Origin of the sequence: Streptomyces roseolus (assembly GCF_014649855.1) — a bacterium.
Lineage (GTDB): Bacteria > Actinomycetota > Actinomycetes > Streptomycetales > Streptomycetaceae > Streptomyces > Streptomyces roseolus.
Window position 1 is genome coordinate 1 of sequence record NZ_BMTV01000008.1, and the last position, 57,671, is coordinate 57,671.

At 71.5% G+C, this 57,671-nt stretch carries 49 protein-coding genes and 2 tRNA genes (1 of these 51 running past the window's edge); 38 read left to right on the top strand and 13 right to left on the bottom strand.

The genetic code is table 11. The annotated features are described in order from the left end of the window. Positions 1–85: 85 nt before the first annotated feature. Together IE245_RS11320 and IE245_RS11325 are read left to right on the top strand one after the other, a co-directional pair. Positions 86–580 carry an NUDIX hydrolase gene (locus tag IE245_RS11320; RefSeq protein WP_189946683.1) on the top strand — a complete coding sequence of 165 codons (495 nt, stop codon included), beginning with the start codon at positions 86–88 and terminating at the stop codon, positions 578–580. 123 nt (positions 581–703) lie between these two features. Next, complete coding sequence (locus IE245_RS11325; RefSeq protein WP_189946684.1) at positions 704–1,858, top strand: serine hydrolase domain-containing protein; 1,155 nt, start codon at positions 704–706, stop codon at positions 1,856–1,858. Positions 1,859–1,862: 4 nt separating this feature from the next. Here the strand turns inward: IE245_RS11325 and IE245_RS11330 are convergent, their stop codons facing one another. After that, positions 1,863–2,870 carry a hypothetical protein gene (locus IE245_RS11330; RefSeq protein ID WP_189946685.1) on the bottom strand — a complete coding sequence of 336 codons (1,008 nt, stop codon included), beginning with the start codon at positions 2,868–2,870 and terminating at the stop codon, positions 1,863–1,865. Positions 2,871–3,041: 171 nt separating this feature from the next. After that, positions 3,042–5,588 (bottom strand): aminopeptidase N, encoded by a 2,547-nt coding sequence (gene pepN / locus IE245_RS11335; RefSeq protein ID WP_189946686.1) that lies wholly within the window; start codon positions 5,586–5,588, stop codon positions 3,042–3,044. A 143-nt stretch (positions 5,589–5,731) separates the two neighbouring features. Between pepN and IE245_RS11340 the strand changes: the two genes are divergently transcribed. Beyond that, positions 5,732–6,379, top strand: a complete 648-nt coding sequence (locus tag IE245_RS11340) for a mycothiol-dependent nitroreductase Rv2466c family protein (RefSeq protein ID WP_189946687.1) — start codon at positions 5,732–5,734, stop codon at positions 6,377–6,379. A gap of 114 nt (positions 6,380–6,493) precedes the next feature. Here IE245_RS11340 and IE245_RS11345 read toward each other — a convergent pair whose 3' ends face one another. Beyond that, positions 6,494–7,141: a superoxide dismutase gene (locus tag IE245_RS11345; protein WP_189946688.1), complete on the bottom strand. Its 648-nt coding sequence runs from the start codon at positions 7,139–7,141 to the stop codon at positions 6,494–6,496. A gap of 247 nt (positions 7,142–7,388) precedes the next feature. Here IE245_RS11345 and IE245_RS11350 point away from each other — a divergent pair, with 247 nt between their 5' ends. Further along, entirely contained in the window at positions 7,389–8,288 is a 900-nt protein-coding gene (locus IE245_RS11350; RefSeq protein WP_189946689.1) for a hypothetical protein, read from the top strand. Positions 8,289–8,362: 74 nt separating this feature from the next. Here the strand turns inward: IE245_RS11350 and IE245_RS11355 are convergent, their stop codons facing one another. After that, a complete protein-coding gene (locus IE245_RS11355) occupies positions 8,363–9,793 on the bottom strand; it encodes an amino acid permease (RefSeq protein ID WP_189946690.1) in 1,431 nt (476 codons plus the stop codon). A gap of 116 nt (positions 9,794–9,909) precedes the next feature. After that, positions 9,910–11,322 (bottom strand): amino acid permease, encoded by a 1,413-nt coding sequence (locus IE245_RS11360; protein WP_189946691.1) that lies wholly within the window; start codon positions 11,320–11,322, stop codon positions 9,910–9,912. Positions 11,323–11,604: 282 nt separating this feature from the next. Between IE245_RS11360 and IE245_RS11365 the strand changes: the two genes are divergently transcribed. After that, positions 11,605–12,198, top strand: coding sequence for a biotin transporter BioY (locus IE245_RS11365; protein ID WP_189946692.1), 594 nt, complete (start codon positions 11,605–11,607; stop codon positions 12,196–12,198). Between the two features lie 74 nt (positions 12,199–12,272). Here IE245_RS11365 and IE245_RS11370 read toward each other — a convergent pair whose 3' ends face one another. After that, entirely contained in the window at positions 12,273–13,706 is a 1,434-nt protein-coding gene (locus tag IE245_RS11370; protein ID WP_189946693.1) for an amino acid permease, read from the bottom strand. A 218-nt stretch (positions 13,707–13,924) separates the two neighbouring features. On the opposite strand from IE245_RS11370, the gene IE245_RS11375 reads away from it, so the two are divergent. Then, a complete protein-coding gene (locus tag IE245_RS11375; RefSeq protein WP_189946694.1) occupies positions 13,925–14,413 on the top strand; it encodes a ribose-5-phosphate isomerase in 489 nt (162 codons plus the stop codon). 91 nt (positions 14,414–14,504) lie between these two features. Further along, entirely contained in the window at positions 14,505–15,311 is an 807-nt protein-coding gene (locus IE245_RS11380) for an Fpg/Nei family DNA glycosylase (protein ID WP_189946695.1), read from the top strand. Between the two features lie 7 nt (positions 15,312–15,318). Here IE245_RS11380 and IE245_RS11385 read toward each other — a convergent pair whose 3' ends face one another. Then, positions 15,319–16,548: a GNAT family N-acetyltransferase gene (locus tag IE245_RS11385; protein WP_189946696.1), complete on the bottom strand. Its 1,230-nt coding sequence runs from the start codon at positions 16,546–16,548 to the stop codon at positions 15,319–15,321. A 106-nt stretch (positions 16,549–16,654) separates the two neighbouring features. Between IE245_RS11385 and IE245_RS11390 the strand changes: the two genes are divergently transcribed. Both IE245_RS11390 and IE245_RS11395 read left to right on the top strand, forming a co-directional pair. Beyond that, a complete protein-coding gene (locus IE245_RS11390) occupies positions 16,655–17,800 on the top strand; it encodes a PP2C family protein-serine/threonine phosphatase (protein ID WP_189946697.1) in 1,146 nt (381 codons plus the stop codon). Positions 17,801–17,938: 138 nt separating this feature from the next. Next, a complete protein-coding gene (locus IE245_RS11395; protein ID WP_189946698.1) occupies positions 17,939–18,133 on the top strand; it encodes a hypothetical protein in 195 nt (64 codons plus the stop codon). Between the two features lie 752 nt (positions 18,134–18,885). Here IE245_RS11395 and IE245_RS11400 read toward each other — a convergent pair. Further along, positions 18,886–18,956 (bottom strand) — tRNA-Gly (locus IE245_RS11400). Positions 18,957–19,087: 131 nt separating this feature from the next. On the opposite strand from IE245_RS11400, the gene IE245_RS11405 reads away from it, so the two are divergent. From IE245_RS11405 to clpX, 5 genes are all read left to right on the top strand, one after another. Then, a tRNA-Pro gene (locus IE245_RS11405) sits at positions 19,088–19,164 on the top strand. Positions 19,165–19,351: 187 nt separating this feature from the next. Beyond that, positions 19,352–20,737: a trigger factor gene (tig, locus tag IE245_RS11410; protein WP_189946699.1), complete on the top strand. Its 1,386-nt coding sequence runs from the start codon at positions 19,352–19,354 to the stop codon at positions 20,735–20,737. Positions 20,738–20,999: 262 nt separating this feature from the next. Next, positions 21,000–21,617 carry an ATP-dependent Clp protease proteolytic subunit gene (locus tag IE245_RS11415; protein ID WP_189847606.1) on the top strand — a complete coding sequence of 206 codons (618 nt, stop codon included), beginning with the start codon at positions 21,000–21,002 and terminating at the stop codon, positions 21,615–21,617. A gap of 65 nt (positions 21,618–21,682) precedes the next feature. Then, positions 21,683–22,345, top strand: a complete 663-nt coding sequence (locus IE245_RS11420) for an ATP-dependent Clp protease proteolytic subunit (protein ID WP_043221639.1) — start codon at positions 21,683–21,685, stop codon at positions 22,343–22,345. A gap of 156 nt (positions 22,346–22,501) precedes the next feature. Next, complete coding sequence (clpX, locus tag IE245_RS11425; protein WP_030494070.1) at positions 22,502–23,785, top strand: ATP-dependent Clp protease ATP-binding subunit ClpX; 1,284 nt, start codon at positions 22,502–22,504, stop codon at positions 23,783–23,785. Positions 23,786–23,855: 70 nt separating this feature from the next. On the opposite strand, the gene IE245_RS11430 is transcribed toward clpX, so the two are convergent. After that, a complete protein-coding gene (locus IE245_RS11430) occupies positions 23,856–24,788 on the bottom strand; it encodes a hypothetical protein (protein ID WP_189946700.1) in 933 nt (310 codons plus the stop codon). A gap of 138 nt (positions 24,789–24,926) precedes the next feature. Between IE245_RS11430 and IE245_RS11435 the strand changes: the two genes are divergently transcribed. The 17 genes from IE245_RS11435 (at position 24,927) to IE245_RS38220 (ending at position 44,453) form a co-directional block, all read left to right on the top strand. Beyond that, positions 24,927–27,548 (top strand): valine--tRNA ligase, encoded by a 2,622-nt coding sequence (locus IE245_RS11435; RefSeq protein WP_189946701.1) that lies wholly within the window; start codon positions 24,927–24,929, stop codon positions 27,546–27,548. A gap of 502 nt (positions 27,549–28,050) precedes the next feature. Continuing rightward, the gene (locus tag IE245_RS11440) at positions 28,051–29,196 is read left to right on the top strand and encodes a sensor histidine kinase (protein ID WP_189946702.1); all 1,146 of its coding nucleotides are present in this window, start codon (positions 28,051–28,053) and stop codon (positions 29,194–29,196) included. A 441-nt stretch (positions 29,197–29,637) separates the two neighbouring features. Next, the gene (folC, locus tag IE245_RS11445; RefSeq protein ID WP_373305313.1) at positions 29,638–31,119 is read left to right on the top strand and encodes a bifunctional tetrahydrofolate synthase/dihydrofolate synthase; all 1,482 of its coding nucleotides are present in this window, start codon (positions 29,638–29,640) and stop codon (positions 31,117–31,119) included. 6 nt (positions 31,120–31,125) lie between these two features. Further along, the gene (locus IE245_RS11450) at positions 31,126–31,494 is read left to right on the top strand and encodes a DUF4233 domain-containing protein (RefSeq protein WP_189946703.1); all 369 of its coding nucleotides are present in this window, start codon (positions 31,126–31,128) and stop codon (positions 31,492–31,494) included. Between the two features lie 65 nt (positions 31,495–31,559). After that, positions 31,560–31,973: a nucleoside-diphosphate kinase gene (ndk, locus tag IE245_RS11455; protein ID WP_056558929.1), complete on the top strand. Its 414-nt coding sequence runs from the start codon at positions 31,560–31,562 to the stop codon at positions 31,971–31,973. 234 nt (positions 31,974–32,207) lie between these two features. Next, positions 32,208–33,227, top strand: coding sequence for a rod shape-determining protein (locus IE245_RS11460; RefSeq protein WP_019886273.1), 1,020 nt, complete (start codon positions 32,208–32,210; stop codon positions 33,225–33,227). Between the two features lie 76 nt (positions 33,228–33,303). Beyond that, positions 33,304–34,416 carry a rod shape-determining protein MreC gene (gene mreC / locus IE245_RS11465; protein WP_189946704.1) on the top strand — a complete coding sequence of 371 codons (1,113 nt, stop codon included), beginning with the start codon at positions 33,304–33,306 and terminating at the stop codon, positions 34,414–34,416. After that, positions 34,413–35,081, top strand: a complete 669-nt coding sequence (mreD, locus tag IE245_RS11470) for a rod shape-determining protein MreD (RefSeq protein ID WP_189946705.1) — start codon at positions 34,413–34,415, stop codon at positions 35,079–35,081. The genes mreC and mreD overlap by 4 nt, the downstream gene beginning before the upstream one ends. Before the next feature lie 19 nt (positions 35,082–35,100). Further along, positions 35,101–37,293, top strand: coding sequence for a penicillin-binding protein 2 (mrdA, locus tag IE245_RS11475; RefSeq protein ID WP_189946706.1), 2,193 nt, complete (start codon positions 35,101–35,103; stop codon positions 37,291–37,293). A 4-nt stretch (positions 37,294–37,297) separates the two neighbouring features. Next, on the top strand, positions 37,298–38,497 hold the full coding sequence (rodA, locus tag IE245_RS11480; RefSeq protein WP_189946707.1) for a rod shape-determining protein RodA: 1,200 nt from the start codon (positions 37,298–37,300) through the stop codon (positions 38,495–38,497). A gap of 55 nt (positions 38,498–38,552) precedes the next feature. Further along, positions 38,553–40,076: a CYTH and CHAD domain-containing protein gene (locus IE245_RS11485; protein ID WP_189946708.1), complete on the top strand. Its 1,524-nt coding sequence runs from the start codon at positions 38,553–38,555 to the stop codon at positions 40,074–40,076. A 52-nt stretch (positions 40,077–40,128) separates the two neighbouring features. Continuing rightward, complete coding sequence (locus tag IE245_RS11490; protein WP_189946709.1) at positions 40,129–42,057, top strand: TIGR03960 family B12-binding radical SAM protein; 1,929 nt, start codon at positions 40,129–40,131, stop codon at positions 42,055–42,057. A 29-nt stretch (positions 42,058–42,086) separates the two neighbouring features. Beyond that, positions 42,087–42,248: a hypothetical protein gene (locus IE245_RS11495; protein WP_189946710.1), complete on the top strand. Its 162-nt coding sequence runs from the start codon at positions 42,087–42,089 to the stop codon at positions 42,246–42,248. A 167-nt stretch (positions 42,249–42,415) separates the two neighbouring features. After that, positions 42,416–42,625: a hypothetical protein gene (locus IE245_RS11500; protein ID WP_062705460.1), complete on the top strand. Its 210-nt coding sequence runs from the start codon at positions 42,416–42,418 to the stop codon at positions 42,623–42,625. Then, positions 42,609–43,106 (top strand): DUF6879 family protein, encoded by a 498-nt coding sequence (locus tag IE245_RS11505; RefSeq protein ID WP_189946711.1) that lies wholly within the window; start codon positions 42,609–42,611, stop codon positions 43,104–43,106. Before IE245_RS11500 ends, IE245_RS11505 begins: the two co-directional genes overlap by 17 nt. Continuing rightward, positions 43,103–43,936: a helix-turn-helix domain-containing protein gene (locus tag IE245_RS11510; RefSeq protein WP_189946712.1), complete on the top strand. Its 834-nt coding sequence runs from the start codon at positions 43,103–43,105 to the stop codon at positions 43,934–43,936. Before IE245_RS11505 ends, IE245_RS11510 begins: the two co-directional genes overlap by 4 nt. Positions 43,937–44,231: 295 nt before the next feature. Then, on the top strand, positions 44,232–44,453 hold the full coding sequence (locus tag IE245_RS38220; RefSeq protein ID WP_444545733.1) for a DUF7848 domain-containing protein: 222 nt from the start codon (positions 44,232–44,234) through the stop codon (positions 44,451–44,453). 78 nt (positions 44,454–44,531) lie between these two features. Here the strand turns inward: IE245_RS38220 and IE245_RS11515 are convergent, their stop codons facing one another. Next, on the bottom strand, positions 44,532–45,116 hold the full coding sequence (locus IE245_RS11515) for a recombinase family protein (protein ID WP_189946713.1): 585 nt from the start codon (positions 45,114–45,116) through the stop codon (positions 44,532–44,534). A gap of 237 nt (positions 45,117–45,353) precedes the next feature. Between IE245_RS11515 and IE245_RS11520 the strand changes: the two genes are divergently transcribed. After that, positions 45,354–45,815: a DUF2199 domain-containing protein gene (locus tag IE245_RS11520; RefSeq protein WP_229851241.1), complete on the top strand. Its 462-nt coding sequence runs from the start codon at positions 45,354–45,356 to the stop codon at positions 45,813–45,815. Positions 45,816–46,364: 549 nt separating this feature from the next. On the opposite strand, the gene IE245_RS36860 is transcribed toward IE245_RS11520, so the two are convergent. Together IE245_RS36860 and IE245_RS11530 are read right to left on the bottom strand one after the other, a co-directional pair. After that, positions 46,365–46,715 carry a hypothetical protein gene (locus tag IE245_RS36860; protein ID WP_229851222.1) on the bottom strand — a complete coding sequence of 117 codons (351 nt, stop codon included), beginning with the start codon at positions 46,713–46,715 and terminating at the stop codon, positions 46,365–46,367. Positions 46,716–47,124: 409 nt separating this feature from the next. Continuing rightward, positions 47,125–48,699: a recombinase family protein gene (locus IE245_RS11530; protein WP_229851223.1), complete on the bottom strand. Its 1,575-nt coding sequence runs from the start codon at positions 48,697–48,699 to the stop codon at positions 47,125–47,127. Positions 48,700–48,885: 186 nt separating this feature from the next. Here IE245_RS11530 and IE245_RS11535 point away from each other — a divergent pair, with 186 nt between their 5' ends. From IE245_RS11535 to obgE, 6 genes are all read left to right on the top strand, one after another. Beyond that, positions 48,886–49,521: a hypothetical protein gene (locus IE245_RS11535; protein ID WP_189946715.1), complete on the top strand. Its 636-nt coding sequence runs from the start codon at positions 48,886–48,888 to the stop codon at positions 49,519–49,521. Positions 49,522–49,764: 243 nt separating this feature from the next. Next, entirely contained in the window at positions 49,765–50,556 is a 792-nt protein-coding gene (locus tag IE245_RS11540) for a TIGR03936 family radical SAM-associated protein (protein ID WP_189946716.1), read from the top strand. Between the two features lie 232 nt (positions 50,557–50,788). After that, a complete protein-coding gene (locus IE245_RS11545) occupies positions 50,789–54,601 on the top strand; it encodes an Rne/Rng family ribonuclease (RefSeq protein WP_189946717.1) in 3,813 nt (1,270 codons plus the stop codon). 256 nt (positions 54,602–54,857) lie between these two features. Further along, complete coding sequence (rplU, locus tag IE245_RS11550; protein WP_030494089.1) at positions 54,858–55,178, top strand: 50S ribosomal protein L21; 321 nt, start codon at positions 54,858–54,860, stop codon at positions 55,176–55,178. Between the two features lie 14 nt (positions 55,179–55,192). Next, positions 55,193–55,447: a 50S ribosomal protein L27 gene (gene rpmA / locus IE245_RS11555; protein WP_030494090.1), complete on the top strand. Its 255-nt coding sequence runs from the start codon at positions 55,193–55,195 to the stop codon at positions 55,445–55,447. A gap of 109 nt (positions 55,448–55,556) precedes the next feature. Then, a complete protein-coding gene (obgE, locus tag IE245_RS11560; protein WP_189946718.1) occupies positions 55,557–56,996 on the top strand; it encodes a GTPase ObgE in 1,440 nt (479 codons plus the stop codon). A gap of 156 nt (positions 56,997–57,152) precedes the next feature. Here obgE and IE245_RS11565 read toward each other — a convergent pair whose 3' ends face one another. Continuing rightward, positions 57,153–57,671 carry the 3' portion of a PIG-L family deacetylase gene (locus IE245_RS11565; protein ID WP_189946719.1) on the bottom strand. 1,632 nt of this gene lie beyond the right edge of the window, so only the last 519 of its 2,151 coding nucleotides appear in the window; the start codon falls outside the window, past its right edge — the gene reads right to left on this strand; its stop codon occupies positions 57,153–57,155.

Below are 57,671 nucleotides of genomic sequence, written 5' to 3' on the forward strand. Positions count from 1 at the left end.
TCCGCTACGAAGCGACCGTGCTGGTCGCAGCCATCAACGAGTGGCTGTGACCAGCACTTTCACAACAGACCCTAGCCTGCTGCGCATGAAGCAGGAGCTGCGGGTGGCGGCCTACGCCGTAGTCGTCCGGGACCACGAGATACTGCTCGCCCGCTGGGTGGCCAAGGACGGCACCAAGCGGTGGACCCTGCCCGGTGGCGGCATGGAGCACGGGGAGGAGCCCGTCGGGGCCGTCGTCCGCGAGGTCGAGGAGGAGACCGGGTACGCGGTCGAGCCGACCGCCCTCCTCGGCATCGACTCGATCATGCGCCAGTGGATCGCCCGCATCGGCGCGCCCGGCTCCTTCCAGGGGCTCGGGATCCTCTACGAGGCCCGGATCACCGGCGGCGAACTCCGCAGCGAGACCGGCGGTTCCACCGATCTCGCGGCCTGGCACCCGCTGGACTCCGTGCCGGACCTGCCCCGGGTCGAACTCGTGGACGTCGGGCTCGACCTGTGGCGGGAGCGCCCCCCGGTGGGCCGTTCCCGGCTCGCGGGCCCGGTGGGCCGCTCCCGGACCGTGGGCCCGGCGAACGGCTGAAAAGGGCTCAACCGTCCCGGGACCGCTCAACCTTCCCGCACCCCCCGCGGTCCTCCCCGCCGACCGCACCGGACCTCCGGATCTCCGGATCTCCGGATCACCACGGAAACAGGGGAACTTCGCATGGCCACCGCCCGCACCGCCCGCACCGTCGTCGCCGCGGCCCTCGCCGCCGGCCTCACCGTCACCGCGCTCGCCGCCCCCGCCCTCGCCGCCGACCCCGTCGCCGCGAAGAAGGACCACACGGCCACCCAGGCGGCCCTCCAGGCCGCCGTCGACGCCGGCGTGCCCGGCGCCGTCGCCCAGGCCCGCGCCGACGGCCGCTCCTGGACCGGCACCGCCGGCGAGCGGGGCGGCGACGACCGTTTCCGCGTCGGCTCCATCACCAAGACCTTCACCGCCACCGTCCTCCTCCAGCTCCAGGCCGAGGGACGCCTCGACCTCGACGACCCGGTGGAGAAGTGGCTCCCCGGCGTCGTCCGCGGCAACGGTCACGACGGCCGGAAGGTCACCGTCCGTCAGCTCCTCAACCACACCAGCGGCATCTACAACGTCACCGCCGACCCCGGCTTCCAGGAGAAGGTCTTCGGCCCCGCCTTCCTGCAGCACCGCTACGACCGCTGGACGCCGCGTCAGCTCGTCGCCGTCGCCATGGAGCACGCCCCCGACTTCGCCCCCGGCACCTCCTGGAACTACTCGAACACCAACTACGTCCTCGCCGGCATGGTCATCGAGAAGGTCACCGGCCGCCCGTACGGCAAGGCCGTCGAGAACCGGATCATCAAGCCCCTCAAGCTCCGCGCCACCACGGTCCCCGGCTCCGACCCGACCATGCCGGACCCCAGCTCCCCCGCGTACTCCACCCTCGGCGGCGAACCGGGCGCCCCCGTGCACGACGTCAGCGAGCTCAGCCCCACCATCGCCCACGCCGCCGGCGAGATGATCTCCGACTCCCGCGACCTCCAGACCTTCTACCGCGCCCTGCTCCAGGGCCGGCTGCTGCCGAAGGACGGCCTGCGGGAGATGACCACGGCCGTCGACCTCTCCGAGCAGCTCCCCGGCGCGGGCTACGGCCTCGGGCTCATGAAGCAGAAGCTGAGCTGCGGCAAGGAGGTCTGGGGCCACGGCGGCGGCATCCACGGCTCGCTCTCGGAGGCGTACGCCACCCGCGACGGCCGGCACTCGCTCGCCGCCAACATCAACGCCGACTGGACCGGCGACACCCAGGCGATCCTGGAGGGCGAGTTCTGCGGCACCCTCCCGAAGCCGGTGAAGTAGGCCCTCACCGGGGCAGGACGACGACGTACGCGGCGGGCTGCCGCTCCGACGCGGCCATCAGGGCCGTACGGACCACGGCGGCCTGCTGGTCCATCGCCTCGCGCAGCTTGCGCGGGGTCAGGTGGACCACCGTGATGCCGAGCCGCTCCAGGTGCTCCCGCTTGCGGGTGTACTCGGACCACAGCGCGTCCTCGTCCTGCCGCGGCGCCCGGGTGTCCAGCTCCACCGCCACCGCCTGGTCCGGCCAGTAGGCGTCCACCCCGCCGAGGTGCGGGCCGCCCGGCAGCCGCAGGTCCACGTTCCACACCGGGTCCGGCAGCGCGAAGTCCCGCACCATCTCGTACAGCCGCTCCTCCGACAGCGCCCGCCCCTCCACGAGGAGCGAGTCCACCGCGTCCACCACGTGCGGCCGGGTCAGCAGCCGCAGGCGGCTCAACTCGCGGACGAGCACAGGCGGTTCGCAGTGGCCGCCGCGCACCGCCTCGGTGAGCAGCCGGCGGACGCCCTCCGCGTCGTGCAGTCCCGAGACCGCGTCGGCGACCGCCCGGGCGACCGGTGCCACCGGCAGCCCGTCCAGCTCCACCGGCTCGGGTGCCTCGGGCGCCCGCACGATCCGCACGAAGCCGGTCGACCGCAGGCGCCGGGTGCGGCCCACCAGGACGTCGATCCGCTCCGGGGCGGCCGGCGGGGGAGCGGAGGAGAAGCCGTGCAGGGCGAGCGCGGCGAGCCCGGTGAGCATCGCGCCCGGGCCGTGCGGGGACGCCTCGCCGTCCTTGCGGGCGTAGAGCAGCGCGGCCCGCAGCCGGTCGTCGCCGGTCGGCGCGCCGGGGTGGAGCAGGAAGACGCCGGGCAGCAGCTGCTGCCAGTCGCCGCCGGCCGCGACCCGTCCGGCGACCTCGGCCGCGGGCACGCCCATGGCCCGCAACTGGCCGGTGGACGCGAGTCGTCGGACGAGGCCCGCGGGGGAGGCGAGGGGGCGGGGGCGGGGGGTGATGGGGGTGTCGTGGTTCATGCCGGGGGTCTTCCGCACCCCCGCCCGGCCCTAACGGCCTGTTACAAGGCAGTGGCCGAACCCGGACAAGCCCGCACTAAAGTACGCGCGTTCGACTGCCGAGAGGGGCCCGCGCGAGAAGGACCCGCGCGGGAGGGCCCGTGGCCGTACGGACCCTCCCCCGGCGCCGGCTCAGTCCTCCAGCGCGTCGCACTCCTGCGCCCGCAGCGCGCGGCCCAGGTCGTCGCGGGACTCCAGGACGAGGCGGCGCAGTGCCGGGGCCGCGTCCGCGTGCCCGGCCAGCCAGGCGTCGGTCGCCGCCAGCGTCTCCGGACGGTCCTGGTACGCCGGGAAGAGCCCGCGCACCACGTCCATGCCGATCTGGATCGACCGCTCGGCCCAGATCCGCTCGATCACCGCGAAGTACTTCTCCGCGTACGGGGCGGTCAGCTCGCGCTGCGAGGACTGCGCGAAACCGGCGATGACCGCGCCGACCAGCGCGTTCGACAGGGTGTCCGACTCGACGATCTGCGCCCACGCCTGCGCCTTCACGGCCGCCGACGGCCGGGCGGCGAGCAGCCGCACCTGGTGCCGCTTGCCGCTGGCGGTGTCGTCCCTGGCCAGCTCCTCGTCGATGCGCGCCTCGTCGGCCCGCCCGTGCTCGGCGAGCGGGGAGAGCAGCGCCCAGCGCAGCTCCTGGTCGACGTCGAGGCCGTCGATCCTGGCGGTGCCGGCGAGCAGCCCCTCCAGGAGCTGGAGGTCGGCGTCGGAGGAGGCGGTCGCGGCGAGGAAGCGGGCCCAGGTCAGCTGGTGCTCGCTGCCCGGCTCGGCGAGCCGCAGCTCGCGCAGCCCGCCCTCGGCGAGCTGCCGCCCGCCCTCCGCGCGCCACGCGGGGGAGGCGTAGTGGGTGACGGCGGTCCGGGCCCAGGTGTGCACCATCTGGAGGACGCCGATGTCGGTCTCTCGGCCGGCGAAGGCGAGCACGGCGGCGACGAAGTCGCGGGCCGGCATGAGCCCGTCGCGGGTCAGGTTCCACAGCGCCGACCAGCACAGGGCGCGGGCCAGCGGGTCGGTGATGTCGCCGAGGTGGTCGCGGAGGGTGTCGAGGGAGCGCTCGTCGAAGCGGACCTTGCAGTAGGTGAGGTCGTCGTCGTTGACGAGGATCAGGTCCGGCCGTTCGCTGCCGGCGAGGCCGGCGACGACCGTGCGGGGCCCGGTGACGTCGGTCTCCACGCGCGCGTACCGCACGAGCGCGCCGTCGGTGAGCCGGTAGAGGCCGACCGCGATCCGGTGCGGGCGCGGCTCGCCGCCCTCCTGGAGGACGGCGAGCTCGGTGACGCGGCCCTCGGCGTCGTAGGTGACCTCGGGGGCGAGGACGTTGACGCCGGAGGTCTGGAGCCAGGACTTCGACCAGGCCTTCATGTCGCGGCCCGAGGTCTCCTCCAGGACGGACAGCAGGTCGTGCAGGCGGGTGTTGCCGTAGGCGTGGCGCTTGAAGTAGCGGCGGGCGCCCTCCAGGAAGGCGTCCCGGCCGGCGTAGGCGACGAGCTGCTTGAGGACGGAGGCGCCCTTGGCGTAGGTGATGCCGTCGAAGTTGAGCTTGGCGTCCTCCAGGTCACGGATGTCGGCCGTGATCGGGTGGGTGGAGGGCAGCTGGTCGGCGCGGTAGGCCCACGCCTTGCGGTTGTTGGCGAAGGTGACCCAGCTGTCGGTGAAGCGGGTGGCCTCGGCGAGCGAGAAGGAGCCCATGAAGTCGGCGAAGGACTCCTTCAGCCACAGGTCGTCCCACCAGACCATGGTGACGAGGTCGCCGAACCACATGTGGGCCATCTCGTGCAGGATCGTGTTGGCGCGCCGCTCGTACGCCGCGCGCGTGACCTTGCCCCGGTAGATGTACTCCTCGGTGAAGGTGACCATGCCGGGGTTCTCCATGGCGCCGAGGTTGTACTCGGGCACGAAGGCCTGGTCGTACTTGCCGAAGGGGTACGGGTAGTCGAAGTTGTCGTGGAAGAAGTCGAAGCCCTGCTTGGTGACCAGGAAGACGTCGTCCGCGTCGAAGTGCTTCGCGAGCCCCTTGCGGCACATCGCGCCGAGCGGGATCTCGACGTCGCCGCGCCGGTAGGTGTCGGTGACGTAGTGGTACGGGCCCGCCACCACGCAGGTGATGTACGTGGAGATCGGCGCGGTCTCCGCGAAGCGCCACACCCCGTCGGCGCCCCGCTCGCCGGCGCCGTTGCTCCAGACCGTCCACGCGTCGGGCGCGGTCACCTCGAAGCGGTACGGCGCCTTCAGGTCGGGCTGCTCGAAGTTGGCGTAGACCCGGCGGGCGTCGGCCGGCTCGTACTGGGTGTACAGGTACACCTCGCCGTCCTCGGGGTCGACGAAGCGGTGCATGCCCTCGCCGGTGCGGCTGTAGGCGCACTGCGCGTCGACGACCAGGACGTTCTCGTCGGCGAGGCCGTCCAGGGCGATCCGGGACCCGTCGAAGACGACCGCCGGGTCGAGCTCCCGCCCGTTGAGGGTGACGGAGGTGACCGACGGGGCGAGCAGGTCGGCGAAGGTGGTGTCGCCCTCGCCGGTGCGGCGGAAGCGGATCGTCGTCACCGAGCGGAAGGTGCGTACCGCCTCCGTGGACTCGCCGACCGCCGAACGCAGGTCGAGGGCGACCTCGTAGCCGTCGACGGACAGCAGCGCCGCCCGCTCGTGGGCCTCGTCGCGGGACAGGTTCTCACCGGGCACGGTCACTCCTTCGTGGCGTGTTCGAAACAGCACCGATCCTCCCACGCGCACCTTTCACCGGGCGCACGGGAATGCCGACACGGTCCGCGGGTGTTGCGCCGAGTCGGCGCACATCCCCCTTTTCGACCGCCCCGAGGAGTGACATGTCCGAGAGCAGGACCGAGAGCAGGACCACCGCGGAGTTCTTCTTCGACCCGCTGTGCCCCTGGGCGTGGATGACCTCCCGGTGGATGCTGGAGGTGGAGAAGGTCCGCCCGGTGGACGTGCGCTGGAAGGTGATGAGCCTCGCGGTCCTGAACGAGGACCGCCTGGACGAGGTCCCCGCCGAGTACCGGGAGATGCTGGAGACCAAGGCCTGGGGCCCGGTCCGCGTCGTCGTCGCGGCCCAGCAGCTGCACGGCGACGAGGTCGTCGGCAAGCTCTACACCGCGCTCGGCACCCGCTTCCACAACAACGGCGAGGGCCCCACCCGCGAGGCCGTCGCCGCCGCCCTGAAGGACGTCGGCCTCCCCGAGGACCTGGTGGAGTACGCCGACAAGGACACGTACGACGCCGAGCTGCGCGCCTCCCACGCGGAGGGCATCGGGAAGGTCGGCCAGGACGTCGGCACCCCGGTGATCGCGGTGCCCGGCCCGGAGGGCGACGAGGTCGCCTTCTTCGGCCCGGTCGTCACCCCGACCCCGCGCGGCGAGGCGGCGGCCCGGCTGTGGGACGGCACCCTGCTCGTCGCCTCGACCCCGGGCTTCTACGAGATCAAGCGCACGCGGACGGCGGCGCCCAGCTTCGAGTAGTCGCCCCGGACAGGGAAGGGCCCCCGCGATTCACGTCATCGCGGGGGCCCTTCTTTCATCCGCCTGCCCGGTGAAGGTTGAGAAGACGATCACGAGCAGGAGTCACCGGACGGCTCAGATGCCGATGAGCGGCGTGCGCCCCTTCGCGTCGGTGTAGCGCTTCTGCACGTCCTGCCAGTTGACGACCTGCCACATGGCGTCGATGAAGTCGACCTTCTGGTTCTTGTACTGGAGGTAGAAGGCGTGTTCCCAGGCGTCGAAGACCAGGATCGGGACCGAGCCCTGGCCGACGTTGCCCTGGTGGTCGTAGACCTGCTCGACGATGAGGCGGCCGCTGATCGGCTCGTACGCGAGGACGCCCCAGCCGGAGCCCTGGGTGGTCGCCGAGGCCTTGGTCAGCTGGGCCTTGAACGCGGCGAAGGAGCCGAAGGACTCGGTGATCGCGTCGGCGAGCTCGCCCACGCCGTCGGCCGCGAGCGGCTCGCCGCCGCCCTCGCCGCCCTTCGGGCTCGCCATGTTGTTCCAGTAGATGGAGTGGAGGATGTGGCCGGAGAGGTGGAAGGCGAGGTTCTTCTCCAGGCCGTTGATCGCTCCCCACTGGTCCTTGTCGCGGGCCTCCGCCAGCTGCTCCAGCGTGTCGTTCGCGCCCTTGACGTAGGCGGCGTGGTGCTTGTCGTGGTGCAGCTCGATGATCTGCGGATTGATCACCGGCTCCAGCGCCGCGTAGTCGTACGGCAGCTCCGGAAGTGTGTAGATCGCCATGTGTGCCAAGCCCTTCGACCGACTTCTTATTGCAACCTCTATGCAAGTGCAGGCTAACAGCACTTGCGGGAGATGTTGATCAGTCTGTGGTCCTAGGCCGGGTCTTCCGGATCACGCCGTGAGCCCGGCCCGGTCCGGAAGGCGCGGTCCGGGCCCGTCCGTCGCGCCGCGGGCCGCTTCCGCGCGCTCCGCCGAACGGCGGGAACCACCCTGTTCCCGCCGCCTTCAAGATCAATAACGTGCGGGCATGAAGCTTCCCCTGAGACTCGCCGCCGCCGGTGCCCTCGTCGCCCTGCTCGCCGGTGCCGCGCAGGCCGCGACCCCCTGGCGCCAGGTCGGCACCGACGCCCGGAGCGGCGTCAGCGGCCTCGCCGCCGAGGCCGACGGTGCCGGCACCGCCCTCGTCGTCCACGACAACAAGCGCTCCGGGCAGCCGCGCCTCTCCCGGCTCGCGTACGGCGCGGACCCCGTCACCGTCACCCCGCTGGCCTGGGAGGGGGCCGAACCCGTCGACCTGGAGGCCGTCGAGGCGATTCCCGGGATGCCGGGGGAGTACCTCGCCGTCGCCTCGCGCGGGATCGTCTACCGGCTGAAGGTCGCCGGCACCACGGCCACGGTCGTCGAGTACACCCCGCTGCCGGCGATCGGCGAGGGCGACGACTTCGAGAGCTTCGCGCTCGTCGCCCGCGACGGCCGGTTCGCCGCCCTGTGGGCCGACCGCGGCGCCGGTGCGGACCGGCCCGCCACGCTCTACGCCGCCCCGCTCACCTTCGCCGCCTGGGGCGAGCCGAGGTTCGGCGCCGTCACCCGGCGTTCCTTCACCGCCCCGTACCCCGCGGCCCCGGGGACGCGGCACATCTCCGACATCTCCGTCACCGACTCCGGCCGGATCCTGGTGGGTTCGGCGTCCGACGCCGGTGACGACGGCCCCTTCGACTCCGCCGTCACCGACGCCGGGCAGGTCGCCCTCACCGCCGCCGGCCGGGTACGGATCTCCCTCACCGCCCGCCCGGTCCCGCTCGGCACCTTCCCCGGCCACAAGATCGAGGCCGTCGAATGCCTCCCGGGCACCGGCGACGCGCTGCTCGGCACGGACGACGAGAACCGGGGCGGATACGTCCGCACGGCGCCCTACTGCGGCGGCTGACCCGGCCCGGTACGCGCGAACGCCCCGCCGGGACCGTGCCCGGCGGGGCGTTCGCGCGAGGAGCGGCGGAGGGCTCAGCCCTTCTCGGCCGCGGCCCCGACCGCCTTCTCGCGCGCCTTCTGGAGCGCGAAGCCGACGACGGCGAGGCCGAGCGTCAGCGCGCCCGTCGCGTACAGCTGGATCCGGGTGCCCTCCTCGCGGGCCATCAGGAAGAAGATCGCGGCCATGCCGGCCAGCGCCACCCAGGTCAGCACCGGGAAGGCCCACATCCTCACGACCAGCTTCTCCGGCTCCTCGCGCTCGGTGCGGCGGCGCAGCACCAGCTGGGAGGCGGCGATGAAGAACCAGACGACGAGGATGATCGCGCCGATCGTGTTCAGCAGCCAGACGAAGGCCTTGTCCGGCGACCAGTAGCTCAGCAGCACGGCGCCGAAGCCGACGACCGAGGAGAGCAGGACGGCCGGGCGCGGCACCCCGCCGTAGGTGCGGCCGAGCGCCTGCGGGCCCTGGCCGCGGCCGATCAGCGAGCGGGCCATGCGGGAGGCGCCGTAGATGTTGGCGTTCATCGCGGAGAGCAGGGCGATCAGCACGACCACGTTCATGATCTGTCCGGCGGCCGGGATGCCCAGGTGGTCGAGGGTGGCGACGTACGGGCCCTTCTCGACGACCGCCTTGTCGTCCCAGGGGACGAGGGTGACGATGACCGCCATCGAGCCGATGTAGAAGAGCGCGATGCGCCACATCGCCGTACGGACCGCCTTGGCGACGCCCTGCACGGGGTGCTCGGACTCGGCCGCCGCGATGGTGACCGTCTCCAGGCCGCCGTAGGCGAAGACGGAGGCGAGCAGACCGACGATCAGGCCCTCGGAGCCGTGCGGGAAGAAGCCGCCGTCACCCGTGAGGTTGACGGTGCCGGGGGCGTCGCTGCCGGGCAGGACGCCGACGATGGCGAGCACGCCGATGCCGAGGAAGAGGACGATCGCGCCGACCTTCAGCGCGGCGAACCAGAACTCGAACTCGCCGAAGTTCTTCACCGCGGCCAGGTTGGTGCCGCAGAAGACCAGCATGAAGAGCGCCACCCAGGCCCACTCGGGGGTGCCCGGGAACCAGCCGGTCATGATGTTGGCGGCGCCGATGCCCTCCAGGCCGACGGCGACGCAGAGCAGGAACCAGAAGGCCCAGCCGGCGGTGAAGCCGGCCCAGGGGCCGAAGGCCCGCTCGGCGTGGACGGAGAAGGAGCCGGAGGCGGGGTTGGCCGCCGACATCTCGCCGAGCATCCGCATCACCAGCATGACGAGCACGCCGGAGATCGCGTAGGCGACGACGATCGAGGGGCCGGCGGCGGCGATGCCGGCGCCGGAGCCGACGAAGAGGCCGGCGCCGATGACGCCGCCGAGGGCGATCATCGACAGATGGCGCTGCTTGAGGCCGTGGGAGAGGCCCTCGGCGGGAGCGGCGGTGCCGTCCGCGCGGTCGGCCTGCGCGGGCGCGGTGGTCCGGGACATGGGCAACCCTGTTCATCAGCTGAGACGGGGAGGGAAGCCCACAGTCTGGGTGCCCGCACCGCTCAGAGGGAACAGATGTCCGCTATACGGTCACGACCTTCACACAAGGTGAAGATTCAGTTCCGTTTCGTCGCGGACGAGCCGGCCTCCCGCGCGGCCCGGACCTCCCGCAGCCACGCCACCAGCAGCACCGCCGCCGTCGCCCCCGCCGACCACAGCACCTGCGGCCGCGCCCCGTCGTCCGTCAGCATCAGCACCAGCACCGCGCCCATCGCGGCCAGCGCCGTCCACGTCAGCCACGGGAAGCCCCACATGCGCAGCGTCAGCGTCTCCGGCGCCTCCCGCTCGATCCTCGGCCGCAGCCGCAGCTGCGACACCGCGATCAGCGCCCACACGAAGAGCAGCACCGCGCCGACCGCGTTGAGCATGTAGAGGAAGACGGAATCCGGCCACTTCAGATTCAGCAGTACGGAGACGAAGCCGAAGGCCACCGAGGCGAGCACCGCCCGCCGCGGCACCCCTCCCCCCGACACCTTCAGCAGCCCCTTCGGCGCCTCGCCGCGCTCGGCCAGCGAGAAGACCATCCGGGAGGAGCCGTACAGATTGGCGTTGAGCGCCGAGAGCAGCGCCACGAAGACCACCACGTTCATGATCTGGCCCGCGCCCGGCACCCCGATCGCGTCGAGCACCGCCACGTACGGCGACTCGCCCGGCACCATCGACGTCCACGGCAGCAGCGTCACGATCACCAGCATCGAGCCCACGTAGAAGAGGAGGATCCGCCACACGGCGCTGCGCACCGCGCGCGCCACGTTCCGCGCCGGGTCCTCCGACTCGGCGGCGGCGATGGTGACGACCTCCAGGCCGCCGAAGGCGAAGACCACGGCGAGCACTCCGGAGACCACCCCGGACCAGCCGTTCGGCAGGAAACCGCCCTGCCCGGTCAGGTTCGCGAGCCCCACCGGGTCCGTGTCCGGGAGCCAGCCGGCGATCGCGAGCGCGCCGAGGACCAGGAAGAGGACGATCGCGCCGACCTTCAGCGCGGCGAACCAGAACTCGAACTCGCCGAAGTTCTTCACCGCCGCCAGGTTGGCCAGGGTGAAGACGACCATGAAGAGGAGCACCCAGCCCCACTGCGGCACCCCCGGCACCCAGCCGTGCGCGATCCGCGCCGCGCCCGTCGCCTCCACGGCGAGGACGACCACCAGCAGGAACCAGTAGAGCCATCCCACCGAGAACCCGGCCCAGCGGCCGAGGGCGCGCTCCGCGTGCACCGAGAACGCGCCGGACGCCGGCATCGCCGCCGACATCTCGCCCAGCATCCGCATCACCAGCATCGCGAGCGCGCCCGCGATCAGGTACGAGAGCACGATGCCGGGCCCGGCGACCGCGATGCCCGCGCCCGAGCCGACGAAGAGGCCGGCGCCGATGACCCCGCCGAGCCCGAGCATCGTCAGGTGACGCTGCTTCAGGCCGTGCGAGAGCGGCTCCGGTTCGGTGAGCGGGGTGGGCGGTGCTGCGTCGCGCATGGGGGACTCGCGGCTCTGGGAGAAGGGGAGGTGCGGGGTGGAGCTGGTGAGGCTTTATGGAGACCCCACAGTCTCGCCGTTGACACGCCCTTGACGCAAAAGGGACCAGAAGTTGTCTTTCGCCAGTGACAAGCGTCACGTGGTGTGTGCTGCCCTCCCGGTCCTTTGTCGGAATCCCATGAAGCCCCGGCCCGAGGCTTTGTCGGCGGCTGACGGTGATCGGCCGTTCACCGCTGGCATAGCGTCAACGTGTCCTGACCCCCTCACCCTCGCGGAGTACCGATGAGCACCGCCGCCGCCCCCGTCCGCACCCTCCGTGCGGGCACCGTCCTGGCCGACCTCCTCCCTGCGAGCCGCGTCCGCGACGTCGCCCTCGTCGTCGGCGGCGCCGCCCTCACCGGTCTGGCCGCCCAGCTCTCCGTCCCGGTCCCCGGCTCGCCGGTCCCGGTCTCCGGCCAGACCTTCGCCGCCCTGCTCGTCGGCACCGCCCTCGGCGCCCGCCGCGGCTTCCTCTCCCTCGCCCTCTACGCCGTCGTCGGCATGGCGGGCGTCCCCTGGTTCGCGGAGGCCAAGTCCGGCTACGCGATGCCCTCCTTCGGCTACGTCCTCGGCATGCTGCTCGCCGCCACCGTCGTCGGCGCCCTCGCCCGCCGCGGCGCCGACCGCTCGGTCCTGCGCACCGCCGGCACCATGGTCCTCGGCTCCGCGATCATCTACGCGGTCGGCGTGCCCTACCTGGCCCTCGCCACCGGCATGAGCCTCGGCCAGGCGGTCGCCGCCGGCCTGACGCCCTTCCTCATCGGCGACGCCCTCAAGGCCGCCCTCGCCATGGGCGCCCTCCCGGCCGCCTGGAAGCTCGCCGGCCGCAAGGGCTGACGCCCGGAGCCGTGCGCACGCGAAGGGCCCGCCGCTCCAGCAGGAGCGGCGGGCCCTTTCCCGTACGGGTGCGACTAGGTGCGGGAGGTCTTCCCGACCCGCTCGCGGACCACCGCGATCGCCAGCACCAGGGCGGCCACGAGCAGCGAGAGCACGACCTGCTCCCGGGCGCTGCCGCCGTCGTAGATCATGTAGCCGAGGACGAAGACGATCATGCCGATCGTCGCCCAGGTCAGGTACGGGAAGAGCCACATCCGCACCACCAGCTTCTCCGGCGACTCGCGCAGGATGATCCCGCGCATCCGCAGCTGGGTCACGCAGATGACCAGCCAGACGAAGAGCGCCACCGCGCCGGAGGAGTTCAGCAGGAAGGCGAAGACGGTGTCGGGCCACTCGTAGTTGAAGAAGACCGCGACGAAGCCGAAGACCACCGAGGAGAGGATCGCCGCGCGCGGCACGCCCCGCTTGTCGACCTTGGCGAAGGCCTTGGGCGCGTCGCCCCGCTGCCCCAGCGAGAAGGCCATCCGGGAGGCCGTGTAGAGGCCCGAGTTGAGGCAGGACAGCACGGCGGTCAGGACGATCACGTTCATGATCTGGCCGGCCGCGGGGATGCCGATGGAGTCGAGGGCGGCGACGTACGAGCCCTTCTCCACGATCGACGGGTCGTTCCACGGCAGGAGCGTCAGGACCACGAAGATCGAGCCCAGGTAGAAGACGCCGATCCGCCAGATCACGCTGTTGGTCGCCTTGGTCACGGCCCGCTGCGGATCCTCCGACTCACCGGCCGCGAGGGTCACGATCTCGCTGCCCATGAAGGAGAAGACCACCATCAGCACACCGGTGAGGATCGCGCCCGCGCCCATCGGGAGGAACCCGCCCGCGTCGGTGAGGTGCGCGAAGCCCGCGCCCGGGTTGTCCGAGCCCGGCAGCACGCCGAAGACCGCGAGGAGGCCGATCGCCACGAAGGCGCCGATGGCGACGACCTTGATGCCGGCGAACCAGAACTCGAACTCGCCGTACGAGGCCACCGAGGCCAGGTTGGTCGCGGTGAGCACCACCATCACGATGAGGGCCCAGGCCCACTGCGGCACCGCGGGGACCCAGCTCTCCAGGATGACCGCACCCGCGGTCGCCTCGACGGCCAGGACGACCACCCAGAAGAACCAGTACAGCCAGCCGATGGTGAAACCGGCCCAGCGGCCGAGCGCCTGGTCGGCGTAGGCGGAGAAGGAGCCGGAGGACGGTCGCGCGGCGGCCATCTCGCCCAGCATGCGCATCACGAACACGACCATGGCGCCGACGAGGGCGTAGGAGAGGAGGATCGCGGGGCCGGCGGCGGCGATGCCGGAGCCGGAACCGACGAAGAGGCCGGCGCCGATGACGCCGCCGATCGCGATCATCGACAGATGGCGGTTCTTGAGCCCGGCCTTGAGGCCGTCGGACTGCGGGGTCTCACCGGGGTCGCCGGTGCTGCCGCCTTCCTTGGCGAGGGTCGGCTGCGTGTTCATGAACGCTTCCTTCGGGTGTGGGGGCGGCTCGGATCGCGAGCCTGAGACATGAAACCCGGCGACCGGCCGGTACGGAAGCTTCGACTCCGGATCGTGATTCAGGACATATGCGGGCCATAAGGTCCAGACCAAGAGGGGCGAAAGTCCGTGACCCGCCGGGACCGAGGTCCCGACCCCGCTGACCCCTGCCCCGTCCCGGCCGTGCCACACTCGAAGCCATGCGCGTCTACATCGGTTCCGACCACGCCGGCTACGAACTCAAGACCCACCTCGTGGAGTGGCTCACGGCCCACGGCCACGAGCCCGTCGACTGCGGTCCCCACGTCTACGACGCCCTCGACGACTACCCGCCGTTCTGCCTGCGCGCCGCCGAGAAGACGGCCGCCGACGCGGACAGCCTCGGCATCGTCATCGGCGGCTCCGGCAACGGCGAGCAGATCGCCGCCAACAAGGTCAAGGGCGTCCGTGCCGCCCTCGCCTGGAGCGAGCAGACCGCCGCCCTCGGCCGCGAGCACAACAACGCCAACGTGGTCGCGGTCGGCGCCCGCATGCACACCGAGGAGGAGGCGACCAAGTTCGTCGAGATCTTCCTCTCCACCCCGTACTCCGGCGACGAGCGCCACACCCGCCGCATCGAGATGCTGAGCGCGTACGAGACCGAGGGCGTCATGCCCCCGATCCCGGCCCACCACCCGCAGCAGGGCTGAGCCCACCGCCGCGGGACCGAGCCCACCCGCCCGTGCCGCCGGCCGCGCCCGGCGGCACGGGCGCGCCGTTCCGTCACCCAGGAGAACCGCCGTGCCCGAAGGGCATACGATCCACCGCCTCGCCCGGGACCACCGGGAGCGCTTCGGCGGCCGGCCCGTCCGCGCGAGCAGCCCCCAGGGCAAGTTCTCCGACTCCGCCGCCCTCCTCGACGGCTCCGTCCTGGAGACCGCCGAGGCGCACGGCAAGCACCTCTTCCTCGGCTTCCCGCGCGACGAGTGGATCCACGTCCACCTCGGCCTCTTCGGCAAGGTGAACTTCGGCGACGCCCCCGCGCCCCCGCCCACCGACACGGTCCGGCTGCGGCTCGCGAACCCGGAGTCGTACGTCGACCTCCGCGGCCCCACCACCTGCGCGCTCGTCACCGACGCCGAGAAGCGGGCGGTCCACGCCCGCCTCGGCCCGGACCCGCTGCGGGACGGCGACGACCCCGACAAGGCGTGGCGCCGCGTCGCCGGGTCCCGCACCACGATCGCCGCCCTGCTCATGGACCAGAAGGTCATCGCGGGCGTCGGCAACGTCTACCGCGCCGAGGTCCTCTTCCGCCACGGCATCGACCCGTACCGCCCGGGCAAGGACCTGACGGCGGGGGAGTGGACCGCGATCTGGGACGACCTGGCCGCCCTCATGCGCGAGGGCGTCCGGAACAACCGCATCGACACGGTCCGCCCGGAACACACCCCCGAGGCGATGAACCGCCCCCCGAGGGTCGACGACCACGGCGGCGAGGTCTACGTCTACCGCCGGGCGAACCTCCCCTGCCACCTCTGCGGCACCCCGGTCCGCACGGCCGAGCTGGCGGCGAGGAACCTCTTCTGGTGCCCCACCTGCCAGCCCTAGGACGACCCTAGAACCCGTGCGGCAACCAGGGCGCGACCTGGGACCCGAAGGCGAGCGACGCCTCCGCGAGCGCCCCGCCCCGCAGCTCGCCGACCCGCCCGGCGAGGGCGAGCGCCGCCAGCGACGTACCGCCCAGGTACACCGCCCCCAGCTCCCGCACCGACAGCGCGAGATCGGCCGCGTCCGACGTCCGCGTGCAGGTCGCCCCCTTCGCGTCCCCCGACAGCCGCCACCGCCCCGCGTTCCACGGGCAGAACGCGTCCTCGACCTCGAACACCACGTCCACCGGCGCCTGGTACGTCCGTGCCTCCAGCGTCGCCCCCACGTCCACGAGCCGCGCGAACAGCTGCTCCCGCACGGTCGGTTCGCAGCGCCGGACGTCGGAGACCAGGTGCAGCCACGCCGAGTCCACCGGCGCGCTGTTCACCCGCACCTTCGTCGTCAGGTCGACCGAGCAGAGGTACCGCCACAGCGCCGCCTCCGCCACCGGGTCGAGCCCGTACAGCTCGTGCACCGTCACCGCGCCGTCCGCGCCGGCCCAGCCCCAGTCCGCCTTGATCGCGTAGAGGGCGTACCCGACGAGCTCCCCGTCCCGCTCCGCGAGCACGCACAGCCGCGGCGAGGCGCCCTCCCGCGACCCCGGCGGATCGAGCAGCGGCAGCCGCTCCCAGCCGGGCCGGCGGGCCAGCATCCCGGGCCGGCGCGGCACCATCCGCGCGTACACCGCCTCCACCGCCGCCGAGGCCTCCGCGAGCGGCACCATCCGCAGCCCCACCGCGTCCGTCCCGGCCGGCACGTCGAGCCGCACCCGGGTGGTGTCGACGACGGCCCGCTGCGTCCAGCTCGCCGCCGCGTACCCGAACCGGCCGTAGATCGCCGCCTCCGAGGCGGTCAGCACGGCCAGCGGCTCGCCCAGCTCCCGGACGTCGTCGAGCTGCCGGCGCATCATCGAGGTCAGGATCCCGCGCCGCCGGTGCGTTCCGGCCACGCTCACCATCGTCACGCCCGCCGCCGGCACCGACGCCCCGCCGGGCACGGTCACCCGGAACGAGAACGCCCCCGCCGTCGCCACCGGCCCGCCGCCGTCCCACACCCCCAGCGAGCGCCCGCACTCGGTGAGGTCCCGCCACAGCGCCCGCGCCTCCGGCTCCTCCGGCACGCCCCCGAAGGCGAGCTCCAGCGTCCCGAACCAGCGATCCCACTCCGAAGGGTCGAGCACCCGCGTCTCAGTCGTCATATGCCATCGATATCAGCGGCCTCCGCCCGGGGCGACCCGATTTCACGCACCTTGTCACGGGGGTACCCCTGCACGGGACCGGCCGGGGTGGATAGGGTCCAGGCCAATGGGCACCGGCACGGGAATCGACACGTACGCGGCCCGGCTGCGCAGGCGCGCCCGCCGGGCCCGCGTCGCGCTGCGCCGGACCGGGGTCGACTACTTCCGCGGCGGCGCCTCCGACCGCCTCGCCCTCGCCGGACTGCTCCTCACCATCCCCGCCATCGTCTGCGGCACCGTCCTCGACCCGGTCTGGTGCGCGCCGACCGCCCTCGTCCTGCCGATCGTGGCCGGCGGGCTGCTGCTGCGCCCCGCCAGCCTCCTCGGCCTGTACGCGGCGTCCGCCGGCGGCCTGATCGTCGAGTCCGCCGTCCTCGGCCCGTACGGCGAGGGGCCCGCCCGCGTCACCCCCGGCACCGTCCTGGTGGTCGCCGCCTGCGGCCTCTTCGGGCTGCTCATCGCCCAGTTCCGGGCCCGCGTCGGGGTGCCCTGGCGGCGCGGCGGCACCATGCTCTTCGACCTGCGCGAACGGCTCCGGGTGCAGAGCGCGCTGCCCCGGCTGCCGCGCGGCTGGCACCGTGAGATGGCGCTCCGCCCGGCCGGCGGCCAGTCCTTCTCCGGCGACTTCGTCGTCGCCGCCCGCACCCACGGCGGCCGCACCCTGGAGGTCGTCCTCACCGACGTCTCCGGCAAGGGCATGGACGCGGCCTCCCGCTCCCTGCTGCTCTCCGGTGCCTTCGGCGGGCTCCTCGGCTCGCTCCCGCCGCACGGCTTCCTGCCCGCCGCCAACGGCTACCTGCTGCGGCAGAACTGGGACGAGGGCTTCGCCACCTCCATCCACCTCGTCCTCGACCTGGACTCCGGCGACTACGAGCTCTTCTCCGCCGGCCACCTCCCCGCCCTCCAGCTGCACTCCGGCACCGGCCGCTGGGAGGAGAAGGACGGCGACGGACCCCTCCTCGGCGTCTACGACGGCGCGGAGTTCCACCCGGTCAAGGGAACCCTGCGGCAGGGCGACGTCCTGATGCTCTTCACCGACGGACTGGTCGAGGCCGCCGACCGCGACCTCGCGGAGGGCATCGACCGCCTCACCGGCGAGGCCGACCGCTGCGTTCCGGCCGGTTTCGAGGGCGTCGCCTGGCACCTCATCGAGGCGGTGGCCAAGGACGTCAACGACGACCGCGCCCTCCTCATCATCTCCCGCCCGGCCTGAACCTTCCGGCTCCGCCCGGCGTCCCACGATTCGTCACCCGCCGTTGAGGGCACCGGGGTTGGTGGCACGATAGAGGCGCGGGGGTGTCCGGATATACACCCCGGGGCCAGGCCGGACCGACCTAGGGTGTGATCAGTTGTGACGATATCGCTGTCCGTGGTGCTGTTGTTGGCAATCGTCCTCGTGGTGCTGATCCGCGGAGGCAGCCTCAAGGCCGGCCCCGCCGTGGTGGCCGTCCTCTTCGGCTTCTTCCTCGCCTCCACGGGCATGGCCGACGACATCGAACGCTTCCTGAACTCCATAACCCAGACGATCAGCGCCATCAGGTTCTGAACACGCGGAACGGGCCCCCGCCACCGGCGGGGGCCCGTCCGTCACCCCGGGCTCAGAACAGCCGCGCACCGGCCGGCACCGGGCCGGCGACCCCTCCTGCGGCCCGTACCGGTTGATCAATCACCCGGCCCGCGCCGCCCGGGCGCCCGTCCGGTCCCGCGCGTCGGCCGTGGCCCGGGCCGCGAAACCGCCGCCCTCCTGACCGGCCGACCGGCTCAGCCGGCCCGCCGCGTCGACCGCCGGCGTATCGGACCGCCCCTCCCCGTCGTAGTCGCCGAAGGGGGCTGCGGGACGGGGGAGGCGACCCCGTACGAGGCTCTGCCCGCGTCCCGGACGCCGCCCGCCCGGTCGCGGGGGCCGAGCGCTCCGGCGTGACGAAGGTCGAGCCGTCCGCGCCGAGGCCCCGCTCGTGCTCTCGACCCGCGCCCGCCACCCGTACGGGCCGGTCTCCGGCCCGCACGACTTCGGCACCTTCGGGGTGGCCGTCGTGCCCGGGGGCACGGCCAAGGGCAGGTCGAGGACCGGCGGCGCCCCGGCGTCCGCGCGCCGCAGCCGGAAGCGCGCCTCGGTCGTGCCCTCCGTGACGCTCTCGCCGCCGCCGCGCACCGCCCCCGGGCGTCGATCTCCGGGAGGGCGAAACGGCCACAACGGGCCGTGGGGGCCCGGCGATCACGGAGCCGAGGCCGTCACCGGCCGGAAACGGCTCCGGGCCCGGTCCCTCGACGAGGAACCGGGCCCGGAGCCGTACACGGAGCGGGCGACGGGAATCGAACCCGCGTAGCTAGTTTGGAAGACTAGGGCTCTACCATTGAGCTACGCCCGCACAGGACGCGCCGGAGGCCGGAAGGCCGCGGCACGGGAAGCATCGTAGCCGGTCCGGAGCCGTCCGTGCACGCCCCCGGAAACGGGGGGCGTCGCAGCGTCCGCGTGCATGTACCCTACGTGTCGCACCGACGGGGTGTGGCGCAGCTTGGTAGCGCGTCCGCTTTGGGAGCGGAAGGCCGTGGGTTCAAATCCCGCCACCCCGACCAGCATGATCCGCGCCCCCGCGCCCGGGGCCCCGACCTCGCGGGTTCTTGATCACGTTGTGGGCCCCATCCCACGTGCGGTTACTATGCAAGCTGCGTGCCCGTGTGTCTTTCTGACCGGGCCCATCGGCCGGAACCGCCCCGCGCGGCCCGTCCGGAATCCAGGAATCAGCCACAAGGAGACCGAACCGTGAAGAGCGCCGTGGAGACCCTGAACCCGACCCGGGTTCGGCTCACTGTCGAGGTGCCCTTCGAGGAGCTCAAGGACAGCCTCGACGCGGCGTACAAGAAGATCAACCAGCAGGTCACGGTCAAGGGCTTCCGCAAGGGCAAGATCCCCGCGCGCGTCATCGACCAGCGCTTCGGCCGCGGTGCCGTGCTGGAGGAGGCCGTCAACGACGCGCTCCCGAAGTTCTACAACGAGGCCGTGACCGAGGCCGAGGTGAACCCGCTGGGTCAGCCCGAGGTCGACATCACGGAGCTGAAGGACGGCGAGCTGCTCTCCTTCACCGCCGAGGTCGACGTCCGCCCGGCCATCGAGATCCCGGACTACTCCGGCATCGAGGTCGAGGTCGACGCCATCGAGGTCACCGACGAGGACGTCGAGAAGTCCGTGGAGCAGCTCCGCGAGCGCTTCGCCTCGACGAACCCGGTCGAGCGCCCCGCCGCCGAGGGTGACGTCGTCACCGTCGACCTGACCGCCAAGGTCGACGGCGAGGTGCTGCCCGACGGCATCGCCGACGGCGTCTCGTACACCATCGGCTCCGGCGAGCTGCTCGACGGCATCGACGCCGCCGTCACCGGCCTGGAGGCCGGCGGCGAGGCCACCTTCACCTCCGAGCTGAAGGGCGGCTCGGCCGCGGGCAAGGAGGCCGAGGTCACCGTCAAGGTCACCGCCGTCGCCGCCCGCGAGCTCCCCGAGCTCGACGACGAGTTCGCGCAGATGGCCTCGGAGTTCGACACCCTCGACGAGCTCAAGGCCGACAGCCGCAAGCGCCTCGAGAACATGAAGCAGTTCGACCAGGCCACCCAGGCCCAGGAGCGCGTCCTGGAGAAGTTCCTGGAGCTGGCGGAGATCCCCGTCCCCGAGAAGCTGCTCGAGGACGAGGTCAACACCCGCAAGCACAACCTGGAGCACCATCAGCTCGGCCAGATGGGCCTGAGCCTGGAGAAGTACCTGGAGCTCCAGGGCAAGACGGTCGAGGAGTTCGAGGCCGAGACCAAGGAGCAGGCGGTCAAGGGCATCAAGACCCAGTTCCTCCTCGACGAGCTGGTCTCCAAGGAGGAGCTGAACGTCGAGCAGGAGGAGCTCACCGAGCACCTCTTCCGCCGTGCCGCCTCCTCCGGCATGTCCCCGGACCAGTTCGCCCAGGCCGTCGTCCAGGGCGGCCAGGTGCCGATGCTGGTCGGCGAGGTCGCCCGCGGCAAGGCCCTCGCGGTCGTCGTCGAGGCCGCCAAGGTCGTCGACACCAACGGTGAGGTCGTGGACCTCTCCGACGACGAGGACGAGGTCGAGGCCGCCGCCGAGGCCGTCGAGGCCGCCACCGGCGAGGCCGAGGCCGCCGAGGAGAAGTAGGCCCCACCGGGCCGACGCCGGGGCCCCGCCCCGCGCGCCCCGTACCGCGCCACGGGCCCGGACGCACTGCTGTGCGTCCGGGCCCGTGGACGTACGCGGGCCCTTTATGCGCCGCCAACTACCTTGCGCTCCCAGCGAACAGTTCGGGAACCGGGATGGCGTTGTCCCACCTGCGCGTTAGGGTCCATGGATACGGGGGCACTGCCCTCTGAACGAGACGCTGAGACGGCCCGGGGGCCGTCGGAGACGAGCAGGTGGATACGTGACGAATCTGAAGCCTTACGCCGCGGGTGAGCCGTCCATCGGTGGCGGCCTCGGCGACCATGTCTACAACCGGCTGCTCGGCGAGCGCATCATCTTCCTCGGGCAGCAGGTCGACGACGACATCGCCAACAAGATCACCGCCCAGATGCTCCTCCTGGCCGCGGACCCGGAGAAGGACATCTTCCTCTACATCAACAGCCCCGGTGGCTCGGTGACGGCCGGCATGGCCGTCTACGACACCATGCAGTACATCCCCAACGACGTCGTGACCATCGGTATGGGCATGGCGGCCTCGATGGGCCAGTTCCTGCTCACCGGCGGCACCCCCGGCAAGCGCTTCGCGCTGCCGAACACCGACATCCTGATGCACCAGGGCTCCGCCGGCATCGGCGGCACCGCCTCCGACATCAAGATCCAGGCCGAGTACCTCCTTCGCACGAAGAAGCGCATGGCCGAGATCACCGCGCACCACTCCGGCCAGACCGTCGAGGCGATCATCCGCGACGGCGACCGCGACCGCTGGTTCACCGCGGAGGAGGCCAAGGACTACGGCCTCATCGACGACATCATCACGCACGCCGCGGGTGTTCCGGGCGGCGGCGGCACGGGCGCCTGAGCGCCGGCAACCCGCCACAGAGCCCCAGCCCCCCGCCGAACGCCACCAGGACGGTGAACACCCACATGCAGAACAACCTCTCCCCGAGCGGCCTGTACACCGGCGCGCCGATGGACAACCGCTACGTCGTCCCGCGCTTCGTCGAGCGCACCTCGCAGGGCATCCGCGAGTACGACCCGTACGCGAAGCTCTTCGAGGAGCGCGTGATCTTCCTCGGCGTGCAGATCGACGACGCCTCGGCCAACGACGTCATGGCGCAGCTGCTGTGCCTGGAGTCGATGGACCCGGACCGGGACATCTCCATCTACATCAACAGCCCCGGCGGCTCCTTCACGGCGCTCACGGCCATCTACGACACGATGCAGTTCGTGAAGCCGGACATCCAGACGGTCTGCATGGGCCAGGCGGCCTCCGCCGCGGCCGTGCTGCTCGCCGCCGGCACCCCCGGCAAGCGGATGGCGCTGCCGAACGCCCGTGTGCTGATCCACCAGCCCTCCGGCGGCACCGGCCGCGAGCAGCTCTCCGACCTGGAGATCGCGGCCAAGGAGATCCTGCGCATGCGCGACCAGCTGGAGACCATGCTGGCCAAGCACTCCACCACGCCGATCGAGAAGATCCGCGAGGACATCGAGCGCGACAAGATCCTCACGGCCGAGGACGCCCTGGCGTACGGCCTGGTCGACCAGATCGTCTCGACCCGCAAGAGCACGGCCGCCGCGGCGCACTGACGCCCGACCTTCCCTCGGCACGGCTCGCGTGGCCGAATCACGACCATGTGAACCGTGCCAAGGGGGGCCCGAACGGGGGGCCCGGCAAGGTACCGTCGAATATGAGGCACCAGGAGTCGCTGAACCAAGCGCTCCCAGGCGAAGGGGAAGCACCTCGTGGCACGCATCGGTGATGGCGGCGACCTGCTCAAGTGCTCGTTCTGCGGAAAGAGCCAGAAGCAGGTGAAGAAGCTCATCGCGGGACCCGGTGTGTACATCTGCGACGAGTGCATCGACCTCTGCAACGAGATCATCGAAGAGGAACTCGCCGAGACGAGCGAGGTGCGCTGGGAGGAACTTCCCAAGCCCCGCGAGATCTACGAGTTCCTGGAGGGCTACGTCGTCGGCCAGGAGCCGGCGAAGAAGGCCCTCTCGGTCGCTGTGTACAACCACTACAAGCGCGTCCAGGCCGGTGAGAACGGCGGCGCGCAGGGCCGTGACGACGCCATCGAACTGGCCAAGTCCAACATCCTGCTGCTGGGCCCCACGGGCTCCGGCAAGACGCTCCTGGCCCAGACGCTGGCCCGGATGCTCAACGTCCCGTTCGCCATCGCCGACGCGACGGCGCTGACGGAGGCCGGCTACGTCGGCGAGGACGTCGAGAACATCCTGCTCAAGCTGATCCAGGCCGCGGACTACGACGTCAAGAAGGCCGAGACCGGCATCATCTACATCGACGAGATCGACAAGGTCGCCCGTAAGAGCGAAAACCCGTCGATCACGCGAGACGTCTCCGGCGAGGGCGTGCAGCAGGCCCTCCTGAAGATCCTGGAGGGCACCACGGCCTCCGTCCCGCCGCAGGGCGGCCGGAAGCACCCGCACCAGGAGTTCATCCAGATCGACACGACGAACGTGCTCTTCATCGTGGGCGGCGCCTTCGCCGGCCTGGAGAAGATCATCGAGTCGCGGGCGGGCGCCAAGGGCATCGGCTTCGGGGCGACCATCCGCTCCAAGCGCGAGATCGAGGCGAGCGACCAGTTCCAGGAGGTCATGCCGGAGGACCTGGTGAAGTTCGGGATGATCCCCGAGTTCATCGGCCGTCTCCCCGTCATCACCTCGGTCCACAACCTGGACCGCGAGGCCCTCCTGAAGATCCTCGTCGAGCCGCGCAACGCGCTGGTGAAGCAGTACCAGCGCCTCTTCGAACTCGACGGCGTGGAGCTGGACTTCGACCGCCCCGCCCTGGAGGCCATCGCCGACCAGGCCATCCTCCGCGGCACCGGCGCGCGCGGCCTGCGCGCCATCATGGAAGAGGTCCTCCAGTCGGTGATGTACGAGGTCCCGTCCCGCAAGGACGTCGCCCGCGTCGTCATCACGGCGGACGTCGTCCGCAACAACGTGAACCCGACCCTGGTCCCCAGGATCGTCAAGAACGACGGCCGCCACGAGAAGTCGGCGTAACCAGAACCACACGCCGAAGGGGCGCCCCACCGGAATCCGGCGGGGCGCCCCTTCGCGTACGCCCGGTGTGTCAGACCTTGACGCGGACTTCCTTGCGGAGCTTGGCGGCGATGCCGGCGACATCGTCGAGGGTGCCGCCCTTGCCGGTCATCATGTCGGCGATGTTGATGTGCATCACGTAGCCGATGGTGCTGTGGTCGCCCCAGACGCAGACCGGCATGGTCATCTCCTTGGGGCCGAGGCCCCCGGACTCCGCGCCGGGCTTCGTCTTGATCTCCTGGCACTTCATCACGGCGCCGTCGAGACCCTCGGGAGTGACCGTCTTGGGGTCGCCGACGAGCTGCGTCTCCGAGTCCTTCTCCTTCGCGGCCTCGGCCTTGATGTCGGCGAAGACGGCGTCGACGGTCTTCTCGGGGTCCTCGATCTCGCCCCACACGCCGCCGAACTGCAGGAGCTTGCCGCTCAGCGGGTTGCTCTCGTCCTTGACCTCCCACTGCGCGTTGGCGCGCTGCGGGTTCTTGACGCCGAACTTCGTGGCGTCCTTGATGAAGTCGTCGTCCCCGCCCTGGGCCTTGTCGCTGTTGGCCGACTTCTTGTACTCGCCCAGCACCGTCTCCGGCGTGACCAGCTTGTGCGGGCCGTCGTTGGCGACGTCGGCACCGCCCCCGCCGCCGATCAGGAAGTACGCGCCGACCGCGATCGCCGCGACGACGGCGACCGCGCCGATGATGATCGGGGTCTTGGACTTCTTCGGGGCCGGCGGGTGCGGGACGTAGCCGCCGGGGCCCTGGGGGGCGCCGTACTGCGGCTGCTGGCCGTACGGGTTCGGCTGCTGCTGCGGGTAGCCGTACGGCGGCTGCTGCGGCGGCACGCCCTGGGGGGCCTGCTGGGGGTAGCCGTAACCGGGCTGCCCCTGCGGCTGGCCGTACGGGCCGGGCTGCTGGCCGTAGGGCCCGGGCTGCTGGGGCTGGCCCCCGTACGGACCCGGCTGGTTGTAGCTCATGGACTGCTTCCCCTCACAGGACGTTTATGCGTAGCGAACATCCTGGCGGAAAGCTTTCGGTGATGGGGCGCCGGGGGGCACACCGTTACCGAACCATCGCGTTTCGGGACTCGACCCTCACCCCCCTAAACTGGGCCCGTGACCGAGAACACTCAGCAGCAGACAGCGCCCACCACCGAACTGCCGACCCAGTACACGCCGGCCGAGGTAGAGGGGCCGCTGTACGAGCGCTGGGTAGAGCGGGGCTACTTCACCGCCGACGCCACGTCCGACAAGCCGCCGTACACCATCGTCATCCCGCCGCCGAACGTCACCGGCGCCCTGCACCTGGGCCACGCCTTCCAGGTGACGCTGATGGACGCCCTGACCCGCCGCAAGCGCATGCAGGGCTTCGAGACGCTCTGGCTGCCGGGCATGGACCACGCCGGCATCGCGACCCAGAACAAGGTCGAGCAGCAGCTCGCCGAGGAGGGCAGGTCCCGCCACGACCTGGGCCGTGAGGCGTTCGTCGAGCGCGTCTGGCAGTGGAAGGACGAGTACGGCGGCCGGATCCTCGGCCAGCTGCGACGCCTCGGCGCCGGTCTCGACTGGTCGCGCGAGCGGTTCACCATGGACGAGGGCCTGTCCAAGGCCGTCCAGAAGATCTTCAAGGACCTCTACGAGGACGGTCTGATCTACCGCGCCGAGCGCATCATCAACTGGTGCCCGCGCTGTCTGACCGCCATCTCGGACATCGAGGTCGAGTACCAGGAGGACGCCGGCGAGCTGGTCTCCATCCGGTACGGCGAGGGCGAGGACAGCCTGGTCGTCGCCACGACCCGCGCCGAGACGATGCTCGGCGACACCGCCGTCGCCGTCCACCCCGAGGACGAGCGGTACAAGCACCTCGTCGGCAAGCAGATCAAGCTGCCGCTGACCGACCGCACGATCCCCGTCGTCGCCGACGAGCACGTCGACCCGGAGTTCGGCACCGGCGCCGTCAAGGTGACCCCGGCGCACGACCCGAACGACTTCGAGATCGGCCGCCGCCACGACCTGCCGTCCCTGACGGTCATGGACGAGCACGGCGTCATCACCGTCCACGGCCCCTTCCTCGGCCTGGACCGCTTCGAGGCCCGCTCGGCGATCGTCGGCGCGCTGAAGGAACAGGGCCGGATCGTCTCCGAGAAGCGCCCGTACATGCACTCCGTCGGCCACTGTTCGCGCTGCAAGACCACCGTCGAGCCGCGCCTGTCGATGCAGTGGTGGGTCAAGGTCGGCCCGCTGGCGCAGGCCGCCGGCGACGCCGTCCGCGACGGCTCCGTCGACATCCACCCGAAGGAGCTCTCCAAGCGCTACTTCGACTGGGTCGACAACATGCACGACTGGTGCATCTCGCGCCAGCTGTGGTGGGGTCACCGCATCCCGATCTGGTACGGCCCGAACGGCGAGGTCGTCTGCGTCGGACCCGACGACGAGGTCCCGGCGGGCGAGGGCTGGACGCAGGACCCGGACGTCCTCGACACCTGGTTCTCCTCCGGCCTGTGGCCGTTCTCCACGCTCGGCTGGCCGGAGAAGACCCCGGACCTGGCGAAGTTCTACTCGACCGACGTCCTGCTCACCGGCCACGACATCATCTTCTTCTGGGTCGCCCGGATGATGATGTTCGGCCTGTACTCGATGGACGGCCAGGTCCCGTTCAAGACGGTCGCGCTCACCGGCCTCGTCCGCGACGAGTTCGGCAAGAAGATGTCGAAGTCGAACCCGAACGCGGTCGACCCGATCACCTGGATGGACGCGTACGGCTCCGACGCCGTCCGCTTCACCCTGGCCAAGGGCGCCACCCCGGGCGCCGACGTCCCGATCGGCGAGGACTGGGTCCAGGCGTCCCGGAACTTCGCCAACAAGATCTGGAACGCGACCCGCTTCGCCATGATGAACGGCGCCACGATCGAGGGTCCGCTGCCGGACGCCTCCGAGATGTCGGCGACCGACCGCTGGATCCTGTCCCGCCTCAACGAGACGGTCGCGCAGGTCGACGCGTACTACGACGACTTCCAGTTCGCGAAGCTGAGCGAGTCGCTCTACCACTTCGCGTGGGACGAGGTCTTCGCCTGGTACGTCGAGCTGTCGAAGACGACCTTCTTCGCGGGCGGCGAGGGCGCCAAGGTCTCCGGCCGCGTCCTCGGCGAGGTCCTGGACGTCATGCTGCGCCTGCTGCACCCGATCGTCCCCTTCGTCACCGACACCCTGTGGACCACCCTCACCGGCGGCGAGTCCCTCGTCGTCGCGGAGTGGCCGAAGGACAGCGGCTTCCGCGACGAGGCGGCCGAGAAGGAGATCGAGCTGGTCCAGCGGGTCGTCACCGAGGTCCGCCGCTTCCGCAAGGAGCAGGGCCTCCAGGACGCCCAGAAGGTCCCGGCCCGCCTGGACCTGAGCGGCACCGCCCTGGCCGCGCACGAGGCCGCCATCCGCCAGATCCTGCGCCTCCAGCCGGAGGGCGAGGCCTTCGAGGCCACCGCCTCCCTGCCGGTCGCCGGCTGCACGGTCTCGCTCGACCTGTCGGGCACGATCGACGTGGCCGCCGAGCGCAAGCGGCTCGCGAAGGACCTCGCCGCCGCCGAGAAGGAGAAGGCGCAGGCCGAGGCGAAGCTCGGCAACGAGGCCTTCCTCGCCAAGGCGCCCGACAACGTCGTGGACAAGATCAAGGGCCGCCTCGCCAAGGCGGACGAGGACATCGCCCGCATCCAGGCCCAGCTGGAGAAGCTGCCGCAGGCGTGACCGCGTGCGGAAGGGCCCGGGACCGACACGGTCCCGGGCCCTTCCGCGTGCCCAGGGGTGCCAGGGCCCCGTCGTCACCGGACCGACGTCCGTCCGCCGGATGGTGGTCGGACGTCCGGGTGACGGGCCGTGGGAGGAGGGCGTCGGCGGGGAGGCGCCGCTCTCCGTCGGTCCGGAGAGCGGCGCGGCGCGGTGGCCGAACTGTCGTTCGCGACCCCGGGTCGGTCGGGTCGAGGTCGTCCGGCGGTGGGAGCGGGATCCGGAAGCACCGGCCGGCCCGGAGGACCCGCCGGTCGGCCGCGTCGAGCGCGGCGGCCTGCGGCAGCGGGTCGAGCGCGCCGGTCGGCCCGGCGGCCTGGGGTCCCTGGTTGCCGGGTCCGTGCCGGAAGAAGCACCGGACACGCCCCGAGACGCACAGGAATGCGGACGAAGTGCCTGAGGTCACAACAGAAGGGCCTTCGGGTCCACAGCGTCGGGACCAAGGACCCTGGATTATGGAGTCATGTTTCCCCTCCCCGCCGTCCCCGCGCTGCGCCGCCGCGTGGACCGGTGGGCCGGCTCGCCGCGGGCCCTCGACGCCGTCGCCGCGCTGAGCGCCTTCGCGCTGATGCTCCTGGACGTGCCGGGGCTCGCCCGGGGGGACAACTCCCTCACCGGCGTCACCGCCACCCTGGTCCTCGCCGCCGGCGCCGCGACGCTGTTGCTGCGCAGGCGGGTGCCCTGGGTGCCGTACCTCGTGGCGCTCGGCCTGATGGGCTGGCTCCACGAGGTGACCATGATCCAGTTCGCGCTGTACTCGCTCGGCCGCTTCCGGGGCCGCAGAGTGGCGATCGGCGCGACCCTGCTGTACGTCGCGGTGGCCTACGGCTACTTCCAGGCCGTGCCCGGCTGGTCCGGGCTGCGCCACGGCGAGACGCTCAGCGACTTCCTCAGCCTCGTCGTCCCGATCGGTGTGCTCGCGTCGGGCGTCGGCATCGCCGCCCACCGCCACGACCTGGTCCGGGCCCTGGAGGCCCAGCGGCGTGAGGCCGCGGCCCGGCAGGCCGTCCAGGAGGAGCGGATCCAGGTCGGCCGCGACGTCCACGACCTGGTCGGCCGCGAGCTAACCGTCCTCGCCGTACGGGCCGAGGTGCTCGCCGTGCGGGCCCGGGGCGGCGCCCACCAGAAGGACTTCGAGGAGCTCGCCGACACCGCCCGGCGCGCCCACCTCATGCTGAACGAGACGCTCGTGCGGCGCGCCGACCGGGAGGGCGCCACGCCGGGCCTGGAGGGGCTCGCGGACCTCGCCGCGGAGAGCGAGCGGATGGGCAGCCCGGTGGAGGTGGACGTCGCCGAGGAGGTCAAGGCGCTCTCGCCGCTGCGGCAGACCGCGGTCCACCGGGTGGTCCGGGAGTGCCTGACGAACGCGGCGAAGCACGCCCCGGGCCTGCCGGTCCGGGTCGCGATCGGCGTCGCCGGACCGGACCTGTGGATCGAGGTCCGCAACCCCCTCCCCGGGACTCCGCCCGACCGTGCCCCGGTCTCCACCGGCACCGGCCTCGTCTCGATGGACGAACGGGTCGCCAGCATGGGCGGCACCCTCACGGCCGGCGAGGAGGACGCCTGCTACGTGGTCCGCGCCACCCTCCCCTCGGGCCTGCCGGGCTGAGGCGGTCCGCGGCCGCCCGAAGCGCCCGCAGCTCGCCGCCCAGGGCGCCCGCCGCCCGAAGCGCCTGCTGCCCGCCGTCCGTCGGCCTGTCACCCGCCGCCTGTCACCCGCCGCCTGTCGCCCGCCGGCTGTCGCCCGCCGGCTGTCGCCCGCCGGCTGTCGCCCGCCGGCTGTCGCCCGCCGGCTGTCGCCCGCCGGCTGTCGCCCGCCGGCTGTCACCCGCCGCCTGTCACCCGCCATCCGCCGCCTGCCCGGCGCCTGCTACCCGCCCCCGCCCGCCTGCCGGCCTGCCACCCGCCCCCCGTCGGACGACGGGCGGAAGGGCCTGGCGGAAGGGACCGGAGGGGTGGGTCCGCGTCCCTGTCGGTGCGGCTCCGTAGACTTGACCCCGTGAGTGACCCGAGCGACCCGCGCGACTTTGCCGACGAGCCCGCCGACGACATCGACGAAGACTTCGACGACCTCGTCGGCGAAGCCACCGACCGAGACCCCGACCTGGCGGTGATCGAGGCCGGCAGCCGCACCCTGCGCGCCGTGGCCGGTCCGCCGCAGGGCGACCCCGTGCCGACCCGCCCCGAGGACCCGGAGCTGGACAAGGCGCTGCGCGAGGTCGAGACCGAGCTCTCGACCCGCTGGGGCGAGACCAAGCTGGACCCCTCGGTGCAGCGCATCGCGGCGCTGATGGACGTCCTGGGGGAGCCGCAGCGCGCGTACCCCTCGATCCACATCACGGGCACCAACGGCAAGACCTCCACCGCCCGCATGATCGAGTCCCTGCTCGGCGCCTTCGAGCTGCGCACCGGCCGCTACACCTCGCCGCACGTGCAGACCATCACCGAGCGGATCAGCCTGGACGGCGCCGCGATCTCCGCCGAGCGGTTCATCGAGACGTACCAGGACGTCAAGCCGTACGTGGAGCTGGTCGACGCCCGGGAGGAGTACCGCCTCTCCTTCTTCGAGGTCCTCACCGCGATGGCCTACGCGGCCTTCGCCGACGCCCCGGTCGACGCGGCCGTCGTCGAGGTCGGCATGGGCGGCACCTGGGACGCGACCAACGTGATCGACGGCTCCGTCGCCGTCGTCACCCCCATCGACCTCGACCACACCGACCGGCTCGGCTCGACCACCGGCGAGATCGCCGGCGAGAAGTCCGGGATCATCAAGCAGGGCGCGACCGTCATCCTGGCCCAGCAGCCGGTCGACGCCGCCCAGGTGCTCCTGAAGAAGGCCGTCGACGCCGACGCCACCGTGGCCCGCGAGGGTATGGAGTTCGGCGTGGTCTCCCGCGAGGTGGCCGTCGGCGGCCAGCTGCTGACCCTGCGCGGTCTCGGCGGGGAGTACGACAACATCTTCCTGCCCCTGCACGGCGCCCACCAGGCGCACAACGCGGCCGTGGCGCTCGCCGCCGTCGAGGCCTTCTTCGGCATCGGCGCCGAGCACGCCCGCACCCTCGACGTCGAGACCGTCCGGCGCGCCTTCGCCCAGACGGCCTCGCCGGGCCGCCTGGAGGTCGTCCGCTCCTCCCCGACGGTCATCCTCGACGCCGCGCACAACCCGCACGGCGCCCGCGCCACCGCCGAGGCCGTCTCCGAGGCCTTCGGCTTCTCCCGGCTCATCGGCGTCGTCTCCACCAGCGGCGAGAAGGACGCCCGCGGGCTCCTGGAGGCCTTCGAGCCGATCTTCGCCGAGGTCGTCGTCACCCAGAACTCCACCTCCCGCGCCACCGACGCCGACGCGCTCGCCGCGGTCGCCGTCGAGGTCTTCGGCGAGGACCGGGTCGTCGTGGAGCCGAGGCTGCCCGACGCCCTGGAGACGGCGATCACGCTCGCCGAGGAGGAGGCCGAGTACGGCGGCGCCGGCGTGCTGGTGACCGGTTCGATCTTCACGGTCGGCGACGCCCGGCTGCTGCTCAAGAGGGGCTGACCCGGAATGCGCACGCTCTGCTCCTCCACCCTCGTCGGCGAGTTCTTCGTCATCGGCTTCGCCGGCCTCGTCGCCATGAAGGACGACTCCCTCGCCACCTCCACCGTCTGGTGGGTGTGCGGCGTCGCGATGGTCCTCTCGGTGCTGCTCTGCGGGATGATCACCCGTCCCGGTGGCGTCCAGCTCGGCTGGGCGCTCCAGATCGGGCTGATCGTCAGCGGCTTCTTCGTCCCCGTCATGTACTTCCTCGGGGCCGTCTTCGCCGTGCTGTGGTGGTGCTCGGTGCACTACGGGCGCAAGGTGGACGAGATCAAGGCCCGCTGGGCCGCCTCGAACGCCACGGCCCAGGGCTCCGCAGGACCTGACGCTGCGTGACGGAGAGCGGTGCGGGCCCTGTAGATTCGTCAGGCCCGCACATCCCTCCCGAAGGAGTTCCCCCCGTGAGCCAGCGCACGCTCGTCCTGCTCAAGCCCGACGCGGTCCGCCGCGGCCTCGTCGGCGAGATCATCGGCCGCATCGAGCGCAAGGCCGGCTGGACCCTCGCGGCCCTGGAGCTGCGCGAGCTGGACCAGGAGACGCTGGAGCAGCACTACGGCGAGCACAAGGGCAAGCCCTTCTACGAGCCGCTGATGGGCTTCATGTCCTCCGGTCCGGTCGTCGCGCTCGTCGTCGAGGGCGAGCGGGTCATCGAGGGCGTCCGCCAGCTGGCCGGCCCGACCGACCCGATCGCCGCCGCCCCGGGCTCCATCCGCGGCGACTTCGGCACCATCGTCCGCGAGAACCTCATCCACGCCTCGGACTCCGAGGAGTCCGCCGCGCGCGAGCTGAAGATCTTCTTCCCCGGTCTCGTCTGACGCCGGGTCTGCCCGTTCGGCTGACCGCCCGTCAGTCGAACGGCAGTCGTTTGTGGGGCGACCGAAGGAATTCGGCCGCCCCCAGGCATATGAACGCCAATCCCGGGAACGGATCGCCGCGTCCTACCGTCACCTAGTACAGAGGTGGGCCAGCGCGCGCCATCCGCGTGAGCGGCACTACGATGAAAACTCTTCGCCGCACCACCCTCAGCCATGGGAAACAAGGGGAACTTCATGTCGTTCATCGGCCGTGACATGGCTGTCGACCTCGGGACCGCCAACACGCTGGTGTACGTCAGGGGTCGAGGCATCGTCCTCAACGAGCCGTCCGTCGTCGCGATCAACACCAACACCGGCGGAATCCTCGCTGTGGGTGCCGAGGCGAAGAAGATGATCGGCCGGACCCCCGGCAACATCGTCGCCGTCCGCCCGCTGAAGGACGGCGTCATCGCCGACTTCGAGATCACCGAGCGGATGCTCCGCTACTTCATCCTCAAGATCCACAAGCGGCGGTACCTCGCCCGCCCCCGGGTCGTGGTCTGCGTGCCCTCCGGCATCACCGGGGTCGAGCGCCGCGCCGTCATCGAGGCCTCCACCCAGGCCGGCGCCCGCCAGGTGCACATCATCGAGGAGCCCATGGCCGCCGCCATCGGCTCCGGCCTCCCCGTCCACGAGGCCACCGGCAACATGGTCGTCGACATCGGCGGCGGCACCACCGAGGTCGCGGTCATCTCCCTCGGAGGAATCGTCACGGCACAGTCCATCCGGGTCGCCGGCGACGAGCTGGACAACGCGATCATCCAGCACATCAAGAAGGAGTACTCCCTCCTCCTCGGCGAGCGCACCGCCGAACAGATCAAGATCACCATCGGTTCGGCCTACGACCTGGAACAGGACGAGCACACCGAGATCCGCGGCCGCGACCTCGTCTCGGGTCTCCCCAAGACCGTCGTCATCTCGGCCGCCGAGGTCCGCAAGGCCATCGAGGAGCCCGTCAACGCGATCGTCGACGCGGTGAAGACCACCCTCGACAAGTGCCCGCCGGAGCTCTCCGGTGACGTGATGGACCGCGGCATCGTTCTCACCGGTGGCGGCGCCCTGCTGCGCGGCCTCGACGAGCGGCTGCGCCGGGAGACCGGCATGCCGATCCACATCGCCGAGGACCCGCTGGACTCGGTGGCCCTCGGTTCCGGCAAGTGCGTCGAGGAGTTCGAGGCCCTCCAGCAGGTCCTGGACGCCCAGCCGCGCCGCTGACCCACCGGCCGGGCGCGAGCCCGTACGGTACGCACATCTGCACAACGAACCACGAGGAAGGGCACGGCCGCCGCACGTGAGGGACACACGAGAGAGCCGGCTGCTCCTGGTGCTGCTGGTCGCCATCGCGTTCGCGCTGATCACGGTGGACATCCGGGGCGGCCAGGAGTCGCCGGTCGACGGCGCCCGGCAGGCCGCCGCCGCCGTCTTCGGCCCCGTCGAGAACGGAGTCGCGTCGGCGGTCGACCCGATCGGCAACGCCATAGGCGCCGTCCGCGACTCCGGCGAGCGCCACACCCGGATCGCCGCCCTGGAGAAGGAGAACGCCGAGCTCAAGGCCGAGCTCGGCAGCGACGACCGCAACCGCAACCGGCTGCGCGAACTCGACTCCCTGCTCAAGACCGCCGGCGCCGGCCAGTACGGCATCAAGGGCGCCCAGGTCATCGCCATAGGGTCGGCCCAGGGCTTCTCCTGGACCGTCACCATCGACGTCGGCGCCCGCGACGGCATCCAGCGCGACATGACCGTCCTCAACGGCGCCGGTCTCGTCGGCCGGGTCACCACCGTCGGTCCGACCACCTCCACGGTCCTCCTGGCCAACGACCCCGACTTCACCGTCGGCACCCGGATGGAGAAGACCGACGAACTCGGCTTCGCCACCGGCCAGGGCGACCGCCCGCTGCTCGTCCAGCTCCTCAACGGCAAGGCCAAGGTGAAGCCGGGCGACCGCCTCGTCACCTTCGGCTCGGCGGACGACCGGCCCTTCGTGCCCGGGGTCCCCGTCGGCGAGATCATCCGCGTCGACCCGATGGGCGGCGGACTGACCCGCAACGTCTACGTCCGCCCGTACGTCGGCTTCAGCAAGCTCGACATCGTCGGCGTCGTCGTCCAGGCTCCCCGCTCCGACCCGCGCGACACGGTGCTCCCGCAGAAGCCCAAGCCCGCGCCGACCGTCACCGTCACGGTCACCGCGAAGCCGCCGGCCGAGGGCGAGCAGGCCCAGGGGGAGAAGGCGGAACAGCCGCTCCGGAACGAGGACCAGACGCAGGACCAGGCCCAGCGGCCCGCGCAGGACCAGGGCCAGGCGCAGAAGCAGGACCCGGCGCAGAATCAGGCGCAGGACCCGGCACAGGCCCAGAACCCGGCACAGGCCCAGAACCCGGACGACCAGGGGGACGCGACACCGTGAAGTTCAACCGCATCCTCCTCTCCGCGACCCTGATCGTGGTCGCCCTCGTCGTCCAGGTCTCCGTCCTCGCCCGGCTCCAGCTCCCCGGCGCCGTCCCCGACCTCGTCCTCCTCACCGTCGTCGCCCTCGCGCTCGTGCACGGGCCCGTCACGGGCTCGCTCGTCGGCTTCTCCGCCGGCCTCCTCGCCGACCTGGCCCCGCCCGCCGACCACGCCGCCGGCCGCTACGCCCTCGTGCTCTGCGTCGTCGGCTACCTGGTCGGCCTCGTCCGGCCCGAGAACGGCCGGTTCACCTCCGCCGTCGGCCCGATGGCCGCCGTCGTCGGCGCGGCCGTCGGCTCCACCCTGCTCTACGCGGGCGTCGGCGCCCTCGTCGGCGACACCGCCGCCCGCCACGTCGGGCTCGGTTCCCTGCTCTTCACCGCCGTCCTCTACGACCTGCTGCTGGCCCCCTTCACGGTGCCGCTCGTCATGGCCCTGGCCCGGCGCGCCGAGAACGACCCGGTCGCCGACGCCACGGGGGCGGGCGCGGGCGACGTCGCCTCCGGCTGGCTCGCCTCCGGCACCGGCCTGAGGATCGGCACCCAGCGCGGCGGCCTGCGCGTCAAGGCCGCCCGTACCCGCGCCGGCCGCGCCGGGCGCATCAAGGGAGTCAAGCGACTGTGACCGAGGGGGCAACGGCAGCATGAGCAACATCCCCGAGACCGGCAGGACCCCCCGGGTCCAGACCCGGCTCGTCGTCATCCAGGTCCTCGTCTTCTCGCTGCTGCTCACCCTGGGCGGCCGGCTCTGGTACCTCCAGATCCGCAACGGCAAGGAGTACGCCGACGAGGCCAAGTCCAACAACATCCAGCAGGTCGTCACGCCGGCCGTCCGCGGCTCCATCCTCGACGCCCGCGGCGTCCCGCTCGCCGACAACGAGACCCGGCTCGTGGTCTCCGCCTCGCGCACCGAGCTGATGAAGATGAAGGACGACGGCAAGGCGGTCCTCACCCGGCTCGCCGGCGTCCTGAACATGAAGCCCGAGGACGTCGCCAACAAGATCCGGCTCTGCGACTCCAAGACGCCCAAGCCCTGCTGGAACGGCTCGCCCTACCAGCCGATCCCGGTCACCGACGAGGCCACCGTCCAGCAGGCGCTCACCATCCGGGAGAGCACCGAGGACTTCCCCGGCATCACCGCCGAACTCACCGCCGTCCGCCGCTACCCGGCCCCCGGCAAGGCCCGTACCGCCCAGGTGCTCGGCTACCTCTCGCCGGTCACCGACGACGAGATCACCAAGGCCAAGGACACCGACTCCCCGTTCCTCCGCTCCGACCAGGTCGGCCGCTCCGGCATCGAGCGCACCTACGACAAGGAGCTGCGCGGCAAGGCCGGCGTGACCCGGTACGAGGTGGACAACCTCGGGCGCGTCATGGGCCAGACCAAGTCCGACCCGGGCGTGGCCGGTTCCACCCTCGTCACCAGCATCGACGCCCGCGTGCAGGCCGTCGCCGAGTACGAGCTCGCGCAGGCGATGAAGACCGTCCGCGGCGAGACCGACAAGATCACCGGGCGCAAGTACGAGGCCGACTCCGGCGCCGTCGTCGTCATGGAGACCAAGACCGGCCGGGTCGTCGCCATGGCCTCCCAGCCCGACTACGACCCCAACGTCTGGATCGGCGGCATCTCCGCCACGGACTACGCCGCCCTCACCAGCAAGAAGTCCAACTACCCGCTGCTCAACCGCGGCATCCAGGGCCAGGCCCCGGCCGGCTCCATCTTCAAGGTGATCTCCGCGAGCGCCGCCGTCCGGGCCGGCTACGACTTCAACGACACGTACAACTGCAGCGCCTCCTACAGCCTCGGCAGCCGCAGCTTCGCCAACTTCGAGTCCCAGGGGCACGGCCCCATCACCCTCGGGGACGCCCTCAAGTTCTCCTGCAACACCGTCTTCTACGCCCTCGGCCACAAGGAGTGGCAGAAGGACGGCGGCATCACGGCGAACAAGGACGCCAAGGACTGGTTCTACGTGACCGCCCGCGACTTCGGCCTCGGCTCGGAGACCGGCATCGACCTGCCCAACGAGGTCACGGGCCGCATCCCGGACCGCCAGTGGAAGCAGGCGTTCTGGGAGGCCAACAAGGACGCCTGGTGCAAGCAGGGCAAGAAGGGCGGAAGCTACGTCGAGCAGATCGCGTACGAGAACTGCCTCGAAGGCAACCAGCTGAAGGCCTACGACAGCATCAACTTCGCCATCGGACAGGGCGACGTCCTCGTCACCCCCATCCAGATGGCCACCATCTACGCGGCCATCAGCAACGGCGGCACCCTCTACGACCCCTCCGTCGGCAAGGCGATCATCAGCCCCGACGGCAAGCGGGTCCGCGAGATCGCGCCCAAGGCCCACGGCAAGCTGCCGGTCGGCGCCCAGACCATCCGCGACCTCGACAAGGGCCTGCGCTCGGTCGTCGAGCCCGGCGGCACCGCCGCCTGGCGCTTCGGCGGCTGGCCCCAGGACAAGATCCCGATGCGCGCCAAGACCGGCACCGCCCAGGTCTACGGCAAGCAGACCACCTCCTGGCTCGCCACCTACACCGACGACTTCACCATCGTCATGACCATCTCCCAGGGCGGCACCGGCTCCGGCGCCTCCGGCCCCGCCGTCCGCAACATCTACGACGCCCTCTACGGCCTCGACGACGCGGGCAACCAGGACCTCAAGCGCGCCCTGCTGCCCAAGCCGCAGAAGGCGCTGCCGAAGGTCAACGCCGACGGCACCATCGACGCCCCGACGATCAAGGCGTACGACCCCAAGTCCCAGCTGGTCGACCCGGCGAAGCAGAACGGCGCCGCGCCGCCGCCGCTCGCGGGCACGCCCCTCAACAGGAGGGACTGACCCGATGAAGAAGCGGAGGACCTTCTCCGTCTCCCGGTACGCCCCGGACCGCGGGCCGGTCGCCCGGCTGACCGCCCGCGACTCGGTGCTTCGCCGGCTCGACTGGCCGATCCTGCTCTCGGCCCTGGCGCTCTCCCTGATCGGCTCGCTGCTGGTCTGGTCGGCGACCCGGGGCCGCACCGAGCTGAACCAGGGCGACCCGTACTACTTCCTCTTCCGGCACCTGCTCAACACCGGCATCGGCGTGGCGCTGATGATCGGCACGGTCTGGCTCGGCCACCGCACCCTGCGCGGGGCCGTCCCGTTCCTCTACGGCCTGTCGATCGTGCTGATCCTCGCCGTCCTCACCCCGCTCGGCGCCACCATCAACGGCGCGCACGCGTGGATCGTGGTCGGCGGCGGCTTCTCGCTCCAGCCCAGCGAGTTCGTGAAGATCACGATCATCCTGGTGATGGCGATGCTGCTGGCCTCGAAGGTGGACGCCGGCGACCAGCTCCACCCGGACCACGGCACCGTGGCCAAGAGCCTGGTGTTCGCCGTCCTCCCCATGGGCATCGTGATGCTCATGCCCGACCTGGGCTCGGTCATGGTGATGATCGTGATCGTGCTCGGCGTGCTGCTCGCCTCCGGCGCCTCCAACCGCTGGGTCCTCGGCCTCATCGGCTCCGGCATCGCCGGCGCGGTCCTCGTCACCGCCCTCGGCATGCTCGACGAGTACCAGATCAACCGCTTCGCCGCCTTCGCCAACCCCGAGCTCGACCCGTCCGGCGTCGGCTACAACACCAACCAGGCCCGCATCGCCATCGGCTCCGGCGGCCTCCACGGCGCCGGCCTCTTCAACGGCCACCAGACCAGCGGCCAGTTCGTCCCCGAACAGCAGACCGACTTCGTCTTCACCGTCGCCGGCGAGGAGCTGGGCTTCATCGGCTCCGGCTTCATCCTGCTGCTGCTCGGCGTCGTCCTGTGGCGGGCCTGCCGGATCGCCCGCGAGACCACGGAGCTGTACGGCACCGTCGTCGCCGCCGGCATCATCGCCTGGTTCGCCTTCCAGTCCTTCGAGAACATCGGCATGAACCTCGGCATCATGCCGGTCGCCGGTCTCCCGCTGCCGTTCGTCTCCTACGGCGGCTCCTCGATGTTCGCCGTCTGGGTCGCCATCGGACTCCTCCAGTCGATCCGGGTGCAACGCCCGATGAGCGCCTGACGCCCGGCCGCCGGATCCGACGCATACCGCGCCGCCCGGCGGTTAGATTCGACGTATGGCCGAGACGAAGCGCGAGATCGAGCGGAAGTACGAAGCCACCGCGGACACCCGGCTGCCGGACCTCACCCGCGCGGCCGGGGTCGCGTCCGTGACGGCCGAGGGCGTCACGGAACTCGACGCCGTCTACTACGACACGGCCGACCTCCGGCTCGCCGCCGACTCCCTCACCCTCCGGCGCCGCACCGGCGGCGCCGACGCCGGCTGGCACCTCAAGTTCCCGGTCGCCGCCGGCGTCCGCGACGAGATCAGGGCCCCGCTCACGGAGACGCTCCCGCGCTCCCTGGCGGGGCTCCTGCGCTCCCGCGTCCGGCACGCCGGAGTCGTCCCCGTCGTCCGCCTCCGCTCCTCCCGCGACGTGCGGCACCTCAGGGACGAGGACGGCACGGTCCTGGCCGAGGTCTCCGTGGACACCGTCCGCGCCGACCGCCTCCTCGCCGGCGACGGGACCGCCGCCTGGACCGAGATCGAGGTCGAGCTCGCGGACGACGCCGACCCGGCGCTCCTCGACGCCGTCGAGAAACGCCTCGGGAAGGCCGGCATCCACCCCTCGGACGCCCCCTCCAAGCTGGCCCGCGCCCTCCACGGGACCGGCCTCGCCCCCGAGCCCCGGCACCCGGCCCCGCCGGACGGCGACGGCACGGCGCGCGCCGCCGTCCTCGCGTACGTACGGGAGCAGGTCGACGCCCTCGTCCGCTTCGACCCCGCCGTCCGCCGCGACCTGCCCGACGCCGTCCACCAGCTCCGGGTCGCCTGCCGGCGGCTGCGCAGCGCCTTCAAGACCTACCGCAAGGTCCTCGACCGGAAGGTCACCGACCCGATCGGCGCCGAGCTGAAGTGGCTCGCCGGCGAGCTCGGCCACGCCCGCGACCAGGAGGTCCTCGCCGCCCGGCTCGCCGAGGCGCTCGACGGGCTCGGCCGCGAACAGGTCCACGGCCCGGTCCGCGGCCGGCTGCGCACCTGGGACCGGAGCCGCTCCACCGGCTCCCGCCGCCGCGTCCTCGACGCCCTCGACTCGCCCCGGCACCTCGCCCTCCTCGACGCCCTCGACCGGCTCCTCGCCGACCCGCCGCTGAAGCCGGCCGCCCGGAAGAAGGCCGTGAAGGTGCTGCCGAAGGCGATCCGCCGCGACCACCGGCGGCTCGCCGACCGGATCGGCCCCGCCCTCGACCTCGACCCCGGCCACGACCGGGACCTCGCCCTCCACGAGGCCCGCAAGGCCGCCAAACGGGCCCGGTACGCCGCCGACGCCGCCGTACCGACCCTCGGCAAGCCCGCGAAGCGGTTCTCCAAGGGGGTGAAGTCCGTCCAGAGCCTCCTCGGCGACCACCAGGACGCCGTCGTCGCCCGGGGCGCCCTGCGCGACCTCGCCGCCGAGGCGGAGGAGGCCGGCGAACCCTCCTTCACCTGGGGCGTCCTGTACGCGAGGCAGGAGGCGGCCGCGGCGGCCCAGGAGCGGGAGCTGCCGGAGGTCTGGGAGCGGGCCTCGGCCCCGGATCTCCGCGCGGCGCTGAGCCGCTGAGCACCGGGGTACGCTTGAGAGTCGCCCCCCTGCCAGCTCACGAAGGTTCGAGATGTCTGCTGCCGAGTCTGTCTTCCCGCAGCTCGAAGCTCTGCTCCCGCACGTGCAGAAGCCGATTCAGTATGTCGGTGGAGAGCTGAACTCCACGGTCAAGCCGTGGGAGTCCGCCGACGTCCGCTGGGCGCTCATGTACCCGGACGCGTACGAGGTCGGTCTGCCCAACCAGGGCGTCATGATCCTCTACGAGGTGCTGAACGAGCGCGAGGGCGTCCTCGCCGAGCGCACCTACAGCGTGTGGCCGGACCTCGAAGAGCTGATGCGCGAGCACCAGGTGCCGCAGTTCACGGTCGACAGCCACCGTCCCGTCGGTGCCTTCGACGTGTTCGGCCTGTCCTTCTCCACCGAGCTGGGCTACACCAACATGCTCACGGCCCTCGACCTGGCGGGCATCCCGCTGGAGTCGAAGGACCGCACCGTCGACCACCCCATCGTGCTCGCCGGAGGCCACGCGGCCTTCAACCCCGAGCCGATCGCGGACTTCATCGACGCGGCGATCATCGGCGACGGCGAGCAGGCCGTCCTCGACATGACCGAGATCATCCGCCAGTGGAAGGCCGAGGGGCGTCCGGGCGGCCGCGAGGAGGTCCTCCTCCGCCTCGCCAAGACCGGCTCGGTCTACATCCCGGCGTTCTACGACGTCGAGTACCTGCCGGACGGCCGCATCGGCCGCGTCGTCCCCAACCGCTCGGGCGTGCCGTGGCGCGTCTCCAAGCACACCGTCATGGACCTCGACGAGTGGCCGTACCCCAAGCAGCCCCTCGTCCCGCTCGCGGAGACCGTCCACGAGCGCATGTCCGTCGAGATCTTCCGCGGCTGCACCCGCGGCTGCCGTTTCTGCCAGGCCGGCATGATCACGCGCCCCGTGCGGGAGCGAAGCATCACCGGCATCGGCGAGATGGTCGAGAAGGGCCTCAAGGCGACGGGCTTCGAGGAGGTCGGTCTCCTCTCGCTCTCCTCCGCCGACCACACCGAGATCGGTGAGATCGCGAAGGGCCTCGCGGACCGCTACACCGAGGACAAGGTGGGCCTGTCCCTCCCCTCGACCCGCGTCGACGCCTTCAACGTCGACCTGGCCAACGAGCTGACCCGCAACGGCCGCCGCTCGGGCCTCACCTTCGCCCCCGAGGGCGGCTCCGAGCGCATGCGCAAGGTCATCAACAAGATGGTCTCGGAGGAGGACCTGATCCGGACCGTCGCCACCGCGTACGGCAACGGCTGGCGCCAGGTCAAGCTGTACTTCATGTGCGGCCTGCCGACCGAGACCGACGAGGACGTCCTCCAGATCGCCGACATGGCGATCAACGTCATCGCCAAGGGCCGCGAGGTCTCCGGCCAGAACGACATCCGCTGCACCGTCTCCATCGGCGGCTTCGTGCCGAAGCCGCACACCCCCTTCCAGTGGGCCCCGCAGCTGTCGGCCGAGGAGACGGACGCGCGCCTCCTGAAGCTCCGCGACAAGATCCGCGGCGACAAGAAGTACGGCCGCTCGATCGGCTTCCGCTACCACGACGGCAAGCCCGGCATCGTCGAGGGCCTGCTCTCCCGCGGCGACCGCCGCGTCGGCGCCGTCATCCGCGCGGTCTACGAGGACGGCGGCCGCTTCGACGGCTGGCGCGAGCACTTCAGTTACGACCGCTGGATGGAGTGCGCGGAGAAGACCCTCCCCGAGTACGGCGTGGACGTCGCCTGGTACACCACCCGCGAGCGCTCCTACGAGGAGGTCCTGCCCTGGGACCACCTGGACTCCGGCCTCGACAAGGACTGGCTGTGGGAGGACTGGCAGGACGCCCTCGACGAGACCGAGGTCGAGGACTGCCGCTGGACCCCGTGCTTCGACTGCGGCGTCTGCCCTCAGATGGATACGGCCATACAAATTGGCCCCACCGGCAAGAAGCTGCTCCCGCTCACGGTCAAGAAGTAGCCGTGACCAGCGGCGATGCCATCCAGCGGATGGCTGAGGCGCTTGCCGAAGTACCCGAGGCGGACCGCGCCGAAGCCCTGCGAGGGCTCGGCGCGAAGGAGCGCGAGCAGGCTCCCCGCCCCGAGCGGCGCACGCCGCTCCCCGCCCCTCGACGGGACTCGGGCATCGTCTCGGCGGTCGAGTGGGTGTAGGGCGTAGAGAGGCGTTCGGACGATCCTGTCCGGGCGCCTCTCAGCGTTCTTGGGGTCCTGTTTATGCGACAACGCGCATAGTCGCGTTTCCGCATAGACGGAGCATCGGCGCCGCTCGTACGGTCGTGGCGACCGGCCCGCAGAGGGCTCGCAAGAGGGGGTTCAGCATGGCGCGCGAAGAACTCACACGGCTCACCGGCAACACCAACGGCGGCAACTGCGGGCAGGGAGACTGCCCCAACGTCTACCGCACCGCCTCCGGCTCGTTCGTCGTCCAGGGCGACGTATCCACCGCCTTCACCCCGCCCGCCGGGGAAGGGCTTGTGGAGATCCCCGAGGAAGTCCTGAGGGAGGCCGTCCGTGCTCTTGGATGGTGAAGCCTGGGCGGACAAGTTCAAGACGTTCCAGACCGAAGCCTGGCGCCTTGAGACCCTGCCGCAGTACCTCGTACCGCAGGAAGCGGAAGAGTTCGCCGCCTTCAAGGCGGGGGCTCGCTTCCCCGGACCGTACGAGGACGCGTGGATGGCCATGGTCCGCACCCGCAACGTGGGCCGCGTCCACATCGTCACCCGGCCGCTCACGGACTACCTGCGGTTCGAGTTCGAGCGGTACTACCAGCACCAGGCCCCGGCGGGGGAGGACATCCGCATCCTCGACATCACCGACCGGCCGAACCCGCTCCCCGACGTCCGGGACTTCTGGATGTTCGACCGCTCGACGGTCGTCCTCATGAAGTACGAGGCCGACGGTACGCAGATCGAGCGGGAGCTGTACGAGGGTGACCCCGCCCCGTTCCTCGAGTACCAGCGCATCGCCATCGCGGAATCGGTCCCGTTCCTGGAGTACGTGACCGAGTGACGTTCGAGCCCGAGCAGCTCGGCCAGTCCGCCCAGGAACTCGCCGCGACACTGCGCAAGCTGCGGAAGCAGGCCGGTCTCTCAGGGGACCGGCTTGCCGCGCGCTGCAACATGTCGCAGTCGAAGGTAAGTCGGATCGAGAGCGGGAAGGTGCGCCCGTCCCTGGTGGACATAGAGCGCATCCTCAGGGCCTTGGACGCCCCGCCGGCCTTGGTCGCGGAGGTGTCCGCGCTGGCCCGCATCGCCGCTACGGAGTGGCAGGACGCACGGTCGATGCGGCGGAAGGGTCTGCACAAGAAGCAGCTAGAGCTGGCCGGGCTGGAAGCGTCTTCGACGGAGTTCCGGTTCTTCCTGCTGTCGATGCTCACGGCCCTGCTCTCCACCCCGGAGTACATCAGGGCCAGCCTCGCTCACATCCCTGGAGACCACAGCAAGGCTGTGGCGAGGAAGCTGGAGCGGCAGGAGGTTCTGTACGACCGCCGGAAGAGGTTCACCTTCATCATCACCGAGCAGGCGGCCCGCTCCCCGTTCGTCTCCCCAGATGCCATGGCTGTCCAGCTCGACCGGCTGGCTTCGCTGACCCACCTGCCGAACGTGCGTCTTGGCGTGCTCCCGATCGAGACGCGCCTGCCGGGGTGTCCGCTGAACACGTTCACCGTGTATGACGAGCGGCTGGCCACGGTGGAGACGACGGCTGGGGTCATGGTGTTCTGCGACCCGAGAGACGTCCGGATGTACCTTGATGAATTCGCCGGTTACGACGAGCGCGCCCTCTTCGGCGAAGCCGCGCGGGAACGGCTGGCCGAGTGGGCGACGGCGTTCCGTTCCTGATCTTTAGTCCAGTACGCGACTGAACCTCGAATCGCTCCCGGTCAGCGGGCAAGGATGCCGTGCCATCGGAGAACGCACGGGAGGCGTACGAGATGAGCAGCGAGCAGACCACCATGTCGGGACCCGTACACCTGTCCCTTCCGTCTCCACCCCTGGACCCCGTGTCGGGCTGTCGTGAGTGCCTCGGCTTTGCGGTGAGCAGAGCGAACGCCACCTCTGTGGGCGACTACTCGAAGGCTTCGGATGTGAACGTGGCCCTCCGTGCCCACCTGCGGAACAAGCACGGGGGACGCTGATGGCGCGTGCCACCCTTCGGTTCGTGACACACCGGATCACGCAGCATCCGGACACGGACGTGACCTTTGAGGCGGAGTGCCTGCACTGCAAGTGGAAGGCGGAGCCGTCGACGGACAGCGCGGCGGTCGACGTCGAGTGCATGAGTCACACCGGCCTGAGTAACCATCGTGGATTCCGGCGGATCTGTACGTCGTTCGCCATGGTGGTGCGGGCTGAGTAAGACGGTGTTGTATGTCCATGTACGACAACGGCCCCCGCCGTAGGGCCGAGGGCCTGTCTGCACTGCTGTGCGCCTGTCTCAGGCGCTCTCTCCCAGGTGTCGGTACAGCGTGGCTCGGGAGACGCCGAGGGCCCTAGCGATGGTGCTGACGCTCTCGCCCTTGGCCTTCCTGGCGCGGGCCACGGTGAGTACGTCCTCGTCCACCACAGACGGCCGGCCGCCGGTACGGCCCTGCGCCTTGGCCGCTTCCAGTCCGGCTCGCGTGCGGTCCTTGATGAGCGACCGTTCGAACTCCGCCATGGCCGCGATGATCTGGAAGAACAGGCGGCCGTCGGCCGACGTGGTGTCGACGGAGGAGAGCGCACCGTCGAGCACGCGGAACCCTATGCCGCGCTCGCGCAGGCCGTCGACGATGGACACGAGGTCGATGAGCGACCGGCCGAGCCGGTCCAGCTTCCACACGCACAGGACGTCGCCCGGTCGGGCGTAGTCCAGTACGGCCGTCAGTTCCGGCCGGTCGGTGTTCTTCCCGCTGGCCTTGTCCTCGAAGATGCGGGCGCACCCTGCGCCCGTCAGTGCGTCGCGCTGCAACTGCGCTTCCTGGTCATCGGTGGAGACGCGTGCGTAACCGATGAGCTGCCCAGTGATCGTGTTCGTCGTCACGGCACGGACTGTCTCAGAACTCGTCTCAAAAGGTCAAGTCCGAGACGGAGGTTTCGAGACGGGTTTTTGAACAGGGCTGCGCCCCTTTCTGGGGTGCCTGCTGTCTCGTCTCACAAACCTTGGTTTGCGAGCCCCTGTCTCGTCGTTGTGCTTCGCAGCGAAGCTAGGCTCCCGCGCATGACCAGCGATCTCGGTTACACCTGTTCGTGCTGCGGCGACTACCACGCGGAACTTCCGATGGGCTACAGCGCCACGGCCCCCGATGTCTGGGATGCGAGCTTCGACGGCCGATCTGACAGCCTGCTCTCCTCAGACCAGTGCGTCATCAAGGCCCAGCACTACTTCATCAAGGGCTTGATCGAGATACCCGTCATCGGCAGTGACGAGGTGTTCTCGTGGGGAGTCTGGGTTTCCCTCAGCCGAGACAACTTCTCCCGGGCCGCCGACATGTGGAACACGCCCGGCCGCGAAGACGAGAAGCCGTACTTCGGCTGGCTGACCACCGAGCTGCCGATCTACTCGCCCGGCACCACCAACCTGAAGACGAACGCTCACACCCGCCCGGTCGGCCAGCGCCCCTTCATCGAGCTCGAACCCACCGATCATCCCCTCGCGGTCGAGCAGCGCACAGGCATCACTCTCGACCGCGTCCGCGAGATCGCCGAAGCCGTCCTCCACGGCAACGGCGAGGACCGCTGACCCAGGCGGCTGAGCACGTCGGCGTCGAAGGGGTGGGGCATGACCCCTCGAAGGGGTCTTGCTCGACCGCCATGTCTTAGCAGCCAGGATTCCGCCACGGTTTCATGGTCCGTCCGTCCTGCCCACAGACTGCCACGGCGGGAGCGTACGACCTGGTCACAGCGCTTCTCTGCCATTACTGGCAGGGGCGGAAGGCCGCAAGGAACAGACCTTAAGGCTGTGGCTGCGGGGCGCGACAGCGCCCCCTTGGCCTTGCGTGCTTGCTCCTGTCGGCCCCTTCCGGGGCCGCACTGTTGTTGAGCGCTGCGACTGTGGCGGCCGGTAGGCCGCCCCCTGCCGCTTCGCTCTTCGCCGTTGCCCTGCCGCTGTGGGCGCTGCCGCGCCCTCTGCTTCCCAAGCCTCTGGTCCTCGTGGCCTTCCTCAGTCGGCCCTGACACGGGCCGCACTGCACTGGAGCCAAGTAGATAAGAGAGCACGCGAACGTTTCCGCAGGTCCGGTGCCATGCCGGTATACGCCAGACGTGCTCTGACCACACGTACCGCGTGTGCTCACCGGTCCTGATGGAGGCGGCAGGGGACTGGTGCACCCTTGCCCTTCTGGAACAGGTGGGGAGGAAGGACGAGGCAGGCGGCCCCGGACCGGGGAGACACAAGGTCCAGTTCCTTGGCGCGGGCCACCGCGTTGCGGGTGCTCTGGTCGGACAGCGGCTTGCCGTTCTTGCCCAGCAGGGTGGCCAGCCGGCCAGGCTCGAAGCCTGCGTGTCCCTGCCTGTCCGCCCATCCGATGGCGGCGAAGTGCACGCGGTAGGCGAGAGGGTGTCCTGGGTTCTGCGCCATGCGTCGGTACTCGTGCTGGGAGACCGCGCCCCACGAGCGGTCATGGCCGAAGCTGATAGCCACCGGTCGCACCCCCTTCCTGCGGGGCGTGGCCGCAGTCGTGCGTCTCTCCCTCGACGAGGGGTGAGGTGCAGACCTCACAAGTCCAGACGACTTCGATCGTGATGTTCAAGGGCTGGCGACTCCTGGCGCTGGCCGAGGACAGCACGGAGCCGCGCCTCGGCGTTGGGTGGAAGTCGCGCAGTACCGTCCTACGCTTCGGGATGTCCTCGACGTCCCTGCGAGCCCCTCGGGATCGCGGCCCCTCACGGAGTGGCCAGCTCTACCGCCGTTGAACGGCGGGAGCTACGGTGTCCGCTCCCAGAAGGAGCGGGAAAGTCTTCCTATCCGGAGCCCGGGCCGGCCGTCAAGCCGGAACACCTCCGGGCCTGGCTGACCGAGCCGCCCGGAGATGTCTGTCCCTGCTCCCTCGTCAGAGCCTTGCGGCGAAGTCGTCACCCTTGATGACCAGGCGTTCGCGGACGTCGCGCGGGATCTTGAGCCGCAGGTGCACGGACGGCGCGCGCACCCCCTTCACCTTCGTGCGGGTCACCTCGCACGTGACGCCCACCCGGCGCAGGTCCTCGGCCATGGCCTCCATGCCGCCTGCTTCCCACATCTCCCGGAAGGTCTTGCCGTTGTGCACGAGGACCCAACGGTCTTGCGTGGTCTCGGGATCGATGGCGTTCAACTCTTCCGTGAGCTTGTCGAGCGTCTTCTCCGCTCGCTCGCGAGTGAACCGCGTCTTCGAGAAGCGGCCCTCTGGTTCGAGCTCCGCCATGTAATAGGAGATGGCGTCTTCGAGCCGCTTCACTTCGGCCCGCGCCTCGGCTCCCTTCGCGTACTCCCGGACCTGGACGGGGAAGTCGCCGAGGACGCGCAGCACGTCGCCCACGAGGACGTCGTAGACGTCCTGCGGGTTGGGCGCGCCGAGGCCGCCGCCCTTGCACTTGCCGCAGCGCAGGTACGTGTAGCTCCGGCCGTTGCTCACGTTCTTCTGCACGGTCATGTTGGTCGAGCAGTCGACGCAGATGAGTACGCCGAGGAACTGGGTCGCTCCGCCCGCCTGCCGGGTCGGCTGGCTCTTACCTCGTCGGTCGAGTGCCGCTTGGAGGGTGTCGAACTCCTCCTCGGTGAAGATCGGGGGGCCGACCCGTATCGGCTTGCCGTCGTTGCCGAGGACGAGCCTGCTCCGTCGCTTGCCGCCCTGCTTGTTCTCCTCGACCCGGTAGCCCATGAGTGCGGGGTTACGAAGGCGGCGAAGGAGAGTCGACGTCGTGAGCCCCGTCGACATGAGCCCGGAGCGGACGAGACAGAGGGCCATGCGGCGGGCGGAGACGCCCCGGAGCGCCATGCGCCGAGCCCAGTGCAGTGCCTTGTGTGCGCTCGGCTCGACGGCGAGCGCCGGCTTGCCGTCCACCTTCGTCGTGATGTAGCCGTACGTCGGCTTGCCGACCAGCCATGAGTCCTGCGTGCGCGCGTAGTCCCACAGCGACGTGACGCGGGTCGACGTGTTCGCCGCCTCGATCTCGGCGATGCCCCCGATGAGCGTGACCATGATCCGGCCGACGGTCGTGCTGAGGTCGATCGCGTCGTTCTTCGACACGAGGTTCTTCCCGTACCGCTCGCACCACTCGATCATCGTGGACAGGTCCGTCATGCGACGGATGAAGCGGTCGAGCTTCCAGAAGAGCAGAGCATCGAACTCCGGAGCCCGGTTGTTGAGCCACTCGCCGAGCTCCTTCCGCTTCCACGGCGGAACCTTCGTCGCCGACACGTTGAGATCAGAGGCGACGCCGACGACGCGGTACCCCTTCTCTCTTGCGAGGAGCCGTAGGTCGAGCTCCTGCCGCACCGGCGACGTCGTGTCTTCCGTAAGTACGGACAGGCGGACGGAGAGGAGCGCACGCGGAGCGTCCTCGGGGAGCAGAGCCTCCGCCCGCTTCAGGTCCTCCAGGAGAGCCAGGTCCGAGGCGGTCCACTCGCTCTCGATGTCGTACATCTTCATGGTCGCGGAGCGTACAGGCTCGATATGCAGCTGTCTTGTTATGCCCGCAGATGGACACCCACATCCAGATCGGCCCGACCGGCAAGAAGCTGCTGCCGCTGACCGTGGTGAAGTAGCCCGGTAACGCCTTGGTGACGGCCCGGCGAAGGGGAAATCCTCCGCCGGGCCGTCGTCGTCCATCTGGGCATGAACACGGAAAACTCGGGCTGCCTCACGGGAGTGGCACGCGCCATCGCCCTCGTGGTCGTCCTGCCCTTCCGGCTGCTCTGGGACGCCCTCGCCTGGTGCTGCCGACAGCTCTGGCGCTGGGTCCTCGCCCCGATCGGCCGAGCCCTCGGGTGGCTGCTCCACCACCTCCTCGTCATCCCCCTCCGGTGGCTGTGGGAGTGGGTCCTCGCCCCGATCGGCCGAGCCCTGGGGTGGCTGCTCCACCACCTCCTCGCCGTCCCCCTCCGGTGGTTGTGGGAGTGGATCCTCGTCCCCGTCGGCAAGGCCCTGTGGTGGGTCGTCGACCTGCTGCTCGTCACCCCGCTCCGCCTGCTCTGGCGGTACGTGCTCGGCCCCGTCTGCCGCGTCGTCGGCGCCGCCCTCGCCTGGGCCTGGCGCGTCGCCGGCGAGATCTCCCGGGCCGTCGGCCGGGCGATCCGCCGGCTCCTGTGGAACGCGATCGGCCGGCCCCTCGCCTGGGTGTACCGGGCGGTCCTCACCCCCGTCGGCCACTGGCTGCGCCGGTACGTGTGGGCGCCCGTCGCCACCGTCGCCCGGGCGGTGCGCGCCGCCGCCCGCGAGGTGCGGACGGCGCTCTTCGGCGGCCCCCGCTGAACCGCCGCCGACCCCGCCGGGGAACCCGAGGTGGCCCGGGCGCGTACTCTGGGTAGTACAACGAACGTCCCCGGCGCGGCGCCCGCCCCCGAGATCTCCCCGCACCGAGCGGGGGTGATCCGGGCGGGAGCCCACGGGACGCCCCGAGAGCTTCCGGGCGGGACGCCACCCGCGCCCGCCCCGCACCGAGGAGAAGAACCACTGGGCAAGCGACAGCCCGAAGGCCCGCCGCCCGCACCGGCGGTGCAGCGCATCCGTCTGCGCTACACCAAGCGCGGCCGCCTCCGGTTCACCAGCCACCGCGACTTCCAGCGCGCCTTCGAGCGCGCCCTGCGCCGCGCCGAGGTGCCCATGGCGTACTCGGCCGGATTCACCCCGCACCCCAAGGTGTCGTACGCCAACGCCGCCCCCACGGGTACGGGCTCCGAGGCCGAGTTCCTGGAGATCGCCCTCACCGAGCGCCGCGACCCCGAGACCCTGCGGGTCCTGCTCGACGAGTCCCTCCCGGCCGGCCTGGACATCACCGACGCCGTCGAGGCCCGCACCTCCGGCCTCGCCGACCGGCTCACCGCCTCCGTGTGGGAGCTCCGGCTCGACGGCGTCACCGTCGACGACGCCCGGAAGGCCGTGGAGGCCTTCCTCGCGGCCGAGACGGTCGAGGTCCAGCGCAAGACCAAGAACGGCATCCGCACCTTCGACACCCGCTCCGCCGTCGCCGAGCTCGTCGCGGACCGGCCCCAGGGCGATCCCCGGGGTGATAGGCCCGCCGACGATGCCTGTGCGATACTGCGGCTGGTCGTTCGGCACGCGACACCCGCCGTGCGACCCGACGACGTCCTGTCCGGTCTCCGAGCTGTGGCCGACCTGGCGCCGCCGGTCCCCGCAGCGGTGACCAGGCTGGCGCAGGGGCTCTTCGACGAGGAGTCCGGCACGGTGACCGACCCGCTCGCGCCCGACCGCGAGGCAGTCACGGCCGCAGCAACCACGGCCGCCGCGACCGCCCCGGCGACGGCGCCGGAGGCAGGCCCCGCGTAGGGGACGGAGTCGAGCGCAGCCCTGGCACTCGGGAGCCACCTGGGTCGGGCAGCGCACTGACCAGCAGACTTTCGCCAGGCCGTACGCATCGGGCGTACGGAACCGGCGAGCCAGACATTCAGCTCCCGTGCGGCGCCCGCGCCCCGGACGGCGGCACCGCGCACGACGCGCGTCCGTGCCGCCCACCGGAATCCGACGCGGCGCCCGGGAGCGTGACGGGAGAACCGCCCGCATGCTCGAAGAGACCAACGAGACCAACGACAACGCCCCCGGTGACAAGCTGCCGCCGCGCCGCCGGCGCCGCGCCGCCTCCCGGCCCGCCGGCCCGCCGGTGACCGCCGCCGGCGAGACCGCCGAGGCCGTGGAGACCACCCCGGCCCCCGCCGCCGAGACCCCGGCCGCCGAGCCGGAGGCCGCCCCGGCCCGCACCCGCCGCCGCGCCACCCGCAAGACGGCCGCGCCCGCGCCGGTCGCCGAGGAGACCGCCGCGGAGGTGCCCGCCGCCGAGCCGGTCGCCGCCGTGGAGGAGGCCGCCGAGCCGGTCGAGCCGGTCGTCGAGGCCGCCCCGGCGCGGACCCGCCGCCGTGCCACCCGCAAGGCCACCGCGCCGGTGACCTCCACCGCCCCGGCCGAGGAGGCCGCCGCGGAGGAGCCCGCCGCCGAGCCGTCCGCCGCCGTGGAGGAGGCCGCCGAGCCGTCCGCCGAGGCCGCGCCGGCGCGGACCCGCCGCCGTGCCACCCGCAAGGCCACCGCGCCGGTGACCTCCACCGCCCCGGCCGAGGAGGCCGCCGCGGAGGAGCCCGCCGCCGAGCCGTCCGCCGCCGTGGAGGAGCCCGCCGAGGCCGCGCCGGCCCGTACCCGCCGCCGCGCCACCCGCCGTGCCGCCGCGCCCGAGACCGCGGTCACCCCGGACGTCGCCGCCGAGCTCGCCGCGCCGACCTCCGGCGAGGCCCTGCCCGCCGACACCGTGGAGGAGATCGCCTCCCACGGTGCCGACGTCGCCGCCGCCGAGACCGCCGCCACCCGTGGCCGCGGCCGCCGCCGCGTCAACGTCCCGCAGTTCACCGCGGAGCCGGCCACGGCCGAGGAGGCCCCGCGCCGCCGCCGCGTCGAGCGCCCGGCCGTCGCCGTCTTCCAGGCCCCGGTCTTCGCCGAGCCCATGTTCCAGACGCCGGAGACCGCCGCGTTCGCCGCCGCGGCCGTCGCCGCCGAGGCCGAGGAGGAGGAGCCGGAGGAGACCGTCGTCGAGACGGTCGAGGCCGTCGAGCCCGCCGAGCGCGCCGAGACCGGCCCGCGCCGCCGCCGTCGCCGCCGCGGCGAGCCCGTCGCCGTCGAGCCCGTCCCGGCGACCGTCGCCGACGAGCCCGAGGTCGAGCACGTCGCCGACGAGGCCGAGGCGGAGGAGGCCGAGGACGCGGAGGACGCCGACGAGTACGGCGACCGTCCGTCCCGTCGTCGCCGTCGTGGCGGCCGTCGCCGCCGCCGCGGCGAGTCCGCCGAGGCGGAGGAGGCCGAGGAGGCCGAGGACGCCGACGAGCTCCACGCCGAGGACGAGGCCGGCGCCGAGGAGGCCGAGGAGGACGACGAGTCCGGCTTCGCCGGCTCCAGCAGCTCCCGCCGCCGTCGCCGCCGTCGCCGCCGCAGCGGTGACGCCGCCGGCGAGGCCGAGACCACCGAAGAGGACGGCGTCCGCACGGTCGTCAAGGTCCGCGAGCCCCGCCCGGCCCGCGAGAAGGCCGAACCCGGCACCGGCGCGGACGAGGTGCAGTCCATCAAGGGCTCCACCCGCCTGGAGGCCAAGAAGCAGCGCCGCCGCGAGGGCCGCGAGCAGGGCCGCCGCCGCGTCCCGATCATCACCGAGGCCGAGTTCCTCGCCCGCCGCGAGGCCGTCGAGCGCGTCATGGTCGTCCGCCAGAACGGCGAGCGCACCCAGATCGGCGTCCTGGAAGACAACGTGCTCGTCGAGCACTACGTCAACAAGGAGCAGGCCACCTCGTACGTCGGCAACGTCTACCTGGGCAAGGTCCAGAACGTGCTGCCGTCGATGGAGGCCGCCTTCGTCGACATCGGCAAGGGCCGCAACGCCGTCCTGTACGCCGGCGAGGTGAACTTCGAGGCGCTCGGCATGGGCCACGGCCCGCGCCGCATCGAGTCCGCCCTCAAGTCCGGCCAGTCGGTCCTGGTGCAGGTCACCAAGGACCCGATCGGCCACAAGGGCGCCCGCCTCACCAGCCAGGTCTCCCTCCCGGGCCGCTACCTCGTGTACGTCCCCGAGGGCTCGATGACCGGCATCAGCCGCAAGCTCCCGGACACCGAGCGCGCCCGGCTGAAGACCATCCTCAAGAAGATCGTCCCCGAGGACGCGGGCGTCATCGTGCGCACCGCCGCCGAGGGCGCGAGCGAGGACGAGCTGCGCCGCGACGTCGAGCGCCTGCAGGCGCAGTGGGCCGACATCCAGAAGAAGGCGAGCCAGATCTCGACCTCCGCGCCGAGCCTGCTCTACGGCGAGCCGGACATGACCGTCCGGGTCGTCCGCGACATCTTCAACGAGGACTTCTCCAAGGTCATCGTGAGCGGTGACGACGCCTGGGAGACCATCCACGGCTACGTCTCGCACGTCGCGCCCGACCTGGCCGACCGCCTCCAGCGGTGGACCAGCGAGGTCGACGTCTTCGCCACCTACCGGATCGACGAGCAGCTGATGAAGGCGCTCGACCGGAAGGTCTGGCTGCCGTCCGGCGGCTCGCTGGTGATCGACAAGACCGAGGCGATGATCGTCGTCGACGTCAACACCGGCAAGTTCACCGGCCAGGGCGGCAACCTGGAGGAGACCGTCACCAGGAACAACCTGGAGGCGGCCGAGGAGATCGTGCGCCAGCTGCGGCTGCGCGACCTCGGCGGCATCGTCGTCATCGACTTCATCGACATGGTCCTGGAGTCCAACCGCGACCTGGTGCTCCGCCGTCTCCTGGAGTGCCTGGGCCGCGACCGGACCAAGCACCAGGTGGCCGAGGTCACCTCGCTCGGCCTGGTGCAGATGACCCGCAAGCGGGTCGGCCAGGGCCTCCTGGAGTCCTTCTCCGAGACCTGCGTCCACTGCAACGGCCGCGGCGTCATCGTCCACATGGAGCAGCCGGCCACCCACGGTGGCGGCGGTGGCGGCAAGCGCTCGAAGAAGCGCGGCCGCGGCGACGAGCACGTGCACGAGCACGCCCACGAGGCGCACGAGGCGCACGAGGCGCACGAGGCCGAGGCCCCGGTGGAGACCGAGACCGAGGCCGAGGTCGCGGCCGAGCTGGCCGCCCCGGTGGCCGTGCCGGTCCCGATCGCCCCGGACGAGGAGCTGTACGGTTCCGTCGCCGAGGCCGAGGCCGCCGCGACCCGCGGCCGCGGCCGTCGCCGCGTCACCCGCAGGACGACGGCGCCGGTGGTCCCGACCCCGATCGCGGAGCCCGTGGCCGAGCCCGCCCCGGCCGCCGAGGCCCCGGTGGCCGAGCCGGTCGCGGAGGAGCCGGTGGAGGCGGCGCCCGCGCCGCGCACCCGCCGCCGGGCCACCCGCCGGGTGACCTCGCCGGTCGTCTCGACCTCCGAGGCGTCCGCCGCCGAGGCCGAGACCGTCGTCGCGGTCGCGGAGCCGGAGGCCGTGCCGGTCCCGGAGTCGGCCGCGGAGCCCGCCCCGGCCGCCGAGCCGGTCGTGGAGCCCGTCGCCGAGGAGGCCCCCGCGGCCGCCGCGCCGCGGGCCCGCCGCCGGGTGGTCCGCAAGGCCACCGCCCCGGCGGGCGCCCCCGCCGGAGCCGAGGCCGCCGAGATCGTGGTGCCCACGGCCGCCCCGGCCGAGGCCCCCGCGGCGGACGCCGAGCCGGCCTCCGAGGAGACCGAGGCCGCCCCGGCGGCCAAGAAGGCCGCCCGGAAGACCGCCAAGAAGGCCACGGCCAAGAAGGCCGCCACGAAGAAGACGGCGGCCAAGAAGACGGCGGCGAAGAAGACCGCCGCCAAGAAGGCCCCGGCCAAGAAGACGGCGGAGAAGGCCCCGGCCCAGGACTGACGCCGGAGCCGTCCCGGCGGGCCCTCGGAAGGGGCCCGCCGGGACGGTCCGCACCCGCACGGGCGAATTTGACCCCCTGTGGCAGCCGCCCGTAACCTAGACCGTCGGCGTGTCTGTGACGCGCCGCGCCTCTGAGCACCCCCCTCCCGCTCGTCGGGAGAGGCCGCTCGTCCGATCCGGATCGCCGTGGGCCCCAGGCCCGCGCGTGGGCGGCTGGCGTCAGAGGTCCCCATTACCGAGTGAGAGAGAGATCCGCGTGTACGCCATCGTGCGCAGCGGTGGTCGCCAGCACAAGGTTGCTGTCGGCGACATCGTTGAGGTTGACAAGATTTCCACCGCCAAGCCGGGCGACACGGTCGAGCTCTCGACCCTGCTCGTCGTCGACGGCGACGCCGTGACCAGCGACCCGTGGGTCCTGGCGGGCATCAAGGTCCAGGCCGAGGTCGTGGACCACACCAAGGGCGCCAAGATCGACATCCTGCGCTACAAGAACAAGACCGGCTACCGCCGTCGCCAGGGTCACCGTCAGCAGTACACGGCGATCAAGGTCACGTCCATCCCGACGGCCGCGAAGTAAAGAGGGACTGAGCAATGGCACACAAGAAGGGCGCATCGTCCACCCGGAACGGTCGCGATTCCAACGCCCAGCGGCTCGGCGTGAAGCGCTTCGGCGGTCAGGTCGTCAACGCGGGTGAGATCCTGGTCCGCCAGCGCGGCACCCACTTCCACCCGGGCTCGGGTGTCGGTCGCGGTGGCGACGACACGCTGTTCGCCCTGCAGGCCGGTTCGGTGCAGTTCGGCACCTTCCGCGGCCGCAAGGTCGTGAACATCGTCCCGGTCGCCTGATCGGACGTTTTGCGGAGGCGGACCTCACTTCCCGGCAGGGAAGCGGGTCCGCCTTTCGCGTGTTACTAGATAGACAATCCCGTACATAGCTTTCTGGAGGCACAGAACCATGACCACCTTCGTGGACCGCGTCGAGCTGCACGTCGCCGCGGGTAACGGGGGCCACGGCTGCGCCTCCGTCCATCGCGAGAAGTTCAAGCCGCTCGGTGGGCCCGACGGCGGCAACGGCGGTCGCGGCGGAGACGTCACCCTGGTCGTCGACCAGTCCGTGACCACGCTGCTCGAGTACCACCACTCGCCGCACCGCAAGGCCACCAACGGCAAGCCCGGCGAGGGCGGCAACCGCGCGGGCAAGGACGGCCAGGACCTCGTCCTGTACGTGCCCGACGGCACCGTCGTCCTCGACAAGAAGGGCAACGTCCTCGCGGACCTCGTCGGCCACGGCACGACGTACGTCGCCGCGCAGGGCGGCCGCGGCGGCCTCGGCAACGCGGCGCTGTCCTCGGCGCGCCGCAAGGCCCCCGGCTTCGCGCTGCTGGGCGAGCCCGGCGACCTCGACGACATCGTCCTGGAGCTGAAGACCGTCGCCGACGTGGCGCTCGTCGGCTACCCGAGCGCCGGCAAGTCCTCGCTGATCTCCGTCCTCTCGGCCGCCAAGCCGAAGATCGCGGACTACCCCTTCACGACGCTGGTCCCGAACCTCGGCGTGGTGACGGCCGGCTCGACCGTCTACACCATCGCCGACGTCCCCGGCCTCATCCCCGGCGCCAGCCAGGGCCGCGGCCTGGGCCTGGAGTTCCTGCGCCACGTGGAGCGCTGCTCGGTCCTCGTCCACGTCCTCGACACGGCGACGCTGGAGTCCGACCGCGACCCGGTCAGCGACCTCGACGTCATCGAGGAGGAGCTGAAGCAGTACGGCGGCCTCGACGACCGTCCGCGCATCGTCGTCCTCAACAAGATCGACATCCCGGACGGCCAGGACCTCGCGGACATGATCCGCCCGGACCTGGAGGAGCGCGGCTACCGCGTCTTCGAGGTCTCCGCGGTCGCCCGCACCGGCCTGAAGGAGCTCTCCTTCGCCCTCGCCGAGATCGTCGCGCAGGCCCGCGCCGCGAAGCCGGTGGAGGAGGCGACCCGCATCGTCATCCGCCCGAAGGCGGTCGACGACGCCGGCTTCACCGTCACGTACGACGAGGCCGAGGACGTCTACCGCGTGCGCGGCGAGAAGCCCGAACGCTGGGTCCGCCAGACCGACTTCAACAACGACGAGGCCGTCGGCTACCTCGCCGACCGCCTCAACCGCCTCGGCGTCGAGGAGGAGTTGATGAAGGCGGGCGCCCGCGCCGGCGACGGCGTCGCCATCGGCTCCGAGGAGAACGCGGTCGTCTTCGACTGGGAGCCCACCCTCATGGCCGGTGCCGAGATGCTCGGCCGACGCGGCGAGGACCACCGCTTCGACGCCCCCCGCCCCGCCGCCCAGCGCCGCCGCGACCGCCAGGCGGAGCACGACGACTCGGACCGCGAGTACGACGAGTTCGACCCCTTCTAGAGGGGACCCCTTCTAGAGGGGACCCCTTCTGAAGGGGGCCCCTTCCAGAGGGCCCCGGGCCCGGCTCGCCGCCGGGTCCGCTCGCCCCGCTTTCCGGGGCGCGTACGCGAGAACCCCCGCCCGGCCGAGCCGGGCGGGGGTTCTCGCGTACGCGGGTCAGGCTTGCTGGAGGTGGGAGACGATCGGGGTCGCGTTCAGGCCGGTGGCGACGACGATCGTGGTGCCGGGGGCCGTCAGGGTCGCGGGGACGCCGACCGAGACCGCGGTGTTGCGGGTGTGGAGGCCCAGCGCCTCCCGGCCCTGGACGTCGTAGACGAGCCCCTCGCCGCTGCCGCCCGACACCGCCATCAGCAGGTCGTTCCCGCTCGGCCGCCGGCCGCCGACCAGGCTGACCCGGCCGTAGGCGGGGAGGTTCACGTACGCCACCGTCGTCCAGCTCTTGGGCGCCCCGGCCGCCAGCCGCTCGACCCGCAGGCCGGGGCTCGACACGGCCCGGTACGCGACCAGCACGGAGCCGTCCGACGCCGTCACCGCGTTCGGCACGTCGCCGGGCCGTGCCACCAGCCGGCGCGAGCCCTTGCGCAGGGCGGAGGTGGGGGTGCGCTGCGTCCAGTGCTCTATCCAGCCGGAGGACGCGGCGAAGACGTGGATCAGGCCCTTCCCGTCGACGGTGGC

Coding starts and splice junctions, on each gene's coding strand:
- IE245_RS11320 (WP_189946683.1), top strand. CDS start 86: ATGAAGCAGGAGCTGCGGGTGGCGGCCTACGCCGTAGTCGTCCGGGAC.
- IE245_RS11325 (WP_189946684.1), top strand. CDS start 704: ATGGCCACCGCCCGCACCGCCCGCACCGTCGTCGCCGCGGCCCTCGCC.
- IE245_RS11330 (WP_189946685.1), bottom strand. CDS start 2,870: ATGAACCACGACACCCCCATCACCCCCCGCCCCCGCCCCCTCGCCTCC.
- IE245_RS11340 (WP_189946687.1), top strand. CDS start 5,732: ATGTCCGAGAGCAGGACCGAGAGCAGGACCACCGCGGAGTTCTTCTTC.
- IE245_RS11345 (WP_189946688.1), bottom strand. CDS start 7,141: ATGGCGATCTACACACTTCCGGAGCTGCCGTACGACTACGCGGCGCTG.
- IE245_RS11350 (WP_189946689.1), top strand. CDS start 7,389: ATGAAGCTTCCCCTGAGACTCGCCGCCGCCGGTGCCCTCGTCGCCCTG.
- IE245_RS11355 (WP_189946690.1), bottom strand. CDS start 9,793: ATGTCCCGGACCACCGCGCCCGCGCAGGCCGACCGCGCGGACGGCACC.
- IE245_RS11360 (WP_189946691.1), bottom strand. CDS start 11,322: ATGCGCGACGCAGCACCGCCCACCCCGCTCACCGAACCGGAGCCGCTC.
- IE245_RS11365 (WP_189946692.1), top strand. CDS start 11,605: ATGAGCACCGCCGCCGCCCCCGTCCGCACCCTCCGTGCGGGCACCGTC.
- IE245_RS11370 (WP_189946693.1), bottom strand. CDS start 13,706: ATGAACACGCAGCCGACCCTCGCCAAGGAAGGCGGCAGCACCGGCGAC.
- IE245_RS11375 (WP_189946694.1), top strand. CDS start 13,925: ATGCGCGTCTACATCGGTTCCGACCACGCCGGCTACGAACTCAAGACC.
- IE245_RS11385 (WP_189946696.1), bottom strand. CDS start 16,548: ATGACGACTGAGACGCGGGTGCTCGACCCTTCGGAGTGGGATCGCTGG.
- IE245_RS11390 (WP_189946697.1), top strand. CDS start 16,655: ATGGGCACCGGCACGGGAATCGACACGTACGCGGCCCGGCTGCGCAGG.
- IE245_RS11420 (WP_043221639.1), top strand. CDS start 21,683: ATGCAGAACAACCTCTCCCCGAGCGGCCTGTACACCGGCGCGCCGATG.
- IE245_RS11430 (WP_189946700.1), bottom strand. CDS start 24,788: ATGAGCTACAACCAGCCGGGTCCGTACGGGGGCCAGCCCCAGCAGCCC.
- IE245_RS11440 (WP_189946702.1), top strand. CDS start 28,051: ATGTTTCCCCTCCCCGCCGTCCCCGCGCTGCGCCGCCGCGTGGACCGG.
- IE245_RS11450 (WP_189946703.1), top strand. CDS start 31,126: ATGCGCACGCTCTGCTCCTCCACCCTCGTCGGCGAGTTCTTCGTCATC.
- IE245_RS11460 (WP_019886273.1), top strand. CDS start 32,208: ATGTCGTTCATCGGCCGTGACATGGCTGTCGACCTCGGGACCGCCAAC.
- mrdA (WP_189946706.1), top strand. CDS start 35,101: ATGAGCAACATCCCCGAGACCGGCAGGACCCCCCGGGTCCAGACCCGG.
- rodA (WP_189946707.1), top strand. CDS start 37,298: ATGAAGAAGCGGAGGACCTTCTCCGTCTCCCGGTACGCCCCGGACCGC.
- IE245_RS11485 (WP_189946708.1), top strand. CDS start 38,553: ATGGCCGAGACGAAGCGCGAGATCGAGCGGAAGTACGAAGCCACCGCG.
- IE245_RS11490 (WP_189946709.1), top strand. CDS start 40,129: ATGTCTGCTGCCGAGTCTGTCTTCCCGCAGCTCGAAGCTCTGCTCCCG.
- IE245_RS11495 (WP_189946710.1), top strand. CDS start 42,087: ATGGCTGAGGCGCTTGCCGAAGTACCCGAGGCGGACCGCGCCGAAGCC.
- IE245_RS11500 (WP_062705460.1), top strand. CDS start 42,416: ATGGCGCGCGAAGAACTCACACGGCTCACCGGCAACACCAACGGCGGC.
- IE245_RS38220 (WP_444545733.1), top strand. CDS start 44,232: ATGGCGCGTGCCACCCTTCGGTTCGTGACACACCGGATCACGCAGCAT.
- IE245_RS11520 (WP_229851241.1), top strand. CDS start 45,354: ATGGGCTACAGCGCCACGGCCCCCGATGTCTGGGATGCGAGCTTCGAC.
- IE245_RS11530 (WP_229851223.1), bottom strand. CDS start 48,699: ATGAAGATGTACGACATCGAGAGCGAGTGGACCGCCTCGGACCTGGCT.
- IE245_RS11535 (WP_189946715.1), top strand. CDS start 48,886: ATGAACACGGAAAACTCGGGCTGCCTCACGGGAGTGGCACGCGCCATC.
- IE245_RS11545 (WP_189946717.1), top strand. CDS start 50,789: ATGCTCGAAGAGACCAACGAGACCAACGACAACGCCCCCGGTGACAAG.
- rpmA (WP_030494090.1), top strand. CDS start 55,193: ATGGCACACAAGAAGGGCGCATCGTCCACCCGGAACGGTCGCGATTCC.
- obgE (WP_189946718.1), top strand. CDS start 55,557: ATGACCACCTTCGTGGACCGCGTCGAGCTGCACGTCGCCGCGGGTAAC.